Origin of the sequence: Parabacteroides sp. AD58 (assembly GCF_023744375.2) — a bacterium.
Taxonomy (GTDB): Bacteria; Bacteroidota; Bacteroidia; order Bacteroidales; family Tannerellaceae; genus Parabacteroides; species Parabacteroides absconsus.
Genome location: NZ_CP146284.1, coordinates 2015367 through 2073037, shown reverse-complemented (window position 1 = coordinate 2073037; position 57671 = coordinate 2015367). Strand labels below are relative to the sequence as shown.

Below are 57671 nucleotides of genomic sequence, written 5' to 3'. Positions count from 1 at the left end.
GATGTATAATGGCGCTTTGGCTGGTGTTTCATTGAGTGGCGACCGTTTCTTCTATGTGAATCCGTTGGAGTCGAAAGGCGATCATCATCGGCAGGCTTGGTATGGATGTGCCTGCTGTCCGAGTCAGATTTCCCGTTTCTTACCTTCTATCGGAAATTATATTTATGGTGTTTCCAACGACGCTTTGTGGGTGAATTTGTTCATTGGTAATACGACGAAGGTGAAAGTGAGTGATCAGGATGTGACGATCCAGCAGAAGACTAATTATCCGTGGGATGGAAAAGTCGAGCTGAAGGTATCAGCTGCACAGGCATTGGATAAAGAACTGCGTATCCGTATTCCGGGTTGGTGTAAAGATTATCAGTTGTCTGTAAAAGGTCAGGTTGTAAAACCTTCGGTAGATAAAGGCTATGCGGTGATTAAGGATTGGAAACCGGGTGATGTGATTTCTTTGGAAATGGAAATGCCAGTAGAGAAGGTCGCTGCTGATCCACGTGTAAAGCAAGATGTTGGTAAGCGAGCTATTCAGCGTGGACCATTAGTTTACTGTTTGGAAGAAGTAGATAATCAGAAGAATTTTGATCAGTTACAATTAGAAGCTGGAACCACTTTCGAAGTGGTAGATGCTCCGGAACTGCTGGGTGGTGTTAAACTGATTAAGGCTCAATCAGGGAAACAACAGATGACTTTTATTCCGTATTATGCATGGGATAATAGAGAGGCAGGTAAAATGAAAGTGTGGATTGACTATCAGGAATAATATTACTGGATTTAACCATGAAGAAAAGAATGACATTATTGGCAGCTTCTCTGGCGGTGTTTGCCTGTTCTTCGGTACAGGCTGAGGAAATAGGTTTCTCTGGAAACTACCAGAATAATCGTCAGCCTTTGCTGCAGAAAGAATATATAGAGTTGCCTTTGGGGACAATCCGGGCGGAAGGCTGGATGGAAGATCAGTTACTTCGGATGAAGAATGGTATGACAGGACATCTCGACCAAGTCTATGAACAGGTAATGGGCAAGCGTAATGGCTGGCTTGGCGGCGATGGTGATGTTTGGGAACGAGGACCGTATTGGATTGACGGTTTGTTGCCTTTGGCTTATATTTTGGATGATGAAGAACTGAAGAAGAAAGTACAACCATGGATTGAATGGTCGTTGGCTTCACAAAAGGAAGACGGATATTTTGGTCCGGATACCGATCGCTCGTACGAACCCGGCTTACAGCGGGATAATGCACACGATTGGTGGCCCAAGATGGTAATGCTGAAAATTATGCAACAGTATTATTCGGCTACTGGAGATAAACGGGTAATTCAGTTACTGACTAATTACTTTAAGTACCAGCTGAAGACTTTACCGGAAAGTCCATTAGGGCATTGGACCTTTTGGGGAGAACAACGCGGTGGTGATAATTTGATGGTGGTGTATTGGTTATATAATATTACCGGTGAAAAGTTCCTGTTAGAGTTAGGAGAGCTGATTCATAAGCAGACTTTTAATTGGACGGATATCTTTCTGCACCAGGATCATTTGAGTCGGCAGCTAAGTCTGCATTGTGTGAATTTGGGACAGGGCTTTAAAGAGCCGGTTGTATATTATCAGCAGAATAAGGATCCGCAGCAGGTTATGGCTGTAAAACAGGCCGTGAAACAGATCCGTAATACGATCGGATTACCGACAGGTTTGTGGGGTGGCGATGAATTGCTTCGTTTTGGCAAGCCGACAGCCGGTTCGGAGTTGTGTACGGCTGTTGAGATGATGTTTTCCTTGGAAGAAATGTTGGAAATAACGGGAGATGTTGAATGGGCCGATTATTTGGAGCGAGTAACTTATAATGTATTGCCAACGCAGATTACCGATGATTATTCGGCCCGTCAGTATTATCAGCAGTTTAATCAGGTAAATGTGACGCGTGATTATCGGGAGTTCTCAACACCACATGAAGATACGGATATTCTCTTTGGAGTATTGACAGGTTATCCTTGCTGTACATCTAATTTACATCAGGGCTGGCCTAAGTTTGTACAGAATTTATGGTATGCAACAGCCGATAATGGTATCGCAGCTTTAGTTTATGGCCCGTCTCAAGTTACGGCAAAAGTGGCAGACGGTGTAGGAGTGAGGATTCAGGAAGAAACGGCCTATCCGTTTGATGAGGCTATTCATTTCCGGGTATCATTTACAGATAAATCGGTGAAAGAGGCTTTCTTCCCCTTCCATTTCCGTGTGCCTGGTTGGTGTCAGCGACCGGTAGTTAAATTGAATGGTAAAGTCATTGATGTGGATTTGTTTCCGGGAGAAGTTGCTCGGGTAAACCGGACTTGGAAAGCCGGCGATTGCCTGACTTTGGAATTGCCGATGGAAGTGGCTGTCAGCCGTTGGTATGATGGTGGCGCTGTGGTAGAACGCGGTCCATTGTTATACGCATTGAAGATGCAGGAGAAATGGGAAAAGAAATCATTTGAGGCCGATAAAGTGGTAACTTATGGTCCTTGGTATTATGAGGTGACGTCAGATACACCTTGGAATTATGCGTTGTCTGAAGCTTCATTTGCTCCTGAACGGATTCAGCAAAGTTTCATTGTCGAGAAACGTCCGTCGATAACCGGTTATCCATGGAATGTGGAGAATGCTCCGATTTCGATCAAGACTCAAGCCAAACGGGTTAAGAATTGGACATTAGTACGTGGCTCGGCAGGACCTGTCGCTTATTATACGCAGATTGAAAATGATACGGAAGGAGAAGAAACTATCGAACTGATTCCGTATGGTTGTACGACCTTGCGTATTGCAGAATTCCCGGTTCGATGGTAATTCCATTTAGATGAAGGTATAAGCAAGAAAAGGAGTCTCGAAATGATTTCGAAACTTCTTTTCTTGTTAAATATGAAGAAACAGCGTTTTCACTAGTGTGACCAACAGGATCAGACCGATTCCGCTACAGAAGAGAATCAATAAATTCTTTACTGTTTGTCGTGAAGGTTTTGTCTCTTGATGGGTATAATTGGCATAATATTCTTTGAAGAAGCAATAAAGAGCGGGTACGGAAGCACTTGAAAGTAAAAAGTCTTCTGGGATATTGAAATAATAGGTTTTTGTCAATCCTATTATCGACCAGTGAGTCAGGCATAGAATCAGGAAAAGATTGATTTTCTCTGAGAAAAGTAGCATGATTCCCAGTGTGAAGACTACTACAGAACAAGGCATAACTGGTGACGTTATCATAGGAAACGAAAGTCCGCGTAATAAAGAAATAACCGGGTATATGAATGGCATGGCGAGTAAAAGATACGCCAGTTTATCATACTTATGTGTACGATTAAAGGTTGTATAGCCTGTTTTTAAATCCCAGATCCAGACAAGTGCCAGCAAGGCCCAAATCAATGCCATGACGCCACTATAGGCACGTATGCCACAATCAAAATAGTAATAAGCAATGGATATCCACAAATAAACACCGGCAAAATATAATTTCATACTGTATTTTACCCAAGTACGTGGATGATAAAAGAGCAAGATGCTTAAAATAATTCCAATCCCAACGATGATTAGTTGGTATATCCAGCTCCAGCTGTTATAATGTGCTATGGTTTGCCAAAATATTTCCATATATTGTTATTCCTCCTCTCCTGGTTTGCGTCGGGTTAAAGAAAAAGCTCTTTTCGAGAATAAAAAGTGGGGTAAGGTAGCTCCTGCAGCTAATAATGAAATTACAGTTGTTGTAACGATGGTATTCGAGAAGAACATGCTCATGTATTTCATCTTTTCTTGAGGATCGTCCATGGTTTGTAAGAACATGATTAAAGAAAAGATCATATTGTAAGCAAATTTCCCAGGTACCATCGGTAACAATGCTGGGATATAAAGTACTGTCATCGGACAAAATACTTTTTTCCCTAACCAAAGACTTCCAAAACCGATGACTAAAGAGCCTAAAAGGGAAGATGTTGCAATATCCCATCCTAAATAAGTCATCAGGCAGAAACGGCAGGCATGACCTACGGCTGCTAAAATAGCAATGTAGCGAAATGAACGCAAAGGAGGATCAGAGATAGCTCCAAATCCAACTCCAGCAACGGCAGCGAAAAGACCATCAAGTAGAATATCCACGAGTATCATAGTAAACTGTTTTTAACCAACATTAAAGTGAATGACATGCCGATGGCAATACATATAATTAATAGAAATGCACTGATCAAACGTGAACAGCCAATAATAGTTTCACCTTCTACTATGTCTATAATTCCGTTAATTAAAGGAACTCCAGGGATTAGGTATAGAACACTGGTTGCCAAGGCAATTTCTGATGTTGTATCAAAAATTAAAGAGGTAGAAGCACATAGAGAAGCTACAAACGAACTGACTGCAAAAACTACATAGTGATTGATATGATTAGCCTGCATACGTTGGCGGAGGAACATGCCTGTAATTGTTGCAGACAAGACAATCCCCATTGATAACCAGTCGCCTCCAAATAGTCTGCAAAAAGATGCATTGGCTAATCCGACCAAAATTAAAACGAACATAGGATCCATCTTTGGAGCAGATACAATTTCGTCATATTTGCGGCGAACTTCTTCTAAAGGTAGATGGCGATCGTATGTTTCCCAACTTAAGGCACTTAGTTCTGCATTGTGTTCAAAACTGATGGGTAATGCTGGGATGTCAACTACTTCACTATATGTTTCTCCCGTTTCATTGTGCGTGGCAGAAATCACGATTGTCTTTTGTGAAATATTTAATTTAATATCGGTATTGAACGCTTTGCCAATGCGTTTAGAGCTGCGTTTCACACGCGATGTATGAACTCCACACCCCATCATGTGTGCTGCATATTCGGCGATGAACTTTGCTACAGACAACAGAGATTCATTTCTTTCCATAAAATATATTGTAATAGATGATAACCTAAAGCCGTTAATATTTCCTTCAAAGAAAAATCTTCGTATAAAACGGGTGCAAAGGTACAAAAAACTCTGTAACAATGAGTAGAAACACTCAGTTTTCAATCATTAGAAGAAAAAATAAGCCAAAGAAGTTGTATACTATTTAATTCTTTCTATCTTTGTAATGAAATAATCGGTTCCGTGGTAAATCCTTCATTTACTCGGATTAAAAGGGAATCAGGTGTGAGTCCTGAACAGTCCCGCTGCTGTGAAGCTCCGATATACATCTTGAAATACCTCGTTGCCACTGGTTTTTAGCCGGGAAGGCTTCAAGATGGGAGTCAGTCAGAAGACCTGCCGTTACTCTTTATTACTGTTTTAACTCGTGGGATTAGTAAAACAGTGTAGTATATATTCTTTGCATATAAATGCTTCTTCGGCAAAAGACTGTCCTTTTGGCGAAAGTAAATATATCTGTTTCAGGTAAGCTTCTTATGAGGCATTATCTGCAGTAGAAATTAGTAAGACCTATATTAGTTGTTAGTAATGTTTTTCTTTTTAAGCTAAGCGCTGAGGAGCCTTCGTCGAAGTGATTCGCCGGAGGCTTTTTATTTATGTATAAGTTTAGATAGTAGAATCATTATTCTCAACTAAAAACAAAGAAACCCGGTTTGTCTTCACAGATAACCGGGTTCTTTAGTCATTGTGTAAATAGTTTAGCATTTATATATAGGGAGTGTGTGTATAAAGCAATTTAAGCGTAGCCTTTCAGCATTCCATAGAAATACAGAGGCTTTAGTACATATACTTTAAGTAACCATGCAGCCCATTGTTCTTTCGACATATCCAACATCGAGAATGGAAATGATATCTGCGGATTCTTGTCATAATCAAATTCGCACAGCAATACATGTCCATAATCTGTTACAATCGGGCAAGCTGCATAGCCGTTGTATTTTTCTGTTGGTTCTTTTCCTTCCATTAGAGCAATCAGGTTCTTGGCTGCAATTGGTACTTGTACACGTGTAGCAGCCGAAGTCTTGCTTGTTGGCGTTCCTGCAACATCACCTACTGCGATGATATTCGGATATTTCTGATGAACCAATGTCTCTTTATCAACCATTGCCCAGCCATCAGCCGCCAAGTTTCCGTCAGGGAAACCTAATCCTGCTTCTTTTACAAAGTCAGGAGCTGACATAGGTGGAAGAAAATGCAGAAAATCGTAATCTTCAACAAATGGAGTTACTTTCTTTTCTCCGTCAATGGTTTCTATTCTTTCGAAATGTACCTGCTTCGCCGCTGTGTCTATTCCTTTAACACGCGTATTTGTTTGAATCGGTATATTTCGTTCTTTGTATATTTCAATCAGACGCGGTGTAAAATAAGGTACATCATAAAGAGCCTTTTCTGCTGTAAAGTAGTCCAGCTGAATATGATCTCGCTGGTTATGCTTTCTTGCGTAATGTTCTGTCAGCAGACAGATCTTTTTAGGTGCGCCTCCACACTTATGTTTTGTATATGTGTCCGTGTAAATACCACGTCCTCCTTTTGCCGTAAACTCTTGTAATGCTTTCCAAGTTTTTTGAGCTCCTTGAAAGTCGTAAATGCAATGCGCATTACCAACTCCCAACTGGTCATAGCTGAAACCTTCTACTTTGTCCCAGTTTAATTGAATACCTGGAGCCAATACTAAGAAGTCATAAGGAATTTTTCCGTTTTTCGCTGTCGTAACTTGATTCCATACAGGATCAACTGCGATGACTGCATCTTTTACCCAGTTGATTCCGCTCGGCATACAGTCTTCTTGTTTCTTCCATACATCCTCAGGTTTATATACGCCTGAAGCAATCAAGGTAAAACCAGGTTGATAGAACTGTCGGTCGCTCGGGTCTATCAATGTGATATTCGGCTCGTCTAACCATCTCTTGAGTCGGGCAGCCATACTGATGCCAGCAGCTCCACCTCCAACAATAACGATTTTCCCTTTAGCTTTACTTGAAAAAGCCTTTGCGTGCTGCGTGTCGATTAATGAAAATAATCCAGCAGCTGCCATTATCTTGAAGAACTTTCTTCGATTGATACCTTTTTTCTCGAAGAGTTCTATTTGTTTCCGAATAATTGTTGATTCATCCATGCTCAATGTTCTCCTTATTTATTAGTTTAAGATTTGCTGCAAAGGAACCAGATTTCTCGGTTTTGTACAAATAAATGACTACAACATGGATTGCGCAGGAAGAAAAATGAGAAATGATGTATTCATCATTACTTTCTCATATATTATTAATATATTATAAATCAGAGGTTTTTATATGTGTATAATATAGATTAATATTTTCTTGAGAAAATGCTAATTCATAGTTTTAGCAAGAACTCAACTAGGTTAATATCGTTGTTTAACTCGAGTCTTTTTCGTAATCTATAGCGGCGGAGTTCTACGGCGCGGACAGAAATATTCAGCAACGAGGCAATTTCTTTTGTCGACAAGTTCATCCGTAGCAGACAACATATCCGAAGGTCTCCGGGAGTCAAGTCCGGATACTTCTGCTGTAAACGGTTGATGAAGTTCTGATGTGCGCTGTTAAAATAAGAATCGAATAATAACCAGTCTTCTTGGTCATTCAGGGCGTCTTCCATTAGTGCCCGAAGTTTATTGTACAGTTTATTCGGATAGCGATCTCCCAAACTTTCCTTTTGTTGGTTCAGTTCGTCCAAAAATGTCTGAATGGCCTTGTTCCGTCGGACAAGTGCTGATGTTTGCAGGGTAAGTTCATTGTTCTTGTTTTGCAATTCGGTTTCCAGCATTTGATTTTTCATTTGTTCTACCCGCTGCTGTTCTTGTTCTTCTTCACGTTGCTTTTGGATCAGTTCTTCCCGTTTGAGCTTTTTTAGGTGATAGTGGAGAACAAGCTGTATAATGATCCAAATGAGGATGACATATATACAATAGGCCCATACCGTGTTGTACCAGGCTGGCAGTACTTTTATTTGTAGCATTATTTCCGGGAAAGGACCTTTGGTTACGTATTTGCGGATGTGAAGTGTGTAAGTCCCTTCCGGTAATTGCGAGAACGCAATTTTTCCGTCTTTTTGCCATTCGGACCAATCAGTAGAGATTCCTTCCAGCAAGTAGGAAAATTGGTGATTGGGTGTAAATACAGTAGTTGAAACAAATAAATTGACTTCCTGAAACCGATGCGGCAATGTGATTTCCTGGGTATCGGGATATAAATAATGTATACCGTGTGAGTCGCTGTATCGGATTGAATGAAACATTGGCATTGTCAGTTGCATATTTTGCTTCATGATTTGTCGGATGTCGACTAATAGAGTTCCCTGCATGGCCGAAACTACATACATCGAGTCGTTTAATATGAAGAAATGCGGACTTCGTGTTGTCAGATTCATCTGATAGTTGTCAAAAAGAATACGGCATTTCTGAGTTGTCGTATTGAATTCATTTTGGAATAGTGCGGCTTCGTTCCCTTTTACGATCCAATACATGTTTTCGGGTAATGGATATATGTATTGGGCTTTATTAAAATAGCCAAGAGCTTCCGGTTCGTAGAATAAATTCTCTACTGGCTGTGTAATAATTGAGGGTTGTTTGTCCAAATGAGGTAAAGCCTCTTTTTCTGATATCGGAGTGAAGGAATATTGTGTTCCTAACTCCTTACGGAAATATCCTAAGTTTGTCTTTATATATAAGAAATCTTCATTACTGCCTACTTGTTCTAACTTTCCGATCTGGCTTCGTGTGCCCAAGCGGCTTACGGGTGGATTGATGTTTACTTGCGTTATTCCATTGTCCAGAGCCAGCCATATCTGGTCTATATCTTGTACGCAAATATCGTGAATCATATTATCCTGGAGCGAATTACTCATACTCAGATGATGGAGTACTTGCCCAGCCGAATCTGTAACAAACAGTCCATTGGACGAAGAAACAAATTTATATGTATTCGTTCCCGCGTATATTTGAGGTCCGGCCTTTTCAATCTCGTCTGGTACAGGAAAAGGCTGGAGCTGTCTGAAATCATGAAAAATGGAGTCCGGTAGGTTTTCTGATATAGGAGTGTATTCCATGATCATTTCTTTATTGTAAAGCCAGAAACCATTGGTTTTTTCTCCCCGGCTGTATAAGGTGTCATTCCGCATTCCTATTTGGAACAAGGCTTCCTGATCTTTTGTCTGATATAAATGCCAGGTGTTTCCGTCGAACTCAAGCAGTCCGGAATTATTGGCCACATATAAGGTCCCTTCTGCTGAAACGTATACATCCCAATTCTGACAGCTGGCATGATAATCATTGATCGTATAGTTTTGTACTAAAACATATGGATTTTCAAAAGCATTTTTAGCTTGGGTAGAGAAACAGATTATTCCAGTTAACAGAATATATAACAGAAGTTGATATGTATGGTGTTGTTTCATGTGGCAAATATATAAAATAAAAGAAGGTGTGTCAAAAAGCACACCTTCTTTTTTAGCACAAAGCCCCGACTTTCACAAGCTGGGGCTTTGTTATTACCTAAAGATTTTGTATCTTTAAGCATAAAGATTTACACATATGACAAAGATACATTTTCGTCCATACACTCCCAACCAAACGGTACTTTTTCCGCAAAGAATCGATGAAGATATTGCAGAAAACGATCCTGTACGCATGGTTGACGCTTTGGTTGAAAGCCTGAATCTTGAAGGTTTCAGGAAGTTATACAAAGAATACGGCCGTAGTCCTTACCATCCCAAGATGATGCTAAAGGTTATCTTGTATGCCTATATGAACAATATATACTCCTGCCGGAAAATAGAAAAGCATCTTCGTCGTGATATCCATTACATATGGTTAGCCGGTTATGAGAAACCGGACTTCATTACTATCAACCGTTTCCGTAACCGGGTGAAGAAGGAAATTAACGAAGTGTTTACCCAAACCGTACTTCTGCTTTCATCCAAAGGTTTCATCAGTCTGAATGTGGAATATATTGACGGAACAAAGATTGAGTCCAAGGCCAACAAATATACTTTTGTATGGCGGAAGAGCGTTGAGCGAAACCGTGAACGACTGATGAAGAAAATCAGTGTTTTGTTAAGCCAAATAGATGACGTCATCGCTCAGGAAAAAGCTTCGGAAAACAACGAGGAAATTGAGTTTTCCCCTTCCATGCTGACAGAAATGGCAGGAGAATTACGCAATGCCCTTGAACAGGCTTCAGAACCATCCACGAAAGAGCAGAAATCTGCACTGAGAAAGAAACGCAGGCAGCTGAAAGAACTGGAAGCACATAGAGATAAGCTTCAGGAATACAATAACCATCTGGACAATCTTCAGGACCGCAACTCTTATTCCAAGACAGACAAAGAGGCCACCTTTATGAGAATGAAGGAGGATGCCATGCGCAACGGTCAGACAAAACCCGGATATAATCTTCAGATTGCTACGGAAAATCAATTCATTATCGATTATTCTCTTTTCCCGAATCCGACTGACACCTTGACGATGATTCCCTTCCTGAAGTCCTTTGCCGACAGATACGGCCAGTTGGCTCATACGGTGGTTGCTGATTCCGGTTACGGATCAGAAGAGAATTACCACTTTATGTCGGAAAACGGGATGGAAGCATACGTCAAATACAATTATTTCCACATGGAGCAGCGGCCAAGATTTAAACCGAATCCTTTTAAAGCCGAAAACTTTTTCTACAATGAAGAACAGGATTACTGTGTCTGTCCAATGGGACAAAAGATGCAGAGGGCAGGCACCAGGCATACGAAAACCGAATCCGGATATGTAGTCGAATATGCCAGGTATAGGGCTGTCAGATGCGAAGGATGTCCGTTAAGATGTCTGTGTTTTAAAGCTAAAGGAAACAGGACGATAGAACTGAATCACCGACTCTGGATATACAAACAGAAAGCCCGGGAACTTCTCTGTTCCGAAGAAGGGCTGAAACACAGAGGGCAAAGGTGCATAGAACCGGAAGCTGTATTTGGACAGATAAAATTCAACATGAACTACAAGCGCTTCCGTCATTTTGGAAAGGACAAGGTTCTCATGGACTTTTCCTTCCTGGCCATCGCCTTCAATATAAAAAAGATGTGTACCAAGATGAATAAAGAGGGTATAAATTGGCCAATTAAACACCTTTACGGCCTTATTACCGCTCATTTAAGCTATTGGGAACAAAATAATCGAGATTATCTTCAGAATATCGCTGCCTGAAAAAGTTAACTACGCTCTTATCGTTGATAAAGAAAAGAGGGTGAATCGCGTATTACGACACACCCTCTAGTTTGTCTGATTTTATAGTTTCGAAGGGCTTATTTATATTCTTGCCAACTCTTAATTTGGATGTCTTCCTCCTTCATTTCACAGAATGCATTGATAAAGGCACTTGCCAGGCGAGCATTGGTGATCAATGGTATGTTGTGATCAATTGCGGCACGACGGATCTTATATCCATTTGTCAATTCGCGTTTGCTGTGATCCTTCGGTATGTTGACAACCAGCTCGAAGATGTGTTTTGTAAACATCTCCATAATATTCAATTCTCCATGTTCATCAGGCCAGCATACTGCTGTTGCTTTAATGCCATTATCATTTAGGAATTTGGCAGTTCCTGCAGTTGCAAAGATCGTGTAACCTTTACTGTCGAGTACTCGGCAGGGTTCCAGTAAATCGACTTTACTTTTGGCTGCACCAGATGAAACTAAGATATTTTTCTTTGGAATACGGTTTCCTACGGCTATCATGGCTGAAAGCAGGGCTTCATTGAAGTCATCGCCCAGGCAGCCAACTTCTCCGGTTGAACTCATGTCAACGCCTAATACCGGATCGGCATTGTGCAGGCGGGCAAACGAGAACTGAGAGGCCTTTACTCCAATCCAGTCAATGTCAAATGCACTTTTGTCTGGTTTGGTATAATCTGCATCCAGCATGATACGTGTAGCTGTCTCGATGAAATTACGTTTCAGCACTTTAGAAACGAACGGGAAACTACGGGAGGCACGCAAGTTACATTCGATGACCTTAACGTAGTTGTTCTTAGCCAGGAATTGAATATTGAACGGTCCGCTGATATTCAGTTCCTTTGCAATTGTCTTTGCTACTTTCTTGATTCGACGGGCTGTTTCAAAGTAGATCTTCTGAGCCGGGAATACTAAAGTCGCGTCTCCTGAGTGGACACCTGCAAATTCAATATGTTCAGAAATGGCATACTCTACAACTTCTCCATTTTTAGCGACGGCATCGAATTCGATTTCTTTAGCTCCCTGCAGGAACTCTGATACGACAACCGGGTATTCTTTGGATACTTTGGCTGCCAGTCCTAAGAATTCGATCATTTGTTCTTTGTTGTGACAGACATTCATGGCTGCACCTGATAAGACATAAGACGGACGAATCAGAATCGGAAATCCGACCTTAGCGATGAAATCGTCAATTTCTTCCATACTGGTCAGCTCTGCCCAACGAGGCTGATCGATACCTAATGAATCAAGCATAGCAGAGAATTTATGACGATTTTCTGCCCGGTCGATTGATAAAGGTGATGTGCCTAAAATAGGAACATGCTGGCGATGCAGTTTCATGGCCAGGTTATTCGGAATTTGTCCGCCAACTGAAACAACTACTCCTTTAGGCATTTCCAGATCAATGATATCGAGAACACGTTCGTACGATAATTCATCGAAGTACAGACGGTCACACATATCATAATCGGTAGAAACTGTTTCCGGGTTATAATTGATCATGACAGCTTTGTAGCCTAATTTGCGTGCGGTTAAAGCCGTATTGACTGAACACCAGTCGAATTCAACGGAGGAGCCGATACGGTAAGCTCCTGAACCCAAGATAACAACATTCTTTTCTGTCGGGTAATATGGAATGTCGTGTGGCGTTCCGTCGTAAGTCATGTACAGGTAGTTGGTCAATTCCGGATTTTCAGAAGCGACTGTATTGATACGTTTTACCGTTGGCAAAATACCCAACTTCTTACGAAGGTTGCGGACCCGGATGTTTTCTTTTTCCATGTTGCCTGAAGGGTTTTCTACATAACGGGCAATTTGGAAATCAGAGAATCCTAATCGTTTGGCCTCTTTTAATACATCGGCCGGAAGATCTTCAATCTTGGTATATAATTTCAGAACCTGTGTGTAATCAACGATATTCTTTAATTTATTCAGGAACCACGGATTAATCTTGGTCAGTTCGTAGATACGGTCAACAGTATAGCCTTTTTCTAATGCCTGGGCCACAGCAAAGATTCTCAAATCTGTCGGATTGGCTAATTCATCGTCCAGGTTCTCAAATTCCAGACCGTTGTTCCCGACAAAGCCGTGCATGCCTTGTCCGATCATACGCAGACCTTTCTGCATGATTTCTTCGAAGCTTTTTCCGATCGACATGATTTCACCTACTGATTTCATGCTGGAACCGATCTGACGGCTTACTCCAACAAATTTTGTCAAGTCCCAACGCGGAATCTTTACGATCATATAATCTACTTCCGGAGCTTTATAGGCAGAATTGGGCGTACCCATTTCTCCAATTTCATCCAGACCGTAACCTAATGCCAATTTTGCTGCTACGAAGGCTAATGGATATCCGGAGGCTTTAGATGCCAAGGCAGAAGAACGGCTCAGACGGGCATTCACTTCAATTACACGATAATCGTGTGTATCTGAGTTGAAGGCATATTGAATATTACATTCCCCGACGATTCCTAAATGACGGATGGTTTGTCTTGACAAATCTTGTAACCAGGTCAATTCTTCCTCGTTCAGCGAACAGGTTGGAGCAACAACGATACTCTCGCCTGTATGTACACCCAGCGGATCGACGTTTTCCATACTTACTACCGTAAAGCAATGGTCATTCTTATCGCGGATCACTTCAAATTCTATTTCTTTCCAGCCTTTCAAGGATTCTTCTACCAGGATTTGAGGAGAGTAAGCAAATGCACTTTCAGCTAATTCGCGGAGTTCTGCTTCATTCTGGCAAATACCACTTCCCATACCGCCTAAAGCGTATGCTGAGCGGATCATGATCGGGTAACCAATCTTGTTGGCTGCCTGAATGGCATCCTCCATGTTTTCTACTGCCTGGCTGACCGGGGTTTTGATATCTATTTCTGTCAGTTTCTTTACAAACAGATCGCGGTCTTCCGTATACATAATAGCTTCAACGGAGGTCCCCAATACCTGTACTCCGTATTTAGCTAAAGTTCCGTTTGTATACAGCTCAGTACCGCAATTTAAGGCTGTCTGTCCGCCAAAAGCAAGTAAAATCCCATCCGGTTGTTCTTTTTTGATCACTTCTTCTACAAAATAAGGAGTAATAGGCAAGAAATAAACTTTGTCTGCTACTCCTTCTGACGTTTGGATGGTTGCAATATTCGGATTCAGCAATACTGTACTGATACCTTCTTCTCTCAGAGCCTTTAGTGCTTGAGATCCAGAATAGTCAAACTCGCCTGCCTGCCCGATTTTCAGAGCACCGGAACCCAGGACAATTACTTTTTTGACGTTGTTTTTTGACATAATGACTTCGTATTTATGAATGTTATTTATTTGAATTCGCTAATAGATATGGGGGAATGAATAGGTAAAAAAAATGCGCTGACAATTATTTGTCACCGCATAATCTTTATTTTAAAATGGAAATCAATGAACTGTTCCGACCAAAAGCCGGATATTACATATATATTCTCCATGTGTTTTTCAAGTCCCATACGATTGTTTTGTCTCTTGTTATCCCTTAATTGGGACAAAGATAAAAATACTTCCGATATATTTCAAGCTTATTCTTATTTTTCTTCCTCAAAAGCTTCTTTCGCTTTTTGAGCGGCTTCTTTCAAGTTTTCCAGAGAGTTTTTAATTCCTGCTTTTGCCTTCAATGCTGTATAAGTCGTTTGGCATTTGGCAATTTCGATCTTTTCTTCAGCAGTGAGTTCTTCGGCATATTTCTTATAGATGCTGCCTGTAAAATTGTCAAACTTTTTATCGGCTTTTTTCCAGTCTTTATCGGTGTATTTATCGGCATGATCTTCTACTTCTTGAACGAATTGGCTGAAATCCTGTATATACGATTCTTTATTTTCGCAAGATGCCAATGTCAGGATAGCAAATGCTGTTATAATAATCTTTCCTATTCTTTTCATACGATTGTTTTGTTAGATTAAACTTGCTTTTATTTCTGTTGAAGCAAATATAAGAATTAATTTCAGGATTTCCATGTGACTTGGAGATGATTTCACTGTATGAAATGAAAGAAACATCTGGTTTGTGCCGAAAGTGAAAATGTTTCTCGTGAGGATTAAAAATGTTTCTCGTTAGTTTCATGGTTGATTCTCGTATATTTCTCCGCCGATTATTTAATTAAATGTGTATCTTTGTCCGCAGTGATTAAAAATATAGAATAAAATTGTGAATATGGAAACAGTAGTTAGTGGTATTCGTCCGACCGGGAATCTCCATTTAGGAAATTATTTCGGAGCAGTAAAAGGGTTTCTGCAGATGCAGAATGAGTATAATTGCTTGTTTTTCATCGCAGATTGGCACTCTCTAACAACGCATCCGCATCCTGAAAATATCCGGAACAGCGTACGAACCATTTTATCCGAGTATCTGGCTTGTGGCATTGATCCGGAGAAAGCGACCATTTACGTGCAAAGTGATGTGCCGGAAGTTGTGGAGCTTTATCTGTATCTGAATATGAATGCTGGTATCGGTGAGCTGATGCGTACAGCCTCTTTTAAGGATAAGGCCCGTCAGCAACTGCATATTGACCGGGTGCATACGAGTGAGGGTGATGTTGAACGTGAGATTTTTAATGAAGGGAACAAACATAGTGTCAGTGCTGGTTTGTTGACATATCCGACATTGATGGCAGCCGATATTATTATTCACAAGGCCGTGAAGGTTCCGGTTGGAAAAGATCAGGAACAGAACATGGAGATGGCTCGTCGTTTTGCCCGTCGTTTCAATATGACTTATGGAGTTGATTTCTTCCCGGAACCCGCCTCTTTTTATTATTCACATAAAGCGGTAAAAGTTCCCGGATTGGATGGCTCAGGAAAAATGGGTAAGAGTGAAGGTAATGCCATTTATCTGATTGATGATGAAAAGACAATTAAGAAAAAGGTGATGAAGGCGGTTACTGATGCCGGACCAACAGAACCCAACAGCGTTAAGCCGGAACCGATTGCTAATCTGTTTACGATGATGGAGATTGTTTCCTCGAAAGATACTTATGATTATTTCAATGAGAAATATAACAACTGCGAGATTCGTTATGGCGATATGAAAAAGCAGTTGGCCGAGGACATCAATAATTTCTGTGCTCCGATCCGTGAACGTATTCTGGATATCCGTTCAAATGAAGAGTTTATGGCTAAGGTGGTTCGTCAGGGTGCTGAAAAAGCCCGCGAGAGCGCAGCAAAGACGTTGAATGAAGTACGTCAGATTATCGGTTTCAGACCGTATTGATTTTTACTTGCAGATAACGGGTTGATAAGGATCTTTCAATGTTTCTTGTCAACTCGTTCTTGTTTTTAATAGGTGAGTATGGAGAAAATCGCTATGGATTTCGAGCAGGAATTTAAGGTGCTGTATCGTCCGTTATGCCTTTTTGCCTTGCAGTATATACCGCGGATCGAAGACGCGGAAGATATCGTGCAACAGGCTTTTACGGATGTTTGGGAAAAATTATGTGAAGGCGTTTCAATATTGAATATGAAAGCCTATATGTATCAGACCGTAAAAAACCGCTCGTTACTCTTGTTGACACGGGAAAAGGAAGAGTTGCTGGATGGCAATATCCCGGATGAAGCAGACGATTCGTCTGAAGAACAAATCCGGATAGCAGAGAGAGATGCTCGTTTGTGGACGGCTATTGATAAACTTCCTCCGGAAAGACGGAAAATATTCTTGCTGTCCAAGCGTGATGGTTTGAAGTATCAGGAGATAGCAGACGAATTACATATTTCTGTAAAGACTGTTGAAAACCAGATTTCCAAAGCGTTGAAGTCTTTACGGGATACAGCCATAAAAATATATACATTTTTCTTTGGATAAGAATAGGGGTTTTTCGCGTTTCCTTGTCTTGTAAGTGAAAACCGGATAGCGGGGAGACGTTGAGAGGTTGTTGTAGAGTGGAGAGAGAATTGAGGTTGAGCAGATAAACTGTATCCGGTATTCCGGTTTTCCTTTTATTTATATAATGTATTTGCATGAATCAGGAGAGACATAAAACCGAATGGGAAGAGCGTATCCGGTTTGTTGCCCGGTATTATCGTGAGAATGTGTTTGATCCGGAGATAGGTTGGAAAAAATTTGCGGCAGAACGGAATATCCGAAGCCGCGTCCGGATACCTGTCTGGATTTGGCAGATAGCAGCGGTTTGCTTGCTGGCCATTGGATATGGTATTTATCGGATGATTGAGCAGAATCAACCCGAGTGGGTAGTTATTACGGCTTCGTCTACCCGTGGAAAAGAAGTCTTTTTACCCGATAGTTCTCGGGTTTCATTGGCTGCTTTGGCCGAGTTGCGGTATGATGCAAAGCAATTTGGAAAAGATAACCGGCAGGTAGAGTTGAAGGGAAAAGCCTTTTATCAAGTGAAACATCGGGAAGACCTTCCATTTCGCGTACAGACACATTTGGGAAATGTGGTCGTTTTAGGAACATCCTTTTTAGTTCGAGAATTGAAGACGGCGATGGAAGTACAAGTCTTGCAGGGTCGTGTTCGGATGGAAGCTGGAAAGAAGAAATCGGTCTTATTGGAAGCCGGAATGTCCGGGCTGTATTCGGAGACGAATGGAAGTATTCAAGTTCGGCAAGAGGCCGACGAAAATTGTTTGTCGTGGAAAACAGGCGAATTGGTTTTCCGAGAAACACCTTTGCCCAAGGTCATCCATGATATAGAGGTTTGCTATGAAGTTAAGTTGACGGATTTGTCTAGAGCTTCGGATTCGTTGCGGTTGTCAGCAACATTCAAGAAGAAACCGATAGAAGAAGTGCTGTTGATTATTAATCAGACATTAGATACTCATTTAGTAATAGAGAAAAGCAGACAGTAAATTATGCTCAGGATTCGGACGCTTATAATTCTATGGTTAGTAAGTCTATGCTGGAATCGGGGAATAGCTACGGAACCGGTGATTACGTTTTCGGTACGTAACATGCCGATTGAGCAGGTTTTGTTATTGCTTGAGAAGCAGACCAGTCTGCAGGTCTCTTTTGAATCATCGTTGTTGGGACAAATGAGGCCTGTCACGTTATCGGTGAAGAAGCAAACCTTGTCGGTCTGTTTATACGAATTGTTTCAAGGTTATGATATAGAATGGCAAGTGACAGATAGCTATTTGGTCCTTAAACGTAGGCGATTTGTTGATTATTCCCCGAAAGATTCGATCAAGATGGTTTCATTGCAGGAGTTTGTGGTGGAGGCAGACAGTTTGAAGCGCTCGTTGGCTTTGACGGATGAACCGGGAAAAGAATTATTGTCTGGTAATCAGATTCGCCGTTTACCGGTTTTTATGGGACAACCGGATTTGATCAAGAGTTTACAGCATCTTCCGGGTGTCGCAACTGGTACGGAAGGAATTTCAGGTATGTATGTGCGGGGCGGGAATAATGATGAGAATTTGTTCTTGATTGACGGAATGCCGGTGTATCAGATTAACCATTTGGGCGGATTGTTCTCGGCATTTAACTCGGATGTCATTGATAAGCTGGACTTTTATAAAGGATTCTTCCCGGCACGCTACGAAGGCCGTCTGTCGTCGGTTACGGATATTCAGACGAAAAGCGGGAATATGCAGTCTTGGCATGGCGGATTCAACATTGGCTTGATACAAGGCTTGCTGAATCTGGAAGGGCCTTTGGTGAAAGATAAACTTTCGGTTCATGTCTCTGTACGACGGACATGGGCTGATTTGCTGGCTATCCCGACATTGGCTATTATCAGTAAGATTAATAAAGAAACGCATACCGGACGTTATTCCTTTCATGATATCAATGCCCGGATGGATTACCGGCATTCAGATCGGAGCCTTTGGTCGTTGAGTGTCTTCTCGGGAGATGATGTGTTCAGCCTTACGAATAAAGTAAATAATAATTATGCGAACGTTAAGGAAAGCAACCATTATAAGGTTCGTTGGGGAAATCTGGCGGCTTCGTTGAACTGGCGCTATCGGTTGTCTGATCATTTTCATACCTTATTGACAGCTTCTTATACCCGATACCGGAGTAAATTGCGTTATTCAGACGAAACTTTCTCATATGGGGATGATGAGAGGGAAAGGAACTCGGTTGTTTCTTCGATGGTTTCCGGAATTGATGATGGGCGGATTACAGCCCGGTTCGAATATACTCCGTCTTCGATACATCGGTTTCAGGGCGGAGTCTCTACTCGTTTGCAGGCTTTTCGTCCGGAATATGAGGAGCTGAATCAGGTAGAAGAATCGGGACCTATACAGATGAGACAGAAGAATGTACAGCGGATGCTGGGAAATGAAACCGTCCTTTTCGTAGAAGATCGTTTTACTCTTTCAGAAGCCTTACGGATTGATGCCGGAATTTCGTTGTCTTCTTTCTATCTGGATCGTACCTGGTATTGGTCTTTACAGCCTCGTTTGTCGCTTCGTTATTTATGGAACGAACAGATGTCTGCTAAATTAGCTTATTCGCGGATGCATCAGGCGGTCCATCTGTTACCGGCTTCTTATCTGGAGCTGCCGACAGATATCTGGCTACCCAGTTGTAGTGGCGTGAAGCCTTCGGTATCCGACCAAGTTTCTGCGGGCGTTTATTTCTCTCCGAATCGGAATTATAGCTTTTCCATGGAAGGTTATTTCAAGTATATCCAGCATCTGGCCGATTTCAAACCTTGGGTAAACCGGTATCCAGACGGTATGGAATGGCAGGAAAAGCTGACTGAAGGTATCGGACGGGCGTATGGTTTGGAATGGATGGCCCGGAAAGAAACAGGCAAGTTAACCGGGTGGATTGGCTATACCTTGTCCTGGTCGGAACGGAAATTTTCGGCATATAATATGGGGTGTTATTTCCCTTCTCGTTATGATAACCGGCATAAGCTGAATATAGTCGCTTCTTATCGGTTTAACGAAAAAGTAGAATTGAATGCTTCGTGGTTTTATTCGTCGGGCAACTGGATGACCATTGTCCCTGACAGTCATCAGGATTGGGCTTATCTGTATCGGAACAATTATCAGTTGCCTCCCAATCATCGGTTGGACTTGGGCTTGAATATTTATCGGAAAAGAAAGAACGGACGGATGGGAATCTGGAATATCAGTATTTATAATGCCTATTGCCGGAAGAATCCGACGATTGCCTGGGCTGAACGGAGTAAAGGAACTTGGGTAAAGGTTCGCCAGTTGTCTTTATTCCCGATTATTCCTTCTTTTTCTTATACTTATAAATTCTGACGCTTATGAAGTCACGGTTATATCTGGTTTGTTTTGTTTGTCTGTTTGTGTTTTCAGCTTGCTGGAAAGATGTTTGGGAAAATATAGACATAGAAAATCCGGTTCTGAAGATTCATACGATGCTCGTACCTGATTCGGTGATAAAGCTTAGATTGAATGCGACAAGCTATTTGAATGGCATGTCGTTTAGGGAACTGAATCAACAGTCGGAAGTTGGTTTATGGGTAAACGATGAATTTAAAGAATCTCTTCGTGTGGAACATGATGCAGAATGGGAGTATTTCTATTTTATTTCCGATTATCATTTGCGGGAAACCGACCGTGTCAGGCTGGAGGCACGTTGTGCAGGTTATCCGGATGCTTGGGCTGAAACTGAAATTCCTTCGATGGTTCCGATTGATACATTTATTTCGGTCCTGCACAAAGATACGGTAACTAAGCGGATATGGGCCTCTTGCGAATTTCAGTTTACCGACGTACCGGCCGAAAAGAATTATTATGCTTTTTCTATTTACCCGTATTTTGACTATCCTGATTCATTGCTTGAAAATAACTATCCTGTTTATAACTATTATCCATCTCATCTTTATCTCACGGATGATCCTGTCTTTAAATATATTCCTACAACCATTGAATATTTGTTAGGTGAAGAAGAAGAGAAAGGAACGGCTCTTTTCTTTGATGATAGTACCATCGATGGGGAAAAACATTCTATACGATTCTCTTTAGACTTTACAAGTCCTTATGGCGGAGGTCTGTATGATGAAGGGCAATTCCCGGATACGCTCAAGTTAGTTCTTAATTTTTGTTCGGAATCGCTTAGCGGATATTATAGTTCTATTTCAGAATGGGCATCCAGAGGCATGTTAGTCGGCAATTTGACGGACGTAGGTTTGGCCGATCCGGTTTCAGCGTATAGCAATGTGCATCAAGGCATAGGACTTGTGTGGGGACAAGCCGTATCTGTTTGGGAGAATACGGTGACTTTCTCGAAAGATTCCGTGCCAGAATAAGCCGTTTGTTTAAGTTTAGAATCCGAACCGGACGCGTGAACCTGCACTCCCGAAAGGATAAAACAGAAACTGTGGCTCCATCCGGTTATTGAAATGATTATGCTGATAGTTTACTCCGATGCCGAATCCGAAATCATCAGATACTTTAAATTCCATCGACCCGCCAACATTAGTTCGATTCATCCAGGGATTAGCCACCATGAATGGATCTGCCTTATTGTCTCCAAAGAAAGCGTACGAACCCCAAGCCCGCATAGCCATCCAATCGTTTATTTCATACTTGGCAGAAATATTGACACCGCCCCAATAACTCGGGTTGGGCGTATAAGGCGTGTAGTACCTTCCGGCAAAGCCTCCGGTTGTTACTGTAAATGAACCCGCACGGTGACTGACGGCCATGCTGGCTATGTTGATTCCTCCCAATGCAGGCCACGTTTCTTGCACGCCATTAACTAAAAAAGCCGTATTCGGACCTATCGGTTTAACCTGCCATTCGTCATAATCCAAGGCCATTGGGTTGATTTGCCATAACATCGGGGTATATGGGTTGAAAAATGGGCGATAGGCGTCGGAAAGAACATTCATGTTCGCCGGACGGTCTACATCGTGCAGGTACGAATAATCGGCAAAGATAAATTCAACCCGGCTGAAGGAGGTAAATTCACGATACGCTTCGGCATATTTTTCCTGCAGACGCCGGTTCTGTTCCGAAACGGAAGTGTAACTTTTATAGGTAGCTTCCGGCACTTTGATCTCATAAGTGGTTTCAGAAGGAATGGCGAAGAGTTTCCCTTCTTTATCGACGATGAACTTCAATGTCGACTGCGCATGGGTGAAACCTAAGTAACTCATACATAAACCTATTATCAGACAACACTTCTTCATAATCCTTCCTTTTTCTACAAATGTATGGAATATAATCGGGCTTTCTGGTCTTTTTTGTTCGAAAGTTCCCTATTTTTTGTTAAACACTCGTTGGCTTTTAGCTTTACGATATCTGTCAAAAAGCTTTACCATATCTGTCGAAAGGCTTTATCACTTCTATCAAAAAGCTTTTTGACAGATGTCAAACAATTAAAAACTAACGAGGTTTTGATTACAAGCTCGTAGGAAATGCAGAAGCTCTTAAAGATAAAAAATGAAAAATGAAGAGATTTTTTGAGGTAATACGTTTGGACTTTACAATTTTTTTGTACATTTGCCCATTAGAAAAGCACATTTATTAAAAATAAAGATTTATGGAAGTTAAGAAATCGCCGAAAGCGGACTTGGAAGGCGGCATTGGCATGAGTATCCTGATGGGTATGATTGTCGGTTTGGCTGTCTTATTCGTAGGCTTCGAATGGAGTACTAAGGATGTCCAGGTTGTGACTGCAGACGAAGGTGTTGCAGACATTATCGCTGAAGAAGAAATTGAAATTACGAGACCGGAGAACACGCCTCCTCCACCACCTCCACCACCAGCACCGGCTGTTACCGAAGTGTTGAATGTTGTGGATGATGATGTTGAATTGGAACAGCAAGATATCATTTCATCTGAAGATGATGCATCAGCTGCTCAGACTGAGACATTCGTTGCACCGGTAGTTGAAGAAGAAGAAGAAGAATCTGCACAGCAGATCTTTACCGTTGTAGAAAAGCAGCCGGAATTCCCGGGTGGTACTGCAGAATTGTTCAAGTATTTGAGCAAGGCTATCAAGTATCCGGTAATTGCACAGGAAAACGGTATTCAGGGTCGTGTAGTTTGTTCTTTCGTTGTAAACCGAGATGGTTCTATTGTAGATATCCAGGTTATGCGTGGTGTTGACCCGTCATTGGATAAAGAAGCAGTTCGTGTGATCAGCGAAATGCCTAAATGGAAACCAGGTGAACAGCGTGGTAAACCAGTACGTGTAAGATTTATCTTGCCGGTACAGTTCCGTTTGCAATAATTTAATTGTTTGGATAGAAAAAAGGCTGCACTTTTGGGTTGCGACCTTTTTTCATAAATGGGAAGTTGGAGCTTGCAGGTTGGTGAGTGGCCAAGTGAAGCCTTAGCCGGATTAAGTATAGTGGTCGTAGATTCAAAAAAACGCTGAATCGGGAAATCGGGTGGCTGACTTATAAGCTTGAAAACTGAATGGCTCAAAAAATAAATACGTGATGCTGTCATTTGAAGAAATAAGAAAAAAAGTAGAGCAGGCGGTCAGTGGACTGCGTTTTGAGTATCCGCCCAAAAGTCTGTATGACCCGATTGAGTACACCTTGGCTTTGGGTGGAAAACGTATCCGTCCGGCGTTGGTCCTGATGGCTTATAACTTGTATAAAGAACAGGTTGAGGCAGCTTTGGTTCCAGCTGTAGGGTTGGAAGTGTTTCATAACTTTACTTTGTTGCATGACGACCTGATGGATGAAGCCGACAAACGGCGGAACAAACCGACGGTGCATAAAGTATGGAATGCAAACACAGCCATTCTTTCGGGCGATGCCATGCTGATAGCGGCCTACGAATTGATTGGTAAAACGGATGCTGCCCATTTGAAACCGGTATTCGATTTGTTTACGCAGACAGCCCTTGAAATCTGTGGTGGACAGCAATACGATATGGAGTTTGAAACACGTACGGATGTAACGGAAGAAGAGTATATCGAAATGATCCGTCTGAAAACGGCGGTGTTGTTGGCTTGTGCCTTGAAGATGGGGGCTATTTTGGCTGATGCGCCTGCTGAAGACGCCGAACATCTGTATCAGTTTGGTATTCATATCGGACTGGCGTTCCAGTTGCAGGATGATCTGTTGGATGTTTACGGTAACACGGAGACCTTTGGGAAAAACATCGGTGGCGATATCTTATGTGATAAGAAGACCTTTTTGCTGATTAATGCATTCCGGCGGGCCGATGACCGTCAGCGTTCTGAACTGGACAGGTGGATAGGAACAAAGCCTGAACATCCGGAAGAAAAGATTGCTGCAGTTACCTATATATATAATGAATTGCATTTAAAGGAACTCTCAGAGCAGAAAATTGAAGATTATTTTGCCCGTGCGATGGAACATTTGGATGCTGTACAGGTACAGCCGGAGAAGAAAGCTGTATTGAAGCAACTAAGTGAACGATTAATGAACCGACAGTCATAATATGAAACTGATCGATACGCATAATCATATTTATCTGGAAGAATTTGATCCGGAACAGGACGCTTTGATTCGGGAAGCACAGGAGTCGGGCATTGAGGCCTTGCTGCTGCCGAACGTCGATTTGGAAACAATAGACCGGATGCATGCTATTTGTGATCGTTACCCTGATTACCTTTATCCAATGATGGGATTGCATCCAACCAGTGTGATGGCTGATTATGCAGCTGATCTGAAGACGGTAGAGTCGTGGTTTGGAAAGCGATCGTATTGTGCCGTGGGCGAAATAGGAATCGATTTGTACTGGGACAAGACTTATCGGGCGCAGCAGATAGAGGTATTCGAAGAACAGTTGCGCTGGAGTCTGGATTTGGATCTCCCGGTAGCTATTCATATGCGGGAAGCGTTTGCCGATGTTATGAATTCTATTTATAAAATAGGACCGGATAAGCTGAGAGGCGTGTTTCATAGTTTTACCGGGACTCTTGCAGATCTGGAAGAAGTCAAGAAGCTGCCTGGTTTCAAGATTGGTATTAACGGAGTGGTAACCTTTAAGAACTCTAAATTAGGAGACGTACTTCAGGCTACAGATCTGTCTCATATCGTATTGGAAACAGATGCTCCTTATTTGGCTCCGGTTCCGTTTCGGGGGAAAAGAAACGAGCCGGTTTATATTTGGAAAACGGCCGAGAAATTAGCACAAATTTATCAAACCACAGTAGAAAACGTGGTTACGCTGACTCGAACCAATGCAATTGCCCTGTTTAAAAATGTAAACAAAATAATATAGTTGTATAATTTACATTTTACTTAAAATTTCTTTCCTTTAAATTGTGCATATATCAATAGAAAAAGTTTAGATTTGTGCACTGAAACGTTTGTAATTGGGAAAAAATTCGTAATTTGCACTCGTTTTAGAGAAAGATGAGTCTCAAGGAGAGATGCTCGAGCGGTTGAAGAGGCACGCCTGGAAAGCGTGTATACGCCTAAAGCGTATCGCGGGTTCGAATCCCGCTCTCTCCGCAAGTCGGAGAACAATAAAACGTGAAAAATGAAATAAACAAATATGAGAATTATTAATCTTAAAAATTAAACACACAATGAAAAAGTATTTTGCAAAAGCATTCTTGGGCTTGTGTGCCCTTGGAACTTCTACAGTAGCATTTGCTCAGGATGCAGCAGCTCCAGCTGTTGAATCAGGTATGCATCAGGCGTTGAAAACAAAGTTTATTGAAGGTGGTGCCGACTTCATGAGTTTGGTTGCTATCGCATTGATCTTTGGTTTGGCATTCTGCTTGGAAAGAATTATCTATTTGAACTTGGCTGAAACAAATTCAAGCAAGTTATTGAAGGGAATCGAAGACGCACTTGACAAAGGTGATGTAGAAGCTGCAAAGGCTATTGCTCGTGACACAAGAGGTCCTATCGCCTCTATCGCTTATCAGGGTTTGATGAGAATCGACCAGGGTGTTGATGTGGTTGAAAGATCTATCGTATCTTACGGTGGTGTACAAGGTGGTCTGTTGGAAAAGAACCTGTCATGGGTAACATTGTTTATCGCAATGGCTCCGTCATTAGGATTCTTGGGAACAGTTGTTGGTATGATCATGGCGTTCGATAAAATCGAACAGGTTGGTGATATCAGCCCGACCGTTGTAGCAGGTGGTATGAAAGTTGCCTTGATCACAACAGTAGGTGGTTTGATCGTTGCCTTGATTCTTCAGATTTTCTACAACTATCTGTTGAGTAAATTGGAATCTCTGTTGAACCAGATGGAAGATGCATCAATCACATTGATCGACTTGGTTATCAAATACAACCTGAAATTTAAAAAATAATTTGACTTATGGCAGTAACTAAAATACGTAAAATATCCAGTTGGACGCTGTTGATCAGTTCGATCATCAGTATCATTGTACTGGTTATGTTCTACACAGGAGGCGTAGTTGATCCTGCTGCAGAAATGAAGGAGCCGATCTATACCGAGCTTCTGTTGAACTGGACTTATGTATTGTTCTTCGCAACAATTGCTTGTACTGTGCTGTTGGCTTTGTGGCAGTTTGCCGGAGCCTTGAAACATGATGCAAAGTCAGCGTTGATGTCATTTGTGGTTTTAGTATTGTTCGTTGCTATGTTAGGTATAACTTATTCAATTGGCGATGCTACACCGTTGGCAGGTTTGAATGCTGATTCTCAGGTTTACAATACTGCATTCTGGTTGAAGGTAACAGATATGTGGATTTATTCTACTTATATCTTGATCGCTTTGATCCTGATTGTAGCTGTATTGGGAAGTGTTAAGAAAATAATGAACAAGTAAATAGGTTAACAGAAAAGTAAAATGGGTAAGAAAAGAAAGACACCGGGTATCAATGGTTCTTCTTCAGCCGATATTGCTTTCATGTTGCTTATCTTCTTCCTTATTACAACATCAATGGATACAGACCAAGGTTTGGCAAGACGTTTGCCGCCTCCTGTACCTAAAGATCAGAAGAATGATACTGATGTTGATATCAAGAAACGTAACTTGCTGGTTGTATTGGTAAGTAGTACGAACCAGGTACTTTGCGGTAATGAAGTGATTGATGTCAAACAATTGAAAGATAAGGTTAAGGAATTCATTGATAATCCGTACAATGATGCCAACAAACCTGAAAAGATTGAAGTGGACGTTCCATACTTTGGTAAAACAATGGTTACAAAAAATCATGTAATTTCATTGCAGAACGACCGTGGAACTTCATATCAGGCATATATCGACGTACAGAATGAGCTGGCTGCAGCTTACAATGAGTTGCGTGATGATATTTCAAAGAAGAAATTCGGTAAAGCCTTCATGGATCTGAATGAAGATGAACAAAAAGCTGTACAGCAAATTTATCCGCAGAAGATCTCTGAAGCTGAACCTAAAAACTATGGAGGTAAGTAACGATGGGAAAGTTTAGTAAAGCAGGCGGACGTGAAATGCCTGAATTGAACACGTCATCATTACCTGACTTGGTGTTTGCATTCTTGTTCTTCATCATGATGGTTACATCAATGCGTGAAGTAACTTTGAAAGTGCAATTCAAGGCTCCTCAGGCTACCGAGCTTCAGAAATTGGAAAAGAAATCATTGGTTACTTTCATCTATGTTGGTAAGCCGACTCCTGACTTGCAGAAACAATTTGGTTCTGAAACTCGTATTCAGTTGAACGACAAGTATGCTGAAGTTTCGGAGATTCAGAATTACATTGCTCAGGAGAAGTCAAGTATGAAAGAGGAAGATCAGCCGTTTATGACTGTTTCTATCAAAGCTGATAAAGACACAAAAATGGGTGTGATTACGGATGTTAAGCAAGCACTTCGTGAAGCGTATGCTTTGAAGATTAGTTATTCAGCTGCTAAGCGTATTGAGTAATTAAAGCTTGATTGATAAATACATAAGAATCCCTTGATCCGCAAACGGATCAAGGGATTTTTTTGTGTCTATTTAATTCGATCTAACAATACAAAATATTTTCTTGTATAATGCTTGAAAAGTATAAGAATATAGCTATATTTGTATTAAAATGTAAGTTTGCATAATTTAAATCGTATTTATTATGGCACACCATCAGTTAGATGAACTCGATGAGAAGATATTAAAACTTATTATAGGCAATGCAAGAATGCCGTTTTTGGAAGTAGCTCGTGAATGTAATGTATCAGGCGCTGCTATTCACCAGCGTATTCAGAAGCTTACTAATTTAGGCGTTATCAAAGGTTCTGAATTTATTGTCGATAACACGAAAGTGGGCTATGAGACTTGTGCGTATATAGGATTGTATTTGAATTCTCCGGGCCAATTCCCTACGGTTACGGAGGCATTAAAGCAGATTCCTGAAGTTGTAGAATGCCATTATACCACTGGTCAGTATGATCTATTCATAAAGATATATGCAAAGAATAACCAACATTTGCTGAGCATCATTCATAATAAGTTGCAACCGCTCGGTCTGGCACGAACGGAATCATTAATTTCTTTTAAGGAAGCTTTCAAGCGTCAGTTGCCGATTGACTTGAGTGAAGATGATGAATAGTAGGGAAGAATTAGCTATCTGTAAGGCTGAATTGTATGACTTGGATTCAGTTATGCCTATCTTTGATTGCGCTCGCCAATTTATGATTCAGACTGGAAATCCTACACAATGGGCTGATGGTTATCCGGAACGTTCTTTTATGGAAAATGAAATAGCAGCAGGTCATTGTTATGTATTTGTTGATGACTTAGGAAAACCTGTTGCGACATTCTGTTATATCGAAGGTGATGATCCGACTTATCATGTGATAGAAGGTGGGAAGTGGCTGAATGATGCTCCTTACGCCGTTTTACACCGGCTGGCATCGGATGGAAGTCATTCAGGTATTGCTGATTTATGTTTAAACTGGTGTTTTACTCAGACTTCTAATTTACGGGTAGATACGCATCAGGATAATAAGGTATTGCAACATATACTGTTGAAGCATGGTTTCAAGTATTGTGGAATTATTTATGTGCGTAACCATTCACCTCGTTTAGCCTATCAGATAATTCTTTGAAAGTAATCGTATAAAAGAAAACGACATCGGTCTTTTGTCTGTAGCAATTAGGACCGATGTCGTTTTTTTATCTGCTTGAGAACGTCAAGTTTCTCTTTTGTTCTCAGAGTGAGTTCAGCAGTGAGTCTGCTTTGGTTACAACTTCTTGCCAAGGAAGCTGACTGTCGTTAATGTCTTTTGTCCGGATTTCTTCCAGAACATTTTCTAACTCACCCAAATTAACCCCTTCTTTTCGCAGGATTCTTACTTTTTCGGCTACTTCAATACCATCAATAAGCCGTTCGAACCGGATAGAAGAACGATAGTAAGGATAGACTAAGTATGTATCTCCTGAGCTCCAATTACCGAAGCGTGAATCATATTGCGGATCTTCCGGCCATGAGTTGTAAGCCCAGCGAAGCATTCCGTCGTAATCGCAGGCCAGGCCGTACCAGCCTAATAATTCGGCTTCGTAAGGATGTGAGAATGTAAACGTGTTCGGGTAGAACGGGCCACAGCAAACATAGAATGTTGTGTTAAATCCATTGGCGCGGCGGGCAATAATGTCTTCGTGATCGGCTTTTTGTCCTTGCGATACGCATACATCACGCATCATCTTATACTTCTTATAAGATTTGTGATTGTCGGCAATGGCAATGCCCATTTCCGGAGCACACTTTTCCAAAACTTTCACGGCTGCATCCATTTGTTCCGGAGAGCGTTCATCCATGGCTATATTGGTAATGCCCAGCCAGCCTTTTTCATCCAAATGCTTCTTGAAGTCTGCCAGGAACGGTTCCCACATCTGGGTAAATTCAGGTTTCCCTGGCGTGGCTACAACTGTAACCTTTTTATTCTCGGCTTCATCGAAGTAATCCAGTTCACAATTCCATGGAACCATCGAATAGCAGTTGATCATACGATTGATGCCTATAGAAAGCATCATTTCTACCCAGCGGTCAAATATTTGATAGTCGTAACTCCAGGAACCGTCTTTGTGACGTGTCCATGTAATCATGTCTTCATAGGCATCGTAGCACTGATGATTCCAAGGATCTTTGTTAAGCGTGGCCGTAATGACTTTCTGGCCAGCTTTCGCCAAAGGTATCATCGTCTTCTTTAATGCTTCAAAATGTTCGTCACTCCACATCTTTAATCCTTCTGCACGGGCTACAGCGGCCGGATGCTGCCATAAATCCAAATGGTAATTCCATTGATCGGGTGTGGGTAAGACATGATCGATTACCTTTAGCTGGATGGGAAACGTGAATTTCTCTTTTTCCTGGTCTGTTACCGTAATCGTAGATGTATAAGTTCCTGCAACTGCGTCTTGTGGTACTTGAATGGTAATCCAGACCGGACGAGTCGTTTTTGGGGCCATATCAAAGCGGGATAATGAATCCAGCATATCCGGCATCAATACACTGGGGCCACCTTTCTTGAAGTCGGGTGAATTGATGTCTGCCAGCGTATATCTCACAAAGCGTGCTTGGGCGATCGAAGCCGGTAAAGAAGCTTTATCTGCTTTGAATTCTCCAATCTGGCAGGTTACACCGTTTGATCCTCCAGCCGACCATAATAACAGTTGGGCCGAAGCCTTTTCACCTCGCCAGGCTGTGAGTTGACAAGGTTTGTTTTCCAGATTCTGAGGAATTTCACTGCGTGAATAACGCCAGTCGATACTTCCCCAGGCAACATTAAGTTTCTTGCCTGCCTGATTCCATTGCTGTTCAGCTTCTGTACTAATAGCTACCGGATCTTCTGCTTCCTGAAAAGTTGTAACAGGAACGTACTTTTGTTCCTGGCAACCGAACAGGGCTAAGGCCAGGAATGCGAATGTTGTGTTTTTCAATTCCATAATTATTTATTCTTGTTTAGCAAAGATATTGTTTAAGAGATATTCTATCTACATATATCCAATAAAATTTCTCGTCGGAAAGAAAATTCAGTAAAAATAAAAAGGTGCATCAAACGTTTTGTCCTATTGGACTTCACTAAACGTTTTGACGCACCTTATATTCTCTACAAAATTCTTACTTAGAATTCCGCATTGTTCGGAGTACGCGGGAACGGAATCACATCGCGGATGTTAGCCATACCCGTAACGAACAGTAACAAGCGTTCGAATCCAAGGCCAAATCCTGAATGAGGAACCGTACCGAACCGGCGAGTATCCAGATACCACCACATATCTTTCATCGGGATATGCAATTCCTGAATGCGGTTGTACAGTTTGTCATAATCAGCTTCACGTTCTGAACCACCGATGATTTCACCAATCTTCGGGAACAGTACATCCATAGCACGAACAGTCTTTCCGTCTTCATTCTGCTTCATGTAGAATGCCTTGATTTCTTTCGGGTAATCAGTCAGGATTACCGGACGTTTGAAATGATCTTCTACCAGGAAGCGTTCGTGTTCAGAAGCTAAGTCAACGCCCCAGTAAACTGGGAATTCAAATTTGTGACCTTTGGCAACGGCATCTTCCAGAATCTTGATACCTTCAGTATAAGGCAAGCGGACGAATTCGTCTTTCAGAACGCCCTGAAGACGTTCAATCAGGCCTTTGTCGAACATATCGTTCAGGAATTTGATATCGTCCATGCAGTTGTCGAGAGCCCATTGTACGCAGTACTTAATGAATTCTTCGGCCAATTCCATGTTATCGTTGATATCATAGAAGGCAACTTCCGGTTCGATCATCCAGAACTCAGCCAAGTGGCGAGGAGTATTGGAGTTTTCAGCACGGAATGTCGGACCGAATGTATAAATCTGTCCTAATGCCGTAGCAGCCAATTCTCCTTCCAGCTGTCCGGAAACTGTCAGACTTGTTTGTTTGCCGAAGAAATCATCATCATAAATGATGGATCCATTTTCATCTTTCTTCAGATTGTACAAGTTCTTCGTAGTAACCTGGAACATCTGTCCTGCACCTTCACAGTCAGAAGCTGTAATGATTGGTGTATGGAAATAGAAGAAACCTTTGTCATGGAAGAATTTGTGAATAGCAAAAGCCATGTTGTGACGGATACGGAAGATGGCACCGAATGTATTCGTACGCGGACGCAAGTGAGCAATCTCACGCAAGAATTCCATCGAATGGCCTTTCTTCTGCAACGGATATGTTGCCGGGTCAGCAGTTCCGTAGATCTCTATTTCGGTAGCCTGGATTTCAACAGACTGACCTTTTCCCTGCGACTGAACCAAGGTTCCGTTTACGCTCATACTGGCACCAGTCGTAATGGGCTTCAGAAATTCTTCTCCAAATTTTTCTACATCAACAACGATTTGAACATTATTTATTGTAGAACCGTCGTTCAGCGCAATAAAGTTTACCTGTTTGCTGCCACGGCGAGTACGAACCCAGCCTTTCACGTTAACGGTAGAGCCAAAAGCTGTGCTTTTAAGCAAATCTACAATCTTTGTTCTTTTTATTGTTTCCATTCTATTAATAGTTTTATTATTCGAAAGCACCCATGCGCAGTGCGTTTACTTCTTTTTCGTTCAGATAACGCCATTTACCACGACCCAGGTTTTTCTTCGTCAGACCAGCGAAATAAACACGGTCCAATTTAACGACATGATAACCTAAAGATTCGAAGATACGACGCACGATACGGTTACGGCCAGAATGAATTTCGATACCAACCTGGCTCTTGTCAGTTTCGTTTGCATAGCTGATGGCATCTGCATGGATTTCGCCGTCTTCCAGTTCAAGTCCGTTTGCAATCTTTTCCATATCTTCAACCGAAACATTCTTGTCCAACCATACGTGATAGATCTTTTTCTTCTTAAATGACGGGTGAGTCAGTTTAGATGCCAGATCACCATCATTCGTCAACAGCAATACACCGGTTGTATTGCGGTCCAGACGACCTACCGGATAGATTCTTTCCGTACAAGCATGTTTTACCAGATCCATTACTGTCAGGCGTTCCTGAGGATCGTCTGAAGTTGTTACACAGTTTTTCGGCTTGTTCAATACAATGTAAACCTTGCTTTCGATCTGAACCGGTTTGTCATTGAATGTAACCTTATCAGAACGGGTAATCTTTGTTCCCAATTCCGTTACTACTACATCGTTTACCTTTACATTTCCAGCCTGGATATATTCATCGGCTTCACGACGAGAGCAAACACCTGCATTCGACAAGAACTTGTTCAAACGGATCGGTTCGTTCGGGTCTGCCAATACTTCCTTGTACTTCAGCTGTTTCTGGAAATTGTACTTAGCATTCGGGTTGTAATTGTTGGAACGGCGATTGTTATTATTGTTCGGACGGCGGTTGTTGTTACGTCCGTTATTATTATTGTAACGGCCTCCACCATAAGCATTGCCACCTCCGTAATTATTTCCATAAGGACGTGGAGCTGCACCGCGATTATCCTGACGATTATCGAAGTTTGTCCGATTTTCGCCTACACGCGGTCTTCTTTTCTTTACCGGTGCTCCTTCCGGATTGTTGGTTACGGCATTTGGATTGCTGCTATATACCGGACGGTTGTATGCACGCTGGTCGTTGTTCGGGTTGTAAGCCGGACGGTTTCCATACTGACGGTTCTGATTATAACCTCCCTCTCGATTCTGGTTGTTATAGTTGTTCCGGTTGTTGTAAGGCCGGTTATTACCGTAACCACCGCGATTATCATAACGCTGCTGATAACCTTGATTATTGCCATAGTCATTATACTGCTGGCGGTCTCCATAAGAACGATAACCTCCGCGGTCATTATTTGCCGGTCGGTTGTACGGTCTGCGTTCATAGTTACCCTCAGGACGGTTGTAACCTGTGTTATACGGTCTTCTTTCTCCGTCTTCTGCATTGTCTCTGTAGCCTGTCATTACTTTTCTTGGGCGTGCTGCTGGCTGCTGCTGTGCCTCATCTCTTTCTTCTGTACTCATGTTATAAATTATAATAAAAGGTTTATACTTGATAGCCTCCCGGCTACCTTTGATTTTGTTATTTATCTGTTCAGGAGATAAGATTATTAATAGTTTGGTTAGCACCAAAGCAGTCGAGTTTTTCGGAACTCCGATAAGCTTGAAACTGTTTTGGTATCTTTTTCTCCTTATTTGTTTTTAAATTCCTGTATAATTATGCGGTGTAATCGCTCTCAACTCGTCTTTTACGCGATCGCTGACCTGCAATGTTTCAATAAAATCTTTAATTGACTGTTCCGTAATGCCTGCATTGGTACGGGTAAGAGCTTTTAATGCTTCGTATGGTTTCGGATAACCTTCCCGGCGCAAGATGGTTTGGATACCTTCTGCTACGACGGCCCAGCATCTGTCAAGATCAGCTTCCAGGGCTTTTTCGTTGAGCAATAGTTTACCTAAACCTTTTAACAAACTCTTAAATGCAATTTCGATGTGTGCCATCGGAACACCTACATTTCTCAACACGGTTGAGTCGGTCAAGTCACGCTGTAAACGTGAGATCGGGAGTTTTGTTGCCAGATGTTCAAGAATGGCATTGGCAATACCTAAGTTACCTTCGGCATTTTCGAAATCGATCGGATTAACCTTATGCGGCATGGCTGAAGAACCTACTTCGCCCGCTTTGATTTTCTGCTTGAAATATTCCATGGAAATATATTGCCAGAAATCGCGGTTCAGGTCAATCAGGATGGTATTGATTCGTTTCATTCCGTCGAAGATAGCTCCTAAATTGTCGTAATTCGAAATCTGGGTTGTCCACTCTTCCCGTTGCAATCCTAATGATTCGCTGACGAATTTGTTGGCAAAAGCTTTCCAGTCATATTCCGGATAAGCTACATGGTGTGCATTGAAGTTGCCGGTAGCACCACCAAACTTAGCTGAAATCGGAACGGCTTTCAGTAAGTTCAATTGCTGTTTCAGGCGGTATACAAACACCATGATCTCTTTACCCAGACGGGTAGGAGAGGCTGGTTGTCCGTGTGTCTTGGCCAACATCGGGATATTCATCCATTCATTCGCATATTTTTCCAGCGTACTGATGACTTCTTCCAGTCCCGGATAATAGACATCGTTCAACGCTTCTTTCAGCGACAACGGCATAGCCGTATTGTTGATGTCTTGCGAGGTCAGTCCGAAGTGAATGAACTCATGATATTTCTCAGCCAGAAAATGATCTGTCTTTTCTTTGATGAAATATTCAACGGCTTTGACATCATGGTTGGTTACCTTTTCTATTTCCTTTACCCGCAAAGCATCTTCTTCCGTAAACTCTTTATAGACATTGCGAAGCCATGTTTTCACCTCTTCCGTATTTAATTCACTTAATTGCGGAAGATATTCAGATAGAGCTATCAAATACTCAATCTCTACGCGCACTCTGTATCTAATCAGCGCGAATTCAGAAAAATAAGCTGCAAGGTTCTCAGCTTTGTTCCAATATCGCCCGTCAACAGGCGAGATGGCTGTTAGTGTTGATAGTATCATTTTTCCTTTAATACATTATATATGATGTAGAGTTGCAAAGTTAATGCTTTTCCTGGTATCTATATGCAAAAACAAAGTTTTTTTTATTTTTTCTCCGAAAATATTTGGAGGTTTCAAAAAAAGCCGTACCTTTGCACCGTCTTAAAGAGATAAGGCGTACAAAACAGAATGAATGAAAAGGGCGTTTAGCTCAGCTGGTTCAGAGCATCTGCCTTACAAGCAGAGGGTCGGCGGTTCGAATCCGTCAACGCCCACTTTTCAAAACAATCAACCGATTAATCGGGCGTTTAGCTCAGCTGGTTCAGAGCATCTGCCTTACAAGCAGAGGGTCGGCGGTTCGAATCCGTCAACGCCCACTTCCCAAAAAACAATCAATCGATTAATCGGGCGTTTAGCTCAGCTGGTTCAGAGCATCTGCCTTACAAGCAGAGGGTCGGCGGTTCGAATCCGTCAACGCCCACGTTTTTAGCAAGCATCCATTCGGATGCTTTTTTTGTTTCTACACCATTCATTTCCCTTGTTTACTACGAACACTTTATAATTTCTGCCGGATTCGTCTGATTACTTCCTCCCGATGTTCGCAACTTGAGCCCAATTTTCTCTTTATAACGGTAATAAGAAAAAATGAATATGTTATAGTCCTGCTTTGTTATTTGTTATTCATAAGCTAGAATGTAGAAGAAGTCGTTTTTTTTTCTTTCTGGAAGATTGTCTTTTTTTAGATAGAAAGTAATTGATTTGTAGTTCGTTATTGTCTAAATATATGCTATATTCTAATTAATTTACAATTGTGAATTAATTGATTAACCTATATGAATTGATTGATTCACATTTGTGATTTGATTAATTCATAATAGTGAATTAATTAGTTAGCTAAATATTTTCAAGAATAATTGGCGAGATGAATATGAAAGAGTCGTAGAAATTTGTACAGTTATTTTCTGATGTGGGTGGAGATCTTAGCGAAATACCTATCATTCTGTTAGACAACATAATTATCAAACATCGTAGAATAAATTGTTTATCTCCGTAACAATTCCTAATTTGCGGTCGTGACATTAAAACGTCACATATATTTCTATATTGTTAAACCTAAAAAAGCTGATATCATCATGAAAGTATATCAAACGAACGAAATCAAGAACATTTCAATATTGGGCAGTTCTGGCTCTGGGAAAACCACTCTCGCTGAAGCTATGCTTTACGAGGGTGGAGTTATAAAACGTCGCGGAAGTGTTGAGAATGGAAATACGGTATGCGACTATTTCCCGGTTGAGAAAGAGTATGGGTACTCTGTATTCTCGACCGTTTTTAGTGTGGAATGGCAAGATCGTAAGCTGAACTTCATTGATTGTCCGGGTTCAGACGACTTTATCGGTGGTGCTGTTTCGGCTTTGAACGTAACAGATACGGCCCTGATGGTATTAAATGCACAATACGGTGTAGAGGTAGGAACCATCAATCAGTTCCGCTATACCGAACAATTCCATAAACCGGTTATTTTTGTCGTTAATCAGCTGGATAATGATAAGGCCGATTATGAAGGAACTATCGCTCAGTTGCAAGACCGCTGGGGCAGCAAGGTTGTTCCTATTCAATATCCTATTACTTGCGGTTCATCCTTTAATGCAGTGGTTGATGTATTAAAGATGAAGATGTATCGCTGGAAACCGGAAGGCGGTGTTCCTGATGTATTGGAAATTCCGGCTGAAGAAACTGAAAAAGCCATGGAATTACATAAAGCATTGGTAGAAGCTGCTGCTGAACATGACGATGTCCTGATGGAAAAATTCTTCGAAGAAGGAACTTTGAGCGAAGATGATATGCGTGCCGGTATCCGTGCCGGATTGGTAACCCGTGATATGTTCCCGGTATTCTGTGTATGTGCCGGCCGTGATATGTGCGTACGTCGTACCTTGGAATTCTTAGGTAATGTTGTTCCTTGTACCGACAAGATGCCGCGTTTGGTTACAACAGAAGGCGTAGAAGTAACACCGGATGCAAACGGTCCGACGAGTCTGTTCTTCTTCAAGACGACAGTTGAACCGCATATCGGACAGGTTTCTTATTTCAAAGTGCTGTCTGGTAGAGTGAAATCGGGCGATGATTTGCTGAATGCCGACCGTGGTTCGAAAGAACGTATTGCCCAGTTGTTTGTAACCGACGGACAAACACGTACGGAAGTTCCGGAAATGGTTGCCGGTGATATCGGTGCTACCGTTAAACTGAAAGATGTTCGCCGTGGTAATACCTTGAATGGTAAAGGTTGTGATTATCGTTTTGACTTTATCAAATATCCGGATCCGAAGTATCGCCGTGCCATCAAGCCGGTAAACGAAGCTGATGCGGAAAAGATGATGGAAATCTTGACTCGTATGCGTGAGGAAGATCCGACATGGGTAATCGAACAGTCAAAGGAATTGAAGCAGACCATCGTTGCCGGTCAGGGAGAATTCCATTTGCGTACCTTGAAATGGCGTATTGAAAATAACGATAAACTGCCGGTAGAATTCCTGGAACCGAAGATTCCGTATCGTGAAACCATTACAAAAGCCGCTCGTGCTGATTACCGCCATAAGAAACAGTCGGGTGGTGCCGGTCAGTTCGGTGAAGTTCACCTGATTGTAGAACCGTATTACGAAGGTATGCCGGCTCCGGATACTTATCGTTTCGGCGGACAGGAATATAAGATGAACGTTCGTGATGCACAGACTATCGACCTGGATTGGGGCGGAAAGTTGGTATTTGTCAACTGTATCGTTGGTGGTGCTATTGATGCCCGCTTCTTGCCGGCTATCTTGAAAGGTATCATGTCACGTATGGAACAAGGTCCGTTGACTGGTTCGTATGCCCGCGATGTCCGTATTTGTGTATATGATGGAAAGATGCACCCGGTTGACAGTAACGAAATCTCATTCATGCTGGCCGGACGTAATGCCTTCAGTACAGCGTTTAAGGAAGCAGGTCCGAAGATTTTGGAACCGGTCTATGATGTAGAAGTTTCCGTACCGGCCGATTTCTTGGGCGATGTGATGAGTGATTTGCAGGGACGCCGTGCCCTGATCATGGGTATGAACAGTGAAAAAGGATTTGAAAAGCTGTTGGCAAAAGTTCCGTTGAAAGAATTGTCGAACTACTCAACTTCTTTGAGTTCTATTACGGGCGGCCGTGCTTCATTTACGATGAAGTTTGCTTCTTATGAACTGGTACCGTCTGATGTACAGGAGAAACTGTTGAAGGCTTATGAAGCTTCTCAGGCAGAAGAATAATACAAACAGGTAAATAAATAATTGGATTGTAGCCACTCGATGCGGGTGGCTACAATTTTTTTTGATAGGGTTTGGAGTCTCTTTTCGGGTATTTTCAAGATTTTCCGGATAACATTTAATATCTTTGTTTGGATATTTAATGTTGTGCATTATGAAACAGAAACACAAATCAATCTTATATCAAGCTGTTTTCTTCTTTTTATGTCTGGCTATTGGCGCTTTTATTGGAGCTGTGTTTGCCCGCTCTGCCAAATCAGGGATGCAGATTATACCTCTTATCATTGAATTCTTGATCTTTATTCCGGTATTATTCATTTTGCAAATTATTATTCATGAAGCAGGACATATGCTTGCAGCCTTGACTTCTGGTTGGGAGTTTCTTTCGTTTCGTATCTTTAAGTTCACGATAAGCCGTAAAGACGGGAAATTTCATTTTTCGGTCTTTCATATTCCGGGAACGGTCGGTCAATGTCTGATGATGCCTCCCGAACAACCTCTGAGCCGGTCACAATTATCCTTTTATAATATGGGCGGAGTCTTGGCCAATCTGTGTACGGCTGTGATTGCTCTTCTTTTATTGTTTGTTCCGAGTATAAATCAGTCCAGTACAGGAAATCTTCTGGTGGTTCTTTTTGCTTTTGCGGGTATTCTTATGGCTTGTAGTAATGGAATTCCTTTAATCGGGGGTGGAATTCCCAATGATGGAATGAATAACCGGATGCTCAAACAGGATCCTCTTTCCCGGCAGGTATTCATAGATGTCATGCGTATCAACGGTTTTATTCAGCAAGGCATCCGCGTAAAAGATATTCCTTCAGCCTATTTTCATGCGAATGAGAAACTGGACTGTGCCAATACGATACAGGTGATGGCTTGTTTCTACCAACTGGCTCGAGCCTTGGATCAGTTGAACTTTGAGGAAGCGAATAGACTGGCTGATGAAATGGGGCGGCATAAAAAGGATATGGTCTATCTGTATCAGCAGGAGCTCACTTGCGAGGAAATCTTCCTCCGCTTGATCCGTCAGTTTTCGAAACAGGAGATTGAGCGGCTTCTCACGACCGAAATGCAGAAATACATTCACCTGAACCAACAATACCGGCCTTCTGTTTTACGGTTGGCGTATGCGTTGGCGAAACTGTATGAGCAAGATGAAGCCAAGGCAGAACAACTTTATCAGCAGTTCGACCATTTATGTAAGCACTATCATATGGTAGGAGAAATAGCAGGAGAAAGAGAGCTTGTCGAATATATTAAACAATTATAAACGAATGAATATGCAACAGACATTGAAAGTCGGTATCCTCGGAGCCGGACATATTGCCCGTAAGATGGCAACTACTTTACAAGGTATGGAAAACGCAGAGCTATATGCGGTAGCGGCGCGAGATTTGACTCGCGCAGAGCAATTTGCTGCCGAATTTCAGGCTCGGAAAGCCTACGGAAGTTATGAAGCCCTTGCCGACGACCCGGAAATAAATCTGATTTATGTGGCCACGCCGCATTCGCATCATTTCGAACCGGCTCGTATGTGTTTGCTGAAAGGTAAACCGGTTTTATGCGAGAAAGCCTTTACCGCCAATGCCCGTGAAGCAGAAGAACTGATTCGGATCTCGCAGGAACAGCATGTTTATCTGGCCGAAGCGATATGGACCCGCTATATGCCTTTCTCAAAGACCATCAGGGAATTGGCAGAAAACGGCATTATTGGTAAGCCGATGATGCTGACAGCCAACTTAGGGTATGTTATATCAGATGTTGAACGTATTGTAAAACCGGAGCTTTGTGGTGGAGCCTTGTATGATTTAGGTGTTTATCCGATTAATTTTGCTCTCATGACCTTTGGAGATGAGATAGAAAATATAACTTCTGCTTGTGTGAAGAATGCGGCAGGCGTTGATATGCAGAACAGCATTACATTTACGTATAGCGATGGTCGCATGGCCGTGATGCAGACAACGGCTTTTTGTGCAACCGATCGTATGGGCATCATTTCAGGGGATAAAGGCTATATTGTCGTCGATAATATCAACAATCCGCAGTTGGCCGTTGTTTATAATACAGAACATCAGGAAATCGCCCGCCATACTTGTCCGCCGCAGATTACCGGATTCGAGTATCAGGTACAAGAGGCGGCTGACGCAATCCGCGAAGGACGGATTGAACCTGTTTCGATGCCTCACGAAGAAAGTTTGCGTGTTATGCGGATGCTTGACAGCCTTCGTAAAGAATGGGGTGTCCGTTTCCCGATGGATGAATAAGCTTTTAGAAGAGTAAAATGGCTGATTCAGTGGAATAAATGATATCGGGCAAAGACAAAAATCGTATCTTTGCGCGAAATAGACAGATACATAATATGATACAAGAGAATTTTATCAAGATTTACGAGAAAAGTTTCCAAGAAAACTGGGATTTACCGGCATTGACCGACTATGTAGAACAAAACACAATGACATTTGCCGACGTAGCCAAAGAGATTGCCCGTTTCCATATCCTTTTCAAGGAATGCCAGATCCGGCGAGGAGACAAAATTGCCTTAATCGGCCGCGACTGTGCTAACTGGTGTGTCGTCTATATGGCTGCCATTACATATGGTGCGATTATTGTTCCTATTTTGCCCGATTTTAATCCGAATGATGTGCATCACATCATCAATCATTCTGAATCAGTCTTTTTGTTCGTGAGTGATCGGATTTGGGATACGCTGGAAGAAGAAAAGATCGGTGAGGTACGTGCTGTCTTTTCCTTGACCGATTTCAGATGTCTGCATCAGCGTGATGGAGAAAATATTCAGAAGCTCCTGAAGGAATTGGACAGCCGGTTTACCGAAGTTTATCCGAATGGCTTTACCCGCGAGAATATCAGATATGCAGAATTGGACAACGACAAGGTCCTCTTGCTGAATTATACTTCTGGAACGACGGGTTTCAGTAAGGGCGTAATGCTGACAGGTAATAACTTGGCCGGTAATGTAACTTATGCCCGGACATTGGATATTCTGTTCCGGGGTGAACGAGAGTTGTGTTTTTTGCCTTTGGCCCATGCGTACAGTTGCGCTTTCAATTTCCTGGTGCCAATGGCTTTCGGAGCACATGTCTTCCTGTTAGGGAAACTTCCTTCACCCAAGATTCTGCTCAAAGCATTCGAGGAGATTAAGCCGAACCTGATTCTGACTGTCCCTTTGATTTTGGAAAAGATATACAAGAAAATGATTGCTCCCCAGCTTAATAAACGGGCCATGAAGCTTGCTATGAATGTGCCTTTGCTGAACGATCGTATTTACGCCCAGATCAATAAAAAACTGACAGATGCCATGGGCGGTCGTTTCCGGGAGGTCATTGTCGGTGGAGCTGCCATGAATCAGGAAGTGGCCGATTTCTTGTATAAGATCAAATTCCCTTATACCATCGGATATGGTATGACCGAGTGCGGGCCATTGATCAGTTATGATAATCATAAAGAATATATCCCGACTTCTTGCGGCCAAATTCTGAAAGGTATCATGGAAGTCCGTATTGATTCTGAAGATCCTTATAATAAAGTAGGTGAAATTCAGGTAAGGGGCGAGAATGTCATGAAGGGATATTATAAGAATGAAGAGGCTACTCGAAATGTATTTACAGATGATGGTTGGCTGAAGACGGGCGACTTGGGAACGATTGATGTCAATAACCGTATTTACATTCGTGGCCGGAGCAAGACGATGATACTAAGCTCGAATGGTCAGAATATCTATCCGGAAGAAATAGAGGCCAAACTGAATAATCTGCCCTTCGTTTTGGAAAGCCTGATTGTTGAACGGGAAGGAAAGCTGGTCGGTTTGGTTTATCCAGATTATGATATGGTAGATAATACAGGCATTCGGCATGATGATCTTCCGGCAATTATGGAACAGAACAGGAAAGACCTGAATAAATTATTGGCGCCTTATGAAGCGATAACTTCTATCGTTTTATATCCGACGGAATTTGAAAAGACGCCAAAGAAAAGCATCAAGCGATATTTATATGAAAATTATTAGAAAGTCAGTCGTAATTGTAATATGCTGATTGATAGTTCTGTATGAATTATATCATAGTCGAAGCTCAAAAAAAATGATTTTTTTATAAAAAAATAGGCCGTCTGCTGTACAACATATAAAATTAATGCATAATTTTGCAGCGTTTTCAAGAAGAAATTATAGACCGTTTAATTTTAGAACAAAATGAAAAAGTTAGTTGCATTCGCTGCCGTTGTTGCAGCAGTATCATTTGCATCTTGTGGCAATAAATCATCTGAATCAACTGAAGTTGCTGAAGCTCCTGAAACAGAAGTTGCAGCTCCTGCAGAAGAAGTTGCTCCTGCTGCGGCTGATACAACAGCTGCTGCTCCTGCAGATTCTACAGCTGCAGTTGCTACTGAAGCTACTCCAGCTGAATAATTCAGTTGAATGAGCTGAGAAACAAGGACAGTCTGTATGTACAAACATACAGACTTTTTTTGTTTTTATAGATTTACGCAACAAATTAGTCTTCAATTTGGTTATTTTAGCAAATAAAATAACAATTATTATATGAACAAGATTTTGTATGTAGTGTCAGGCCTCTGCCTGAGTATGGCAATAAATGCTCAGGAGGCCGATTCAACATTGAATAGAACAATAGAAGAGGTGGAAGTCGTAGGCAAATATGCTTCTGGTATAAGTGGCAGTCCAGTAAAAAGACTTCAAGTGGAAAGGCAGCTCAGCAGTGCTTCGGTTACGACTGCAGAAGCGATCCGTCAATTACCTTCGGTAATAACGGATATAGAGGGTGGCGTTACTTTTAGAGGTAGCAGTCATTCCGGTTTGTTTATAAATGGTATTCCTTATGGTTTAATGGAAGAGTATAGTGGGGATGTATTAATCCAACTGCCTGCGCTATTCTTCAATAAAGTGGGACTTGAGGTCTTTCCGGATGTTTCAATGGTTCCGGATGGAGATGCAGGTGTACTGAACTTGTCTTCCTCTTCATATCATGAAATACTGTCTCCACTCACATTATCTGTTGGTGCAGGTTGGCATGAACGGTATAATGCAGGAACTGTATTTAATTTGAATCCCGGAAAGTTCTATATCACTGCAAAATATAATTATCGGAAAGAGTTCCGGTCCAGAACATTCAGCAAGACAACGACAACGGCTCAGAATACTACTTCCATGAATAACAATGCGGATGCTCGGCCGGATGTTCATCTGGCTGATTTACAGTTGGCTTACGATCTTTCTGATAACGATCAAATAGGTGCATCCGGCTTATTCTATGTGATGGATTATAACCGGTACGGGCGTATTAATAACCGGGTGTTTAATCCTAAAGGGGATCTGATGAAATATGTAATTCGGAATCGGTATAACGATCAGTATCAGTCGGCTTGGTCGGCAGATGCTTATTGGAATCATCACTTCCAGTTAGGAAGCAGCTTGTCGGCATTGTTTAATTATAATAACTTCAAGTATGATGAAGACAATGACTATAAAAATGAGAATCCTGATAATCAGCAAATCATAGCTGAGGATAATCAATTCATTAATCATGATAAGCATAATTATTTCTGGAGACTGAATTATAAGCATCCTTTAGGAAAGACAGCCAGTTTCCAGGTCGGTTATATAGGGCGTTTGACGGATGAATCTCATCGGAACGAAGTAAATGCTAAGCAGAATGGTGAATGGCAGCCCACGTTGGCAAAAAACTATGATTATGCTTTTCAACGCTATTTGAATCTGTTGTTTCTGTCATTTGAGAAAAAGACAGAACATTGGAATGCGGAAGTAGGAGTGCAGGCAGAATTTATGAATCGGAAAATGACTGAAACACTGCCTTCCATTTCCAATACAGCGGAAACCAAAGCAAACCAGTTTCATGTTTATCCTCGTGCCCAGATATCTTATGAATTCAATCCGCAGCAATCTGTTCAGCTGAGCTATCAGCAGCGCGTGATTAGACCTTTGGGCTCGGAATTGAGTTCTTTTATAGATAATACGGATGTAACGCATGTAATAATGGGAAACCCTTCCTTACAAGATGAGTTTATCCATACTTTGGAGCTGAACTGGCAACTGGCTTTACCTAATTTTAGAATGACACCGGCTATTTATTATCGGAACAGGCAGAATCGTATTGTGAAAGTGGCAACACAAGTTGATGAGGAAACTTTGTGGCAGAAAAATAATACAGGTACCAGTCAGACTGTGGGAGCTGATTTGTCTCTTCGCTGGCAGCCAGTTCGATTTTTAGACTTAGGTTTGGCTGGAGACGTTTTCCGGGATGAAATAGATGGACGAACGATTGGATATGATATCAATAAGTCTTTATGGTGCTGGGATGTTAAAGGTAACTTGGCCATTCATATTACGCCCACTACAGAATTGCAAATAGATGGTTTCTATATTTCTGATCAGTTGACTGTGCAAGGGAAGATAAAAAGTCATTATACTGTCAATGCTGGTTTGTCGCAATATTTTGCCAATCGGAAATGGTGTGCACAAATCAGTATAAACAACATATTTGATTCGTTGGAAGAAACAACTCTGATTGATACAGACCAGTTGCAACTTGTCCAGAAACGGAATCGTGATCCCCGTGTAGCTTGGGTGACGCTGACTTATACTTTGTAAGCGATAGTGAAATTCTATTTGGAAGAGCGATGTTTGTTTCATCCCTTCCAAAGAGAATTATATAACTTAAGTTTCGCAAGTAAAGTGTAGCTCCTCAGGCGGCTGGTGTCAGCCTGTCGAAAGCCTGCTTCACAGCTTTGATTTGTTTATCGTTTGATATTACTTGTTCAGTCAGAACCATTGCATCACAGTTAAGTACCTCGGCAATGACGTTTATAACTTCTACAATCAGCAGCCAGATTTTTTCTGCTACTGAAAGTTCGACAGAGTTCTTTGAAATTTCGGCAAAGAGTCCTCCGATAGTTTCGTATGATTCATTGCGTTTGACATAACTGAGTATATTGTACTGTAGTACGCACAATGATATGCCTGCAATCTGTCCGGCGAAGTCTCTGCACTGGTTCTTTCCGAGTTTCAGGTTTTGCTTCATCTCTTTGTGAGCCACTTCGATAACCCATCTTCTTGAATAAAGTCTGAAGGCTTCTTTGGCATCAAGTTTAAGGTCAGAGGTAAGTAGAGCATTCCAGTTGCCCTTCTTGCCTCTTCTGTAAAAGAACAGACTGACCTTAATGCCGGAGATTTTAGCAGATACAGTTGCTGTGTAGTAACCGATTGAGCGGCTATACTTTACGTTCCTGGATTTCTGGAAAATCTTGATAAGTTCAGGCGCTGTCTTGTTTCCAAGATCTGTCTCATACTTGGTTTTGCCCATCTTTATCATTCCGATAAGGTGGCATCCAAAGTGCCTTGAGACTACGAACTTCAAAAGTTCAGAGCAGGTAAACCAGCTGTCAACAAGAAGATAATCGAAACGTACACCCTCTATGATTGAGCGTTTGAGCATACTGATGGCCGTCTCAATCTTACTTGCAAAATACTCAGCGCTACGCCTGGCAATACGCTCATCCCCTGAGTGTTCCTTGCAATAGCGAGCCTCCGTCTGTTTCTTGGATAACCCCTGTGGCTTATCGCTTCGTTTTCCCTCCTCTCCATGGAGAGAAAAGTCAAGGAGAAACTGGGATACACCATCCGTAAAGCAGAGGAACATTGCCTTGAAGCCAAGTATAGACTTCATTTGGGTATGAGAGAATACCTTGCCAATCTTCTCGGTCTTGAATCCGGTCTTTGGAAGGTCTGTATCATCGATGATGACACACCTGATGTCCGACTTCAATGTCGTCCTGCGTTTCACACGTGAATACAATTGCCTGAAAATCGAATAGATGATACGTCGCCAATTGACGTTGCCGTCGTTCATGAAACGATAGAACATATCTTTGTGGCAGACAAACATCCTGCCCAAAGCAGAAGACGAATAGTTGGCTGCATTTTTAATTGAAAAGAACGGGAACAGAACAAGCAACTGCAACACCTGAAGACAGGTGAATTTGCAATTCGGATTCTTAATTGACCCGATGACTCTACTTTGTATTCTTATGCTGTTCATAATGGTTGAGATGCTGTTTATTGCCTTGCTGGAGTCATTGTTTGCAAAAAACTCTTGGAGTTCACCGATAATATGTCTATTTTTGTTCATGGCTAAAGGGTGCTATATTGTTTGTTTGGCGACATTAATATAGTGATAATCATTGAATTATCAAACTCTTTAGCCTTTTTTTATTACATTATTTGAGTACTTGCGAAACTTGAATTATATAATAAGTACACAGAATAAATCATTCTGATTGTCTTTCCAATTGTAGCGTAGGAAGAGAACTTAAAGTCCCTTGTTCAATTTTCTGATTCAGTTCTTCTACAAGGTTTACATAATCCATTCTTCTTCCACAGGCATGAATCTCTGTTAACGGATTCTTGTCAAGAATATTTTCCATTAGCATTTCCATGGATGGCGCTTGTGGAAATTGGCTATATTCTTCGTAGGTATATTTCAGAAAAGCCACTTGTGGATTTATGCCTTTATTGTCAAGCCAGTAGCCTTGTTCCAAAGGTGTCGGTAAACACAGTTTCCCTCCAATAGACAAATCTTTGGGATGAGGATAAGATAGAATCCGGCTTCTGGATTGATCCATTATGACAGGTACCTGATGCGAATAATCTTTCTTCGTTTTATAGACATAGACAACAGGCGACGATACAGAAGATAATTGTCCCGATTTCCTGGAGTCTTTTTTCTGGGTTAAAGCCATTTGTCCTTCCTCCTCATAGTAATTCGCTTTAGATTCAGTTTGTGCTGTCTTACAGGCGATGGCTCCTGTAAGCATCCAAGCAAAATATAATACCACATATTTATTCATATATACTTATTTTATTTATAGTATAAAATGGCTATGTCACTATTTGAGTAGCCGAAGTTGTTTAAATTCGACTACTCAACTAATGATTCGTTTAAAACATTACTTTTTCCGGAATTTTGTAGAATAAGTTTTCCCGTCTGTTGTTTGTACAACCAGAATGTAGAAACCTTTATTTAGATGATTTACTTGGAAAGAGTAATCATTTCCAATGCCGGGAGTCAGTTCCTCTTGATGAATTTTATGCCCAGTTATTGAATAAATGGTTGCATTTTTAGCTAATGCAGAAGTTCTGATTCGTAACACATTGTTTGAAGAGATTCCGTAAACTGTTACTCCGTTAGTACTTGAGAGATCTTCTATACCCGTTGGTGTTGCTGATACTTCAAATGGTATGCCTGGAGTTAATTGCACAAAGTCACCTTTAACATACTGGAAGAGAACAACGGCATATTTCCCGGCTGTCACATTAGGATTAAAGTTCATTGACAGCTTATAAGGTAAGTTGCAGCTTTCAATAAACACGGAAGAAGTATGCATGTTTTGGGTAGAAGATTCTCCTTCAGCAAAGATAGCCGCTACAATTATATTGTTAAATACGTCGCCTTCTCCATCTAAAAGAAGGTCGGCTGTCACTTGCAATGGATCATCCAGCCCTATTTTAGACTGGGCAACTGCAGCGTTCTGAGCAATGACGCTTTCACAGATTTTACCTTTCTTAATTTGTATCTCCAAAGGTTCTCCTATTGAATACCAATAATTTCCCCATTGGATGCAGGTAGCAGCCAAATAATCTCCTTCAGAGATAGGAATAATTGAATCTGTTTGTGTTTGTTGGGTCAGACTTTCTGAAACAAGATGCTTTTGTTCCTGGGTATTAGCCGGCAATAATAATTGGGTTTTCCCGAGGATTGTTACTATTTGAGGATCTTTTTCTTTGGTGAGCAGCATTACTCCTGCCATTCCATAAAATTCACTTTGGCTACTTGAATTGGAGAATGTCAATTCAAAATCTCCGTTTATTCCTTCATATAAGCCATGTAAGGATCGGATGGATACATTCAGATCTGTCTCTAAATTTAGTAATCCGGTAAATACATTGAGATTACATTTACTGTCTTTTATCGTTAGAATATATTCTGTTCCACATCCTATCGTACTACGAACCCGGCTATATTGGCTTTCCCGTTCTTCTTTGGTTCCCAGATATAAGTTGTACGTGCCGTCTTTGATTTCTGCCGGGATTGTTATATTCTCAAGGTTTAACGTCTCATATCCATAATCAGTATTTACTTTGTCATCAAAAGTGTAGCTTTTGATCGGATGCTGTACGCCGTCTTTCCCTTCCACGATGATTCCTACTTCTCCTTTATAGAACGTCGAAGTCATGTTGTAGAAGTTGATTGCCGTCAGGTCAAAATTCTCATTCTGACTAAAAGATGATTTGCTTGCTTTTAGTTCTCCCAACGTGAAGTATGAAGTGTAGGGGGTGGATTGGGATTCTGGATGCATACCTGTCACCATACCTTGCTGGAATATAAAACCTCCTCCTAAGCTACTGCCTCCTCCGATTCCGGGAGAGCTTGGTTCCAGTGAGGCGATCTCAAAGTAACCGTTATTCATGCCGCCCCAACCCCAGTTGACATGAACCAGATTGTTTTTATCATAGCCGTCGAGTACAAATTCATGACCTACTTCTTTGGATGCTCCACAGTATAAGATAGGACGTTTTTCATTCAATTCCTTTTTGACCATCTCCATCCATTCCTGAGTGCTAAAATAATTGCGGGAAACATATCCCATGTTTTTACTGTAGCCGAAATAATTGATGAGAGCATCTGCCACGATGCTTGACATGGCTCCGGATCCGTCAGGAGAATAGTCCATTTCAACGGCCACTCCACAGGCATACATCAATTCTGCAACAGCTTTTCCTTGTGCATCAGTATACTTCCCAGCGGTGTATTGGGGAAGCATGTTTTTCCAGTCGAAGGTGGTCGCTCCAAAATTAAAAGAGCAATCATTTCCGGCTGGAGTTTTGTAAGAATGTGATCCTATTCCTTTTTGAGGATATTCAAAGTATTTCATAACCATGGCCATGGCTGTGGCGACACAACCTGTAACAGATCTTTTTCCTTCAACTTCCGGACATAGATTATAATAAGGTTCATCCTGATTCCAGTTGATGTCACCTAATAAAGGTTGTACATCCTCACTAAAAGTGTTTGATGACTTGAAATTAACAGGCTGAGGTAATTTCTGTTGATTATCGAGCTGGCTATAGTAATCCTGATAGGCGGTTAATAAAGCTTTTATATTAGACGGTATGTTCTCAACAACAAAGGCTCCTGTATTGGAATAAGCCAAGACGGGTTTCATCCGGTCATCGCCTGAAACAATGGCATAAGCCGAATTCCCCTGGTTGAATACATAAAATGCCGTTTGTCCAGAAGTACTTCGTAAAGATGAAGATTCGATTAAATCTCCAGATAGGGCGACTAGGTGAATTTCTCCTGCCGACCGCAGACTTCCTGACTGGTTGAAAAAACTACGAGCTACTTTCCAAGCCTCTTCTTGCGTGAGTTGTTTAGCCCATGTTGGAGAAAAGCATAATAATGCTAAAAAAATAGTTGCAATCTTTCTCATAAGCAGATTGTTTTTAAGTTAATGAAAAAAGTTCGGCAAGATAAGAAAAATGGAAAATAGAAAAATGATTTATCCATAATTTAACTATATATGTTCTGTAAATAATATATTGTGTTCAATAAGTGTATTTATGATACGTTTTGCAGATTTTGATTGTTCGAAAATAGATTTAATCGAGTGAAAGAAGAGATAATATAAAACATGAATTTATTAAAAATATAATTTTAAGAAAACGCATTATTTAAAATATTTATTTCTAACTTTGTATTTAGGATTAGAGCAAATATATTATGTCATATATAATATATGTCATAAGCTCTGTGTCCTCTAAATAGGCAAATCCGGGAAACTAAGAGTAAGACATATTTTGATTTTGGCATTCTTTGATTTTAGTAAAGTTCGGAAATGAATGTTCTGTTATTTTATGGATTTATTTGTAAAGCAGAAATGATTGTCTGGATAGAACTTCTGATTAGGATGTATTAAATACAGAGGATGGGGATTAAAATAGTTTGAAAGATGGTTCACTATAAATCAATGTAAAAAATGGCAACAAAATTTTTATTGCAAGATAGTAGGTATAAAACTACTACATTGAAAAAACACTTGATACAACATTTGATCATATCGGGGAATGCTTCTATCGCCGATATCGCTAAAGAATTGCAATTAAGCATTCCGACCGTGACGAAGTTTGTATCAGAATTAATGAACGACAACTATATTCTAGATTTAGGCAAACAGAACACACCGGGGGGAAGAAAGCCGAATATATATGGCTTGAACCCGAATGCGGGATATTTTGTGGGAGTTGATGTGCAGGTAAAAAAGGTATTGCTGGCTACTATTGACTTCTGTGGAAATATTATTGATGAAGGGCATGAAGAAAGATATAATCTGGAAGATACACCCGAAGCTTTTGATCACTTGTGTGAAATCGTGCAGGACTATATCCAGCATTTGGAAATAGATGCGAGCCAGGTTCTACAAGTTGGAATTAATTTAGGTGGACGGGTTAATCCGAAAACAGGTTTCTCTTATTCATTCTTCCATTTTGATGATAAGCCTTTGACTGAGAAAATAGAAAAACGAATAGGCATACCTGTTAATTTGGAGAATGACTCGCGGGCAATGATGTATGGTGAGTTCTTGGCTGGTGTAGTTAAGAACGAAAAGAACATTTTGTTTATCAACATCAATTGGGGATTAGGTGCCGGAATCATTATTGATGGAAAGCCTTACTATGGGAAATCTGGTTTTTCCGGAGAAATCGGACATGTCTGTGCTCTTGATAACGAGATAATCTGTAACTGCGGGAAAAAAGGATGCCTGGAAACGGAAGCTTCTGGTTATGCCATTGAACGGATGCTGAATGAAAGGAAAGCTCAAGGTTGTACATCTATTCTGTGGGATATGATGGAAGAGCATGGAGAATTTCTTTTAAGCGACTTCGTAGAGGCTGTTTTGCGGGAAGATGTCCTGGCCATAGAAATTGTTGAGCACATTGGTTTCGTATTGGGTCGATGGGTAGCAGGTTTAATTAATTTGCTGAATCCTGAAATGGTAATTTTAGGAGGACCGCTTTCGGCGACACAAGACTATTTGCGCTTACCCGTACAAAGTGCGATTCGTAAATACTCGCTGAACTTAGTCAATCAGGATACGGAGCTGGTTGTTTCTAAATTAGGTATTCGTGGCGGATTGATTGGTGCTTGTATGTTGTCGCGCAGCCGTTTGTTAGGAATGATTTAACAACGATCTAAAATTATATACTATGAATTATGCCATTTTAGCTGAGAAGTACAAAAAGGAATTGCTCGAGCAAGTTGTTCCTTTCTGGTTGGAACATTCGCAGGACCACCAGTATGGAGGTTATTTTACTTGTCTGTTGAGAGACGGGAAAGTCTTTGATACGGATAAGTTCATCTGGTTGCAAGGACGAGAAGTCTGGCTCTTTTCTTTCTTATATAATAAGGTAGAGAAACGGCCGGAATGGTTGGAATGTGCCATTCAGGGCGGAGAGTTTCTGAAGAAATATGGTCATGACGGAAATTTTAACTGGTATTTTTCTTTAACGCAAGATGGCAAGCCTTTGGTGGCTTCTTATAACATTTTTTCTTATACCTTTGCAGCCATGGCGTTCGGACAGCTGAGTCTGGCTACCGGAAATAAGGAATATGAAGAAATTGCTCGAAAAACCTATGCGCGTATTTTAGAGAAGATGGATAATCCGAAAGGGCAATGGAATAAACTGGTGCCGGGCAGTCGCGACTTGAAGAATTTTGCCTTGCCGATGATCATGTGTAATCTGTCGCTTGAGATAGAACATCTGCTGGACAAGGAAACGATGGACAAAACAATCGAATTATGTATCCATGAAGTAATGGATGTTTTCTATCGGCCGGAGTTGGGATTGGTTGTAGAGAATGTATTGACCAATAACCAGTTGTCTGATTCGTTCGAAGGTCGTCATCTGAATCCGGGTCATGCCATTGAAGCGATGTGGTTTATCATGGATTTAGGCGTTCGTCTGAACCGTCCGGAGTTGATCCAGAAGGCTACGGATATTTCGCTGAAGATGATTCGGAAAGGTTGGGATGAGAAATACGGAGGTATTTTCTATTTCATGGATCGTCTGGGTTATCCGCCTCAGCAGTTGGAATGGGACCAGAAGCTTTGGTGGGTTCATATTGAATCGATGATTTGCATGGCGAAAGGATTCTTATTGACCGGCAATGAAGAATGTTGGCAATGGTTCGAACGTGTGCAGGATTATACCTGGACGCATTTCAAGGATCCGGAATATCCGGAATGGTTTGGGTATCTGAACCGGCAGGGCGAAGTGCTTTTACCTTTGAAAGGCGGTAAGTGGAAAGGATGCTTCCATGTGCCGAGAGGCATGTATCAGTGTTGGCAAACATTACAGCAGTGTGCTGACAAGTATAAATAAATAGAGATAAAGGATGTGCAGATAACACATCCTTTTTTGTGGTATTAAGAAACAGAATAAGATGCAAACAATCAAGAATCTGACAGAAGGTCCTATTAGAAAGCAATTGTTTAATTTAGCATTACCCATTATGGGTACTTCCTTTATTCAGATGGCTTATAGCCTGACGGATATGGCGTGGGTAGGCCGGTTGGGGAGTGAGGCAGTAGCAGCTATCGGAGCCGTAGGTATTTTAACCTGGATGACTCAATCGATTTCGCTTATGAATAAAGTCGGGGCAGAAGTGACTGTCGGTCATTCCATTGGTGCACAGAATACGGAAGAGGCCAAGATGTTTGCGTCTCATAACCTGACTATCGGATTATTGGTCTCTCTTGTCTGGGGAGCTCTGTTGTTTATCTTTGCTCATCCGGTGATCAGCCTCTACAAGTTGGAACCTGAAATTACCGATATGGCTGTCGAATACTTGCGTATTGTTGCTACCGGTTTCCCGTTTGTCTTTTTGGCTTCGGCATTTACCGGTATTCATAATGCGGCCGGACTAAGCAAAGTCCCTTTTTATATCAGTGGAAGCGGATTGTTGCTGAATATGATTCTCGATCCGCTATTCATCCTGGGCTTTGGTTGGGGAACGGCAGGTGCAGCTTATGCTACCTGGCTATCTGAATGTGCCGTTGTCTTGTTGTTTGTTTATCAGCTGAAAGTGCGTAACAGACTTTGGCCCGGATTCCATTTCTTCGTCCGGCTCAAATCTATTTACAGTCTGAAGATTGTCCGGATCGGTCTTCCGGTGGCTTTATTGAATGGCTTCTTTGCTATTATCAACTTGCTGATGGGACGAACGGCTTCTACGTATGGCGGGCATATCGGATTGATGGCCTTGACGGCCGGCGGACAGGTGGAAGCTATTGCGTGGAATACATCGCAGGGATTCAGTACGGCATTGAGTGCTTTTACGGCTCAGAACTATGCAGCCCGTCGGCGGGAACGTATTGATCAGGCCTATCGGACTACCTTGAAGATGACTTCTGTGTTCGGCCTTTTCTGTACGTTGCTCTTTGTGTTCTGGGGAGCAGAAGTCTTTTCTATCATTGTACCCGAACCGGCTGCTTATATAGCTGGAGGAGATTTCTTGCGTATTGATGGATATTCCATGATCTTTATGATGATCGAAATTACCATGCAGGGTTTGTTTTACGGAACGGGCCGTACGGTTCCTCCGGCTGTAATCAGCATTACATTCAATACTTTACGGGTTCCATTGGCTATGGGGTTAGGTGCTGCCGGGTTAGGAGTATCAGGCGTTTGGTGGGCCATCAGTATCTCTAGTACCTTAAAAGGAATCGTCTCTTTTATCTGGTTTCGTATCCTGCAAAAACGAATTTGGTAAACTCTTGTTTATCAGTTAGTTTTTTCGAGATGAAAAATACGCCGGCTTTTAGTTGAAATACGCCGGGAATTGATCAAAAGCCGGCACATATTCATGAAAAGCCGGCGTATTGTAAAATAAAAGTAACGAGTATCGTTTACAATCCTCGTAGGATTCGTTTTTGATACTCGTTGCTTTTGTTTTATCAGCTGGTATATTTTTTTTTTCAAGATCAGAGATTTAGAAAATGATCTTTCATATTTTGTCTATATGATTGATTCTCTTTTAGATGAGGTGATTTAAGCAATAATCCAGCGTTCTATACTTCGTATCTCGTCATTGAAGTTTATACCCACTTTTATGAGTTTTCGTTTATCACATGAAAAAGCAGAAGCATAGCCTTTTTCTTCAATTTGTTTTATGGCTTCTTCGGCACTTCCGTTTAATTTGAACTCCATGATATAGATATAATCGGACGTTTTCAGTACAAGATCAACACCCCCCCGTGAAGTATGATATTCGACTTCTGTATGGAAACCCATTAGCTTGAATACAATGTAGAGGATATTCTGGTAATGCACTTCTCGGTCGCGCGCCAGTTCATAAGGTGTGTCGTTGAAAAAAGTACGCAGCCGGTTCAGAAATCCATCCACATCTCCGTGGCGAACTTCTTCAACGAAACGCTGAATTTCATAAGGCGATTTGCTTATACTTACAGAGGCATAATGGGGAAGAAGAAAGCGGAAGAAACCTTGCTCAACTTCCCGATTCGGGAATCCAAGGGTATAATTCTCAAATTCTGCATTATAATCCTTAATCGTCAGATATCCGCTTTGGTAAATGACTGGTACAGGATCAGTAGAAGCTGCATCAATGGAATCGAGTACAGGACCATTCGTTATGATATGTTCTAAATCCTCTACTTTATAATGATGCAATTTCATTAATTCGACCAGGTAAGTGGGAGTTCCTGTTTCAAACCAATAACTGCCCATCTGCCTGTTGGCGAAGGTATTCAATAAGCTGAAAGGATTGTACATGCCTTCTGACTTATAGCAAAAATGATAGCCGTCATAGTTTGTTTTCAGTTGCTCACAAGTTTCATCAAAGCTTAATCCAAGCTGATCTGAAAGCATGTGTATATCTTCATCAAAATGTGTATGAAGTTCTCTTTGGCTTATTCCACAAATCTCGGCATACTGCTGAACCATTGAGATATCGCGAAGATTATTCAGATCACTGAATATGCTGACTTTGCCAAACTTAGTAACTCCGGTCAACATAGCGAAGCGGATAAAACCATCGCATGACTTTAGGGCTCCATAAAAAGCTTTCAGCGTGTTTCTGTAGGCGGTTTGTAAGGTCGGATTCCCGATGGCCTGCAGCATGGGCTTGTCATATTCGTCGATAAGGATAACTACTTTATATCCTGTTTTTAAGGCTGCTCTGCGTATGATGCCTTCAAATCGGGTGGCTAACGAATACTCATCCGGATTGTTTCCGTATAAACCTTCCCACTGCTTTAAGGAAAGTTCGATTTTATTCTCCAGGCTCTCTTCAGAATCGTATTTCTCTGTATTCAAATCCATATGCAGGACCGGATATACTATCCAGTTCTTCTCTAAACGCTCCATGTCAAGACCTTTGAACAATTCTCGTTTACCTGAGAAATACGCATCAAGGGTAGATAGCATCAGGCTCTTCCCAAATCGTCTGGGACGGCTCAGGAAATAGTACTTGCCGGTTGTCGCCAGGTTATAGAGAAGCATTGTTTTGTCGACGTAGATATATCCTCCACACCGAAGATCTTCAAAATTCTGTATTCCTATTGGATAGAGCCTGTTCATGACTATGTAGTTTTGTTTGCTTGTGCATCGTTTTATCCAGTCAAAGATAATGTTTATATGTGGTAAATCCTAATTTGCCCGGTATAACTGATCCTTTTTCCAATATTTGATATCATAACTTGGATTTCTTAATCTTTAAGAGAAATATGCTACTGATATGTTCTTAATTTCGTACTTTTGCCAGCAAATATCTAATATAAAAGCCAAATGGAAAATAAATTCAAGCCTGAAACAATTTGCGTGCAGGCCGGGTGGAATCCCAAGAAGGGTGAACCGCGAGTTTTGCCGATTTACCAGAGTACAACATTCAAATATGAAACCAGCGAACAGATGGCTCGTTTGTTCGACTTGGAAGATAGTGGTTATTTCTATACGCGTTTACAGAATCCGACCAACGATGCAGTAGCTTCAAAGATTGCTGCTTTGGAAGGTGGTGTGGCTGCTATGCTGACTTCTTCAGGGCAGGCGGCTAATTTCTTTACTTGCTTCAATATTTGTGAAGCGGGTGATCATATTGTCAGTGCAACCAGTATTTACGGTGGAACGTATAACCTGCTGGGCGTTACCTTGAAGAAAATGGGTATCGACTGTACATTCATCGACGAAGATGCCAGCGAAGAAGAGATCAGCAAGGCATTCCGTCCGAATACGAAACTGATGTTTGGTGAAACTATTTCCAATCCGGGCGTGAAGGTTCTCGATATTGAAAAGTTTGCCCGTATAGCTCATAAGCACGGCGTGCCTCTTGTCGTAGATAATACATTCGCAACACCTATCAACTGCCGTCCGTTTGAATGGGGTGCTGATATCGTTACTCATTCTACGACGAAATATATGGATGGTCATGCGACCAATGTTGGTGGTGCTATTGTGGATAGTGGTAACTTCGACTGGGAAGCCCATGCTGACAAATTCCCCGGATTATGCCAGCCGGATGAATCATATCACGGATTGACTTATACGAAGACATTTGGTAAAATGGCCTTCATTACGAAAGCAACCAGTCAGTTAATGCGTGACTTAGGCGCTATCCAGGCACCTCAGAACGCCTTCTTGCTGAATTTAGGACTGGAGACCTTGCATTTGCGTATGCCTCAGCATTGTAAGAATGCTCAGGCCGTTGCCGAATGGCTGGAAAAATGTGATAAGGTAGCGTGGGTGAACTATCCGGGCTTGAAGAGCAACAAGTATTATGAGCTGGCTCAGAAATACCTGCCGAATGGTTCGTGCGGTGTTTTATCTTTCGGTCTGAAAGGCGGACGGGATGTGGC

General features: G+C 41.5%; 43 protein-coding genes, 4 tRNA genes and 1 riboswitch (2 of these 48 cut by a window edge). Of the genes, 31 read left to right on the top strand and 16 right to left on the bottom strand.

The features are described 5' to 3' along the window. Window positions 1-760, top strand: partial view of a glycoside hydrolase family 127 protein gene (locus NEE14_RS09020; protein WP_251968415.1) — the 3' portion only. Its footprint begins 1100 nt before the window's first position; 760 of the gene's 1860 nt are visible here — the last part of the coding sequence; the start codon falls outside the window, past its left edge; the stop codon is at window positions 758-760. Between the two features lie 17 nt (window positions 761-777). Then, a complete protein-coding gene (locus NEE14_RS09015; protein WP_251968416.1) occupies window positions 778-2817 on the top strand; it encodes a beta-L-arabinofuranosidase domain-containing protein in 2040 nt (679 codons plus the stop codon). A 66-nt stretch (window positions 2818-2883) separates the two neighbouring features. On the opposite strand, the gene NEE14_RS09010 is transcribed toward NEE14_RS09015, so the two are convergent. From NEE14_RS09010 to NEE14_RS08990, 5 genes are all read right to left on the bottom strand, one after another. Next, a complete protein-coding gene (locus tag NEE14_RS09010) occupies window positions 2884-3612 on the bottom strand; it encodes a DUF6064 family protein (protein ID WP_251968417.1) in 729 nt (242 codons plus the stop codon). Window positions 3613-3618: 6 nt separating this feature from the next. Further along, window positions 3619-4122 carry a threonine/serine exporter family protein gene (locus tag NEE14_RS09005; RefSeq protein ID WP_251968418.1) on the bottom strand — a complete coding sequence of 168 codons (504 nt, stop codon included), beginning with the start codon at window positions 4120-4122 and terminating at the stop codon, window positions 3619-3621. Continuing rightward, window positions 4119-4886 carry a threonine/serine ThrE exporter family protein gene (locus NEE14_RS09000; protein WP_251968419.1) on the bottom strand — a complete coding sequence of 256 codons (768 nt, stop codon included), beginning with the start codon at window positions 4884-4886 and terminating at the stop codon, window positions 4119-4121. Before NEE14_RS09000 ends, NEE14_RS09005 begins: the two co-directional genes overlap by 4 nt. Before the next feature lie 180 nt (window positions 4887-5066). After that, window positions 5067-5265: riboswitch (cobalamin riboswitch) on the top strand. A 378-nt stretch (window positions 5266-5643) separates the two neighbouring features. Then, complete coding sequence (locus tag NEE14_RS08995) at window positions 5644-7023, bottom strand: NAD(P)/FAD-dependent oxidoreductase (RefSeq protein ID WP_251968420.1); 1380 nt, start codon at window positions 7021-7023, stop codon at window positions 5644-5646. A gap of 218 nt (window positions 7024-7241) precedes the next feature. Next, on the bottom strand, window positions 7242-9320 hold the full coding sequence (locus NEE14_RS08990; RefSeq protein ID WP_251968421.1) for a triple tyrosine motif-containing protein: 2079 nt from the start codon (window positions 9318-9320) through the stop codon (window positions 7242-7244). A 136-nt stretch (window positions 9321-9456) separates the two neighbouring features. On the opposite strand from NEE14_RS08990, the gene NEE14_RS08985 reads away from it, so the two are divergent. Next, a complete protein-coding gene (locus NEE14_RS08985; RefSeq protein ID WP_338578715.1) occupies window positions 9457-11112 on the top strand; it encodes an IS1182 family transposase in 1656 nt (551 codons plus the stop codon). 98 nt (window positions 11113-11210) lie between these two features. Here the strand turns inward: NEE14_RS08985 and carB are convergent, their stop codons facing one another. Together carB and NEE14_RS08975 are read right to left on the bottom strand one after the other, a co-directional pair. Continuing rightward, window positions 11211-14429 carry a carbamoyl-phosphate synthase (glutamine-hydrolyzing) large subunit gene (gene carB, locus NEE14_RS08980; protein WP_251968620.1) on the bottom strand — a complete coding sequence of 1073 codons (3219 nt, stop codon included), beginning with the start codon at window positions 14427-14429 and terminating at the stop codon, window positions 11211-11213. Between the two features lie 266 nt (window positions 14430-14695). Beyond that, entirely contained in the window at window positions 14696-15049 is a 354-nt protein-coding gene (locus tag NEE14_RS08975) for a DUF6565 domain-containing protein (RefSeq protein WP_251968619.1), read from the bottom strand. Window positions 15050-15320: 271 nt separating this feature from the next. Between NEE14_RS08975 and trpS the strand changes: the two genes are divergently transcribed. The 5 genes from trpS to NEE14_RS08950 all read left to right on the top strand — a co-directional run bounded on the left by trpS (window position 15321) and on the right by NEE14_RS08950 (window position 21354). Further along, window positions 15321-16376 (top strand): tryptophan--tRNA ligase, encoded by a 1056-nt coding sequence (trpS, locus tag NEE14_RS08970; RefSeq protein ID WP_251968618.1) that lies wholly within the window; start codon window positions 15321-15323, stop codon window positions 16374-16376. Between the two features lie 78 nt (window positions 16377-16454). Beyond that, window positions 16455-16964, top strand: coding sequence for an RNA polymerase sigma-70 factor (locus NEE14_RS08965; protein WP_251968617.1), 510 nt, complete (start codon window positions 16455-16457; stop codon window positions 16962-16964). Between the two features lie 155 nt (window positions 16965-17119). Next, complete coding sequence (locus NEE14_RS08960; RefSeq protein WP_251968616.1) at window positions 17120-17968, top strand: FecR family protein; 849 nt, start codon at window positions 17120-17122, stop codon at window positions 17966-17968. Between the two features lie 3 nt (window positions 17969-17971). Further along, window positions 17972-20341, top strand: coding sequence for a TonB-dependent receptor plug domain-containing protein (locus tag NEE14_RS08955; RefSeq protein ID WP_251968615.1), 2370 nt, complete (start codon window positions 17972-17974; stop codon window positions 20339-20341). Between the two features lie 5 nt (window positions 20342-20346). Then, window positions 20347-21354 (top strand): DUF4249 domain-containing protein, encoded by a 1008-nt coding sequence (locus NEE14_RS08950; RefSeq protein ID WP_251968614.1) that lies wholly within the window; start codon window positions 20347-20349, stop codon window positions 21352-21354. Between the two features lie 15 nt (window positions 21355-21369). Here the strand turns inward: NEE14_RS08950 and NEE14_RS08945 are convergent, their stop codons facing one another. After that, the gene (locus NEE14_RS08945; RefSeq protein WP_251968613.1) at window positions 21370-22239 is read right to left on the bottom strand and encodes a hypothetical protein; all 870 of its coding nucleotides are present in this window, start codon (window positions 22237-22239) and stop codon (window positions 21370-21372) included. Window positions 22240-22592: 353 nt separating this feature from the next. On the opposite strand from NEE14_RS08945, the gene NEE14_RS08940 reads away from it, so the two are divergent. The 10 genes from NEE14_RS08940 (at window position 22593) to NEE14_RS08895 (ending at window position 29027) form a co-directional block, all read left to right on the top strand. After that, window positions 22593-23285 (top strand): energy transducer TonB, encoded by a 693-nt coding sequence (locus NEE14_RS08940; protein WP_251968612.1) that lies wholly within the window; start codon window positions 22593-22595, stop codon window positions 23283-23285. Window positions 23286-23496: 211 nt separating this feature from the next. After that, a complete protein-coding gene (locus NEE14_RS08935) occupies window positions 23497-24471 on the top strand; it encodes a polyprenyl synthetase family protein (protein WP_251968611.1) in 975 nt (324 codons plus the stop codon). Window position 24472: 1 nt separating this feature from the next. Then, window positions 24473-25258, top strand: coding sequence for a TatD family hydrolase (locus NEE14_RS08930; protein WP_251968610.1), 786 nt, complete (start codon window positions 24473-24475; stop codon window positions 25256-25258). 145 nt (window positions 25259-25403) lie between these two features. Beyond that, window positions 25404-25491: transfer RNA gene (locus NEE14_RS08925), tRNA-Ser, on the top strand. A gap of 77 nt (window positions 25492-25568) precedes the next feature. Further along, entirely contained in the window at window positions 25569-26306 is a 738-nt protein-coding gene (locus tag NEE14_RS08920; protein ID WP_251968609.1) for a MotA/TolQ/ExbB proton channel family protein, read from the top strand. Window positions 26307-26314: 8 nt separating this feature from the next. Continuing rightward, window positions 26315-26788: a hypothetical protein gene (locus NEE14_RS08915; protein WP_251968608.1), complete on the top strand. Its 474-nt coding sequence runs from the start codon at window positions 26315-26317 to the stop codon at window positions 26786-26788. A gap of 21 nt (window positions 26789-26809) precedes the next feature. Next, the gene (locus NEE14_RS08910; protein WP_251968607.1) at window positions 26810-27397 is read left to right on the top strand and encodes a biopolymer transporter ExbD; all 588 of its coding nucleotides are present in this window, start codon (window positions 26810-26812) and stop codon (window positions 27395-27397) included. Between the two features lie 2 nt (window positions 27398-27399). Further along, entirely contained in the window at window positions 27400-27867 is a 468-nt protein-coding gene (locus tag NEE14_RS08905) for an ExbD/TolR family protein (RefSeq protein ID WP_251968606.1), read from the top strand. A 184-nt stretch (window positions 27868-28051) separates the two neighbouring features. Then, on the top strand, window positions 28052-28528 hold the full coding sequence (locus NEE14_RS08900) for an Lrp/AsnC family transcriptional regulator (RefSeq protein ID WP_251968605.1): 477 nt from the start codon (window positions 28052-28054) through the stop codon (window positions 28526-28528). Continuing rightward, the gene (locus NEE14_RS08895; RefSeq protein WP_251968604.1) at window positions 28518-29027 is read left to right on the top strand and encodes a GNAT family N-acetyltransferase; all 510 of its coding nucleotides are present in this window, start codon (window positions 28518-28520) and stop codon (window positions 29025-29027) included. The genes NEE14_RS08900 and NEE14_RS08895 overlap by 11 nt, the downstream gene beginning before the upstream one ends. A 103-nt stretch (window positions 29028-29130) precedes the next feature. Here NEE14_RS08895 and NEE14_RS08890 read toward each other — a convergent pair whose 3' ends face one another. The 4 genes from NEE14_RS08890 to purB form a co-directional block, all read right to left on the bottom strand. Beyond that, window positions 29131-30864, bottom strand: coding sequence for a DUF4091 domain-containing protein (locus tag NEE14_RS08890; protein ID WP_251968603.1), 1734 nt, complete (start codon window positions 30862-30864; stop codon window positions 29131-29133). A 179-nt stretch (window positions 30865-31043) separates the two neighbouring features. Then, the gene (gene asnS / locus NEE14_RS08885) at window positions 31044-32450 is read right to left on the bottom strand and encodes an asparagine--tRNA ligase (protein WP_251968602.1); all 1407 of its coding nucleotides are present in this window, start codon (window positions 32448-32450) and stop codon (window positions 31044-31046) included. 16 nt (window positions 32451-32466) lie between these two features. Continuing rightward, complete coding sequence (locus NEE14_RS08880; RefSeq protein WP_251968601.1) at window positions 32467-33909, bottom strand: pseudouridine synthase; 1443 nt, start codon at window positions 33907-33909, stop codon at window positions 32467-32469. A 177-nt stretch (window positions 33910-34086) separates the two neighbouring features. Beyond that, complete coding sequence (gene purB / locus NEE14_RS08875; protein WP_251968600.1) at window positions 34087-35430, bottom strand: adenylosuccinate lyase; 1344 nt, start codon at window positions 35428-35430, stop codon at window positions 34087-34089. Window positions 35431-35609: 179 nt separating this feature from the next. Between purB and NEE14_RS08870 the strand changes: the two genes are divergently transcribed. From NEE14_RS08870 to NEE14_RS08830, 9 genes are all read left to right on the top strand, one after another. Further along, window positions 35610-35684 (top strand) — tRNA-Val (locus NEE14_RS08870). A gap of 27 nt (window positions 35685-35711) precedes the next feature. Further along, window positions 35712-35786, top strand: a tRNA-Val gene (locus NEE14_RS08865). Between the two features lie 29 nt (window positions 35787-35815). After that, a tRNA-Val gene (locus NEE14_RS08860) sits at window positions 35816-35890 on the top strand. A gap of 652 nt (window positions 35891-36542) precedes the next feature. After that, window positions 36543-38699 carry an elongation factor G gene (locus NEE14_RS08855; protein WP_251968599.1) on the top strand — a complete coding sequence of 719 codons (2157 nt, stop codon included), beginning with the start codon at window positions 36543-36545 and terminating at the stop codon, window positions 38697-38699. Between the two features lie 151 nt (window positions 38700-38850). Further along, complete coding sequence (locus NEE14_RS08850) at window positions 38851-39966, top strand: M50 family metallopeptidase (RefSeq protein ID WP_251968598.1); 1116 nt, start codon at window positions 38851-38853, stop codon at window positions 39964-39966. Window positions 39967-39976: 10 nt separating this feature from the next. Beyond that, window positions 39977-40960, top strand: coding sequence for a Gfo/Idh/MocA family protein (locus NEE14_RS08845; protein WP_251968597.1), 984 nt, complete (start codon window positions 39977-39979; stop codon window positions 40958-40960). Window positions 40961-41055: 95 nt separating this feature from the next. Next, window positions 41056-42720: an AMP-binding protein gene (locus tag NEE14_RS08840; RefSeq protein WP_251968596.1), complete on the top strand. Its 1665-nt coding sequence runs from the start codon at window positions 41056-41058 to the stop codon at window positions 42718-42720. A 183-nt stretch (window positions 42721-42903) separates the two neighbouring features. Further along, complete coding sequence (locus tag NEE14_RS08835; RefSeq protein ID WP_251968595.1) at window positions 42904-43119, top strand: hypothetical protein; 216 nt, start codon at window positions 42904-42906, stop codon at window positions 43117-43119. A 132-nt stretch (window positions 43120-43251) separates the two neighbouring features. Then, the gene (locus NEE14_RS08830) at window positions 43252-45336 is read left to right on the top strand and encodes an outer membrane beta-barrel family protein (protein WP_251968594.1); all 2085 of its coding nucleotides are present in this window, start codon (window positions 43252-43254) and stop codon (window positions 45334-45336) included. A gap of 94 nt (window positions 45337-45430) precedes the next feature. Here NEE14_RS08830 and NEE14_RS08825 read toward each other — a convergent pair whose 3' ends face one another. The 3 genes from NEE14_RS08825 to NEE14_RS08815 form a co-directional block, all read right to left on the bottom strand. Continuing rightward, window positions 45431-46873: an IS4 family transposase gene (locus NEE14_RS08825; RefSeq protein ID WP_338578704.1), complete on the bottom strand. Its 1443-nt coding sequence runs from the start codon at window positions 46871-46873 to the stop codon at window positions 45431-45433. A 139-nt stretch (window positions 46874-47012) separates the two neighbouring features. Then, window positions 47013-47591: a hypothetical protein gene (locus NEE14_RS08820; RefSeq protein ID WP_251968394.1), complete on the bottom strand. Its 579-nt coding sequence runs from the start codon at window positions 47589-47591 to the stop codon at window positions 47013-47015. A gap of 99 nt (window positions 47592-47690) precedes the next feature. Continuing rightward, on the bottom strand, window positions 47691-50234 hold the full coding sequence (locus NEE14_RS08815) for a thiol protease/hemagglutinin PrtT (RefSeq protein ID WP_251968393.1): 2544 nt from the start codon (window positions 50232-50234) through the stop codon (window positions 47691-47693). Window positions 50235-50780: 546 nt separating this feature from the next. On the opposite strand from NEE14_RS08815, the gene NEE14_RS08810 reads away from it, so the two are divergent. From NEE14_RS08810 to NEE14_RS08800, 3 genes are all read left to right on the top strand, one after another. Beyond that, window positions 50781-51986, top strand: a complete 1206-nt coding sequence (locus NEE14_RS08810) for an ROK family transcriptional regulator (RefSeq protein WP_251968392.1) — start codon at window positions 50781-50783, stop codon at window positions 51984-51986. Between the two features lie 22 nt (window positions 51987-52008). Then, window positions 52009-53184: an AGE family epimerase/isomerase gene (locus NEE14_RS08805; protein WP_251968391.1), complete on the top strand. Its 1176-nt coding sequence runs from the start codon at window positions 52009-52011 to the stop codon at window positions 53182-53184. A 61-nt stretch (window positions 53185-53245) separates the two neighbouring features. Next, window positions 53246-54574, top strand: a complete 1329-nt coding sequence (locus NEE14_RS08800) for an MATE family efflux transporter (RefSeq protein WP_251968390.1) — start codon at window positions 53246-53248, stop codon at window positions 54572-54574. Window positions 54575-54852: 278 nt separating this feature from the next. Here the strand turns inward: NEE14_RS08800 and NEE14_RS08795 are convergent, their stop codons facing one another. Further along, window positions 54853-56400 carry an ATP-binding protein gene (locus tag NEE14_RS08795; RefSeq protein WP_251968389.1) on the bottom strand — a complete coding sequence of 516 codons (1548 nt, stop codon included), beginning with the start codon at window positions 56398-56400 and terminating at the stop codon, window positions 54853-54855. A gap of 207 nt (window positions 56401-56607) precedes the next feature. Here NEE14_RS08795 and NEE14_RS08790 point away from each other — a divergent pair, with 207 nt between their 5' ends. Then, window positions 56608-57671, top strand: the 5' portion of a protein-coding gene (locus tag NEE14_RS08790) for an O-acetylhomoserine aminocarboxypropyltransferase/cysteine synthase family protein (RefSeq protein ID WP_251968388.1). 217 nt of this gene lie beyond the right edge of the window; only the first 1064 of its 1281 coding nucleotides appear in the window; its start codon is at window positions 56608-56610; the stop codon falls past the right edge of the window.

Coding starts and splice junctions, on each gene's coding strand:
- NEE14_RS09000 (WP_251968419.1), bottom strand. CDS start 4,886: ATGGAAAGAAATGAATCTCTGTTGTCTGTAGCAAAGTTCATCGCCGAA.
- NEE14_RS08895 (WP_251968604.1), top strand. CDS start 28,518: ATGATGAATAGTAGGGAAGAATTAGCTATCTGTAAGGCTGAATTGTAT.
- NEE14_RS09015 (WP_251968416.1), top strand. CDS start 778: ATGAAGAAAAGAATGACATTATTGGCAGCTTCTCTGGCGGTGTTTGCC.
- NEE14_RS08800 (WP_251968390.1), top strand. CDS start 53,246: ATGCAAACAATCAAGAATCTGACAGAAGGTCCTATTAGAAAGCAATTG.
- NEE14_RS08900 (WP_251968605.1), top strand. CDS start 28,052: ATGGCACACCATCAGTTAGATGAACTCGATGAGAAGATATTAAAACTT.
- NEE14_RS08945 (WP_251968613.1), bottom strand. CDS start 22,239: ATGAAGAAGTGTTGTCTGATAATAGGTTTATGTATGAGTTACTTAGGT.
- NEE14_RS08880 (WP_251968601.1), bottom strand. CDS start 33,909: ATGAGTACAGAAGAAAGAGATGAGGCACAGCAGCAGCCAGCAGCACGC.
- NEE14_RS08850 (WP_251968598.1), top strand. CDS start 38,851: ATGAAACAGAAACACAAATCAATCTTATATCAAGCTGTTTTCTTCTTT.
- NEE14_RS08855 (WP_251968599.1), top strand. CDS start 36,543: ATGAAAGTATATCAAACGAACGAAATCAAGAACATTTCAATATTGGGC.
- NEE14_RS08840 (WP_251968596.1), top strand. CDS start 41,056: ATGATACAAGAGAATTTTATCAAGATTTACGAGAAAAGTTTCCAAGAA.
- NEE14_RS09005 (WP_251968418.1), bottom strand. CDS start 4,122: ATGATACTCGTGGATATTCTACTTGATGGTCTTTTCGCTGCCGTTGCT.
- NEE14_RS08950 (WP_251968614.1), top strand. CDS start 20,347: ATGAAGTCACGGTTATATCTGGTTTGTTTTGTTTGTCTGTTTGTGTTT.
- NEE14_RS08930 (WP_251968610.1), top strand. CDS start 24,473: ATGAAACTGATCGATACGCATAATCATATTTATCTGGAAGAATTTGAT.
- NEE14_RS08995 (WP_251968420.1), bottom strand. CDS start 7,023: ATGGATGAATCAACAATTATTCGGAAACAAATAGAACTCTTCGAGAAA.
- NEE14_RS08985 (WP_338578715.1), top strand. CDS start 9,457: ATGACAAAGATACATTTTCGTCCATACACTCCCAACCAAACGGTACTT.
- NEE14_RS08795 (WP_251968389.1), bottom strand. CDS start 56,400: ATGAACAGGCTCTATCCAATAGGAATACAGAATTTTGAAGATCTTCGG.
- carB (WP_251968620.1), bottom strand. CDS start 14,429: ATGTCAAAAAACAACGTCAAAAAAGTAATTGTCCTGGGTTCCGGTGCT.
- NEE14_RS08830 (WP_251968594.1), top strand. CDS start 43,252: ATGAACAAGATTTTGTATGTAGTGTCAGGCCTCTGCCTGAGTATGGCA.
- NEE14_RS08960 (WP_251968616.1), top strand. CDS start 17,120: ATGAATCAGGAGAGACATAAAACCGAATGGGAAGAGCGTATCCGGTTT.
- NEE14_RS08890 (WP_251968603.1), bottom strand. CDS start 30,864: ATGGAATTGAAAAACACAACATTCGCATTCCTGGCCTTAGCCCTGTTC.
- NEE14_RS08935 (WP_251968611.1), top strand. CDS start 23,497: ATGCTGTCATTTGAAGAAATAAGAAAAAAAGTAGAGCAGGCGGTCAGT.
- NEE14_RS08975 (WP_251968619.1), bottom strand. CDS start 15,049: ATGAAAAGAATAGGAAAGATTATTATAACAGCATTTGCTATCCTGACA.
- NEE14_RS08955 (WP_251968615.1), top strand. CDS start 17,972: ATGCTCAGGATTCGGACGCTTATAATTCTATGGTTAGTAAGTCTATGC.
- NEE14_RS08920 (WP_251968609.1), top strand. CDS start 25,569: ATGAAAAAGTATTTTGCAAAAGCATTCTTGGGCTTGTGTGCCCTTGGA.
- NEE14_RS08910 (WP_251968607.1), top strand. CDS start 26,810: ATGGGTAAGAAAAGAAAGACACCGGGTATCAATGGTTCTTCTTCAGCC.
- NEE14_RS08845 (WP_251968597.1), top strand. CDS start 39,977: ATGCAACAGACATTGAAAGTCGGTATCCTCGGAGCCGGACATATTGCC.
- NEE14_RS08990 (WP_251968421.1), bottom strand. CDS start 9,320: ATGAAACAACACCATACATATCAACTTCTGTTATATATTCTGTTAACT.
- trpS (WP_251968618.1), top strand. CDS start 15,321: ATGGAAACAGTAGTTAGTGGTATTCGTCCGACCGGGAATCTCCATTTA.
- NEE14_RS08825 (WP_338578704.1), bottom strand. CDS start 46,873: ATGAACAAAAATAGACATATTATCGGTGAACTCCAAGAGTTTTTTGCA.
- asnS (WP_251968602.1), bottom strand. CDS start 32,450: ATGGAAACAATAAAAAGAACAAAGATTGTAGATTTGCTTAAAAGCACA.
- NEE14_RS08820 (WP_251968394.1), bottom strand. CDS start 47,591: ATGAATAAATATGTGGTATTATATTTTGCTTGGATGCTTACAGGAGCC.
- NEE14_RS08835 (WP_251968595.1), top strand. CDS start 42,904: ATGAAAAAGTTAGTTGCATTCGCTGCCGTTGTTGCAGCAGTATCATTT.
- NEE14_RS08810 (WP_251968392.1), top strand. CDS start 50,781: ATGGCAACAAAATTTTTATTGCAAGATAGTAGGTATAAAACTACTACA.
- purB (WP_251968600.1), bottom strand. CDS start 35,430: ATGATACTATCAACACTAACAGCCATCTCGCCTGTTGACGGGCGATAT.
- NEE14_RS08805 (WP_251968391.1), top strand. CDS start 52,009: ATGAATTATGCCATTTTAGCTGAGAAGTACAAAAAGGAATTGCTCGAG.
- NEE14_RS09010 (WP_251968417.1), bottom strand. CDS start 3,612: ATGGAAATATTTTGGCAAACCATAGCACATTATAACAGCTGGAGCTGG.
- NEE14_RS08815 (WP_251968393.1), bottom strand. CDS start 50,234: ATGAGAAAGATTGCAACTATTTTTTTAGCATTATTATGCTTTTCTCCA.
- NEE14_RS08905 (WP_251968606.1), top strand. CDS start 27,400: ATGGGAAAGTTTAGTAAAGCAGGCGGACGTGAAATGCCTGAATTGAAC.
- NEE14_RS08940 (WP_251968612.1), top strand. CDS start 22,593: ATGGAAGTTAAGAAATCGCCGAAAGCGGACTTGGAAGGCGGCATTGGC.
- NEE14_RS08915 (WP_251968608.1), top strand. CDS start 26,315: ATGGCAGTAACTAAAATACGTAAAATATCCAGTTGGACGCTGTTGATC.
- NEE14_RS08965 (WP_251968617.1), top strand. CDS start 16,455: ATGGAGAAAATCGCTATGGATTTCGAGCAGGAATTTAAGGTGCTGTAT.